The organism is Pseudomonas aegrilactucae (assembly GCF_019168305.1).
Taxonomy (GTDB): domain Bacteria; phylum Pseudomonadota; class Gammaproteobacteria; order Pseudomonadales; family Pseudomonadaceae; genus Aquipseudomonas; species Aquipseudomonas aegrilactucae.
Genome location: NZ_JAHTBI010000009.1, coordinates 1 through 57,671 on the forward strand (window position 1 = coordinate 1; position 57,671 = coordinate 57,671).

Genomic DNA, 57,671 nt, shown 5'->3' on the forward strand with positions numbered 1-57,671 from the left:
ATCAAGATCAAGATCAAGATCAACAGCAAGATCAAGATCAAGATCAACGGCAACGGCAACGGCAACGGCAACGGCAACGGCAACGGCAACGGCAACGGCAATCGTTAGGCCGCTAACATCAACCTTTTTTAACTAATTTCACACCACCCCACTCTTGCTCCACCCCCATACCGCGCTAACATCAGTCGTTGGGAAAGTTTGGCAACCACACTCAAGTCGCACGGCCAGTGAACCGATACAGTCACAGCCAGATCATGAATCTTGATAACGGCCAATAGTGGATTGCCACAGTTGATGGCAAAATGATGCCATGCGCATGGATTAAGGAACCCCCCATTGAAGCTGGAACTCAAAAACAGCTTGTCAGTCAAGTTGCTCAGGGTGGTCCTGCTCTCGGCGCTGGCTGTCGGCGTGGTACTCAGCTGTGCGCAAATCGTGTTCGACGCCTACAAGACCCGTCAGGCGGTGGCCAACGACGCCCAGCGAATCCTCGACATGTTCCGCGACCCCTCGACCCAGGCCGTGTACAGCCTGGACCGCGAAATGGGCATGCAGGTCATCGAAGGCCTGTTCCAGGACGAATCCGTGCGCATGGCCTCCATCGGCCACCCCAATGAAACCATGCTGGCCGAAAAGTCCCGCCCACTGCAAGAACTGCCGACCCGCTGGCTGACCGACCTGATCCTCGGCCAGGAGCGCACGTTCACCACCCAACTGGTGGGGCGCGGCCCGTACAGCGAATACTACGGCGACCTCAGCATCACCCTCGATACCGCCGCCTACGGCGAAGGCTTCATCGTCAACTCGGTGATCATCTTCATCTCCGGGGTGCTGCGTGCACTGGCCATGGGCCTGGTGCTGTACCTGGTCTACCACTGGCTGCTGACCAAGCCACTGTCGAAAATCATCGAGAACCTCACCCAGATCAATCCCGACCGCCCCAGCCAGCACCAGTTGCCGCTGCTCAAGGGCCACGAGAAGAACGAGCTGGGCCTGTGGGTCAATACCGCCAACCAGTTGCTGGCCTCCATCGAGCGCAACACGCACCTGCGCCACGAAGCCGAAAACAGCCTGCTGCGCATGGCCCAGTACGACTTCCTCACCGGCCTGCCCAACCGCCAGCAACTGCAACAGCAACTGGACAAGATCCTGGTCGACGCCGGGCGCCTGCAGCGCCGGGTAGCCGTGCTGTGCGTGGGCCTGGATGACTTCAAGAGCATCAACGAGCAGTTCAGCTACCAGGCCGGTGACCAGCTGTTGCTGGCGCTGGCCGACCGTCTGCGCGCCCACAGCGGTCGCCTGGGCGCCCTTGCCCGTTTGGGCGGCGACCAGTTCGCGCTGGTGCAGGCCGACATCGAGCAGCCTTACGAGGCCGCCGAGCTGGCCCAGAGCATCCTCGATGACCTGGAGGCACCGTTTGCCCTGGACCACCAGGAAATCCGCCTGCGCGCCACCATCGGCATCACCCTGTTCCCCGAGGACGGCGCCAGCACCGAAAAGCTGCTGCAAAAAGCCGAACAGACCATGACCCTGGCCAAGAGCCGCTCGCGCAACCGCTACCAGTTCTACATCGCCAGCGTCGACAGCGAGATGCGCCGGCGCCGCGAACTGGAAAAAGACCTGCGCGAAGCCCTGCCCCGCAACCAGCTGTACCTGGTGTACCAGCCACAGATCAGCTACCGCGATCACCGCGTGGTCGGCGTCGAGGCGCTGCTGCGCTGGCAGCACCCCGAGCTGGGCATGGTGCCACCCGACCAGTTCATCCCGCTGGCCGAACAGAACGGCAACATCATCGTGATCGGCGAATGGGTGCTCGACCAGGCCTGCCGGCAGCTGCGCGAATGGCATGACCAGGGTTTCAGCGACCTGCGCATGGCCGTCAACCTGTCCACCGTGCAACTGCACCACAGCGAACTGCCACGGGTGGTCAACAACCTGCTGCAGATCTATCGCCTGCCACCGCGCAGCCTGGAGCTTGAAGTCACCGAGACCGGCCTGATGGAAGACATCAGCACCGCCGCCCAGCACCTGCTGAGCCTGCGCCGTTCGGGCGCGCTGATCGCCATCGACGACTTCGGCACCGGCTATTCATCGCTCAGCTACCTGAAGTCGCTGCCGCTGGACAAGATCAAGATCGACAAGAGCTTCGTCCAGGACCTGCTCGACGATGACGACGACGCCACCATCGTTCGCGCAATCATCCAGCTGGGCAAGAGCCTGGGCATGCAGGTGATCGCCGAGGGCGTCGAAACCGCCGAGCAGGAGGCCTACATCATTGCCCAGGGCTGCCACGAAGGTCAGGGCTACCACTACAGCAAACCCCTGCCGGCACGCGAGCTGACCGCCTTCCTCAAGCACGCCCAACGCAACCAGGTGTCGATTCTGTGAGGGGCCACGCTGCCCCGGCGCAGCGTGAACACCCATTTGAATATTTAGGCGGCAACCTCTTTACAGAAAATGCATATCTTTCGCATTATGTTGCACCTTTGCGTGCGGCTGCACGCCTGTTCAACCTCTCGACGCAGGAATAGCCCATGATTCGTATGCCTCTGGCCACCGCCAGTCTGCTGGCCATTGCCATCTCCCTCGCCGGCTGCGGCGATGACAAGGACAAGGCCGCCGCGCCACAGGCTGGCGCACCTGCCGCCGCCACCACCGCTGCCCCGGCAGCCGGTGCAGTGGACGAGGCCGCCGGCAAGGCGGTGGTCAAGCACTACGCCGACATGGTCTTCGCCGTGTACAGCGACTCGCTGAGCACCGCCAAAACCCTGCAAGGCGCGATCGACGCCTTCCTGGCAACCCCCAACGACGACACCCTGAACGCCGCCAAGGCCGCCTGGGTAGCTGCCCGCGTACCGTACCTGCAAAGCGAAGTGTTCCGCTTCGGCAACACCATCATCGACGACTGGGAAGGTCAGGTGAACGCCTGGCCGCTGGATGAAGGCCTGATCGACTACGTCGACAAGAGCTACGAGCACGCCCTGGGCAACCCGGGCGCCACCGCCAACATCATCGCCAACACCCAGATCCAGGTGGGCGAGGACAAGGTCGACGTCAAGGACATCACTCCCGAGAAGCTGGCCAGCCTGAACGAGCTGGGCGGTTCGGAGGCCAACGTCGCCACCGGCTACCACGCCATCGAATTCCTGCTCTGGGGCCAGGACCTGAACGGCACCGGCCCAGGCGCAGGCAACCGTCCGGCTTCGGACTACCTGGAAGGCAAAGGCGCCACCGGCGAGCACAACGAGCGCCGTCGTGCCTACCTCAAGGCCGTGACCCAACTGCTGGTCACCGACCTGGAGGAAATGGTCGGCAACTGGAAGCCAGCGGTCGCTGACAACTATCGCGCCACCCTGGAAGCCGAGCCGGTATCCAACGGCCTGCGCAAGATGCTGTTCGGCATGGGCAGCCTGTCGCTGGGTGAACTGGCGGGCGAGCGCATGAAGGTTTCGCTGGAAGCCAACTCGCCGGAAGACGAGCAGGACTGCTTCAGCGACAACACCCACTACTCGCACTTCTACGATGCCAAGGGTATCCGCAACGTCTACCTGGGCGAGTACACCCGCACCGACGGCACCAAGCTGACCGGCCCGAGCCTGTCGTCGCTGGTGGCCAAGGTCGACGCAGCCACCGACAGCACGCTGAAGGCTGACCTGGAAGCCACCGAGGCGAAGATCCAGGTCATGGTCGACCACGCTGCCAAAGGCGAGCACTACGACCAGTTGATTGCGGCCGACAATGCGGCGGGCAACCAGATCGTGCGTGACGCCATCGCTTCGCTGGTCAAACAGACCGGTGCGATCGAGCAGGCCGCTGGCAAGCTGGGCATCACCGACCTGAACCCGGATACCGCTGACCACGAGTTCTGAGAGTAGCGCGCTGAACAAGAGGCGGCCTTCGGGTCGCCTTTTTTGTTCACGGGCCTCTTCGCTGGCAAGCCAGCGAAGAGGCCCGTGAACCTGACACAGATTTCATCCAGCAAACGCAAATCCCTCTTATTCATATCCCCCACGCCTGCTAAGCTTGCACGCCAGTTTTTCGCCAGCCATCCAGGACCCTCGATGCCCGCTCTGCTTCACCGTGCCTCCCCTCTGCTGCTGGCCCTGGCCCTGAGCGCCTGTGACGACGCCCCGCGTTTCACCCAGGCCGAACCTGGCGAGGCGCGTGCCGGTGACAGCGCGACGGTGAACAAGCGCGACCAGAATGCCTATTCCATGCCCTCGGCCAACCTGGCGCCCAGCCGGCGCCTGGATTTCAGCGTGGGCAACAGCTTCTTTCGCAGCCCCTGGGTGATCGCCCCGTCGACCACCACCGCGCGCGACGGTCTCGGCCCGTTGTTCAATACCAACGCCTGCCAGAACTGCCACATCAAGGACGGCCGCGGCCACCCGCCGGCACCCGACGCGAAAAACGCGGTGTCGATGCTGGTGCGCCTGTCGATCCCCGACCAGCCGCACTACGCCAAGGTCATCGAACAGATGGGCATCGTTCCCGAGCCGGTGTACGGTGGCCAACTGCAGGACATGGCCGTGCCTGGCGTGGCGCCCGAAGGCAAGGTACGCGTGGCCTACACCCCGGTGAACGTCACCTTCAAGGACGGCACCCAGGTCGAACTGCGCCAGCCGCACCTGAAGATTACCCAGCTTGGCTACGGCCCGATGCACCCCGACACGCGGTTCTCGGCCCGAGTCGCCCCGCCGATGATCGGCCTGGGCCTGCTCGAAGCCATTTCCGACGCAGACATCCTGGCCAATGCCGACCCCGATGACCGCAACGGTGACGGCATCCGCGGCCGCCCCAATCAGGTCTGGGACGATGCGCAAGGCAAGACCGTACTCGGGCGCTTCGGCTGGAAAGCCGGGCAACCCAACCTCAACCAGCAGAACGTGCACGCGTTCTCCGGCGACATGGGCCTGACCACCGCCCTGCGCCCGATGGACGACTGCACCCCGGCGCAGACCGACTGCCTGGCCCAGCCCACTGGCAATGGCACCGACGGCGAGCAGGAAGTCAGCGAGAACATCCTGCGCCTGGTGCTGTTCTACACACGCAACCTGGCCGTGCCGGTGCGCAAGGACGTCGATTCACCCCAGGTGCTGGCCGGCAAGAACCTGTTCTTCCAGGCCGGCTGCCAGGGCTGCCACACCCCGCAGTTCACCACCTCGGCCAGCGCCGCCGAGCCGGAGCTGGCCAACCAGCTGATTCGCCCCTACAGCGATCTGCTGCTGCACGACATGGGCCCGGGCCTGGCCGACCACCGCAGCGAATTCGCCGCCGGCGGCCAGGACTGGCGTACCGCGCCGCTGTGGGGCATCGGCCTGAACCAGACCGTCAGTGGCCACACCCAGTTTCTGCATGATGGGCGCGCCCGCAACCTGCTGGAAGCCGTGCTGTGGCACGGCGGCGAAGCGGAACCTGCGCGCCAGCACGTCTTGACCTTCAATGCCGAGCAGCGCGCTGCGCTGCTGGCGTTCCTGAACTCACTCTAGAGAAGGAGCCGGACATGTTCCGTCCCAAGCTGTTGTTCACCAGCCTCGCCGCCCTCGCCCTGGGCGCTTGCGCACCGCAAGACCCGCAGGCCGTGACCTCCGCCGCCATCGCCAAGCAGGTGATCCTGCCGACCTACAGCCGCTGGGTCGAAGCTGACCGTCAGTTGGCCGTCAGCGCCCTGGCCTTCTGCGAAGGCAAGGCAGACCTGGCCACCGCGCGCGCCGACTTCCTGCATGCACAGAAAGCCTGGGCCGAACTGCAACCGCTGCTGATCGGCCCGCTGGCCGAGGGCAACCGCGCCTGGCAGGTGCAGTTCTGGCCCGACAAGAAGAACCTGGTCGGCCGCCAGGTCGAGCAACTGGTCAACGGCGACAAGCCGGTCGACACCGACACCGTGGCCAAGTCCAGCGTGGTGGTGCGCGGCCTGTCGGCCTACGAGTACATCCTGTTCGACAGCAAGCCCGACGTCGCCACGGCCGAACAGAAAGCCCGTTACTGCCCGCTGCTGGTGGCCATCGGCGAACACCAGAAGAACCTTGCCGAAGAGATCCTCAAGGGCTGGAACAGCACCGACGGCATGCTCGCGCAGATGAGCAAGTTCCCCAACCAGCGTTACGCCGACTCGCACGAAGCGATCGCTGACCTGCTGCGCGCCCAGGTCACCGCCCTGGATACCCTGAAGAAAAAGCTCGGCACGCCGATGGGCCGCCTGAGCAAGGGCATCCCGCAGCCGCTGCAGGCAGAAGCCTGGCGCAGCCATTCCTCGCTCAAGAGCCTGCAAGCCAGCCTGACCGCTGCGCAAACCGTCTGGGTGGGCGTGGACAACCAGGGCCTGCGCGGCCTGCTGGGCAAGGACCAGAAGGCCCTGGCCGACAAGATCGACGCGGCTTATGCTGATTCGCTCAAGCACATGGCAGCGCTTGACCGGCCGCTGGGCGAACTGCTGGCCGACGATGCCGGTCGCCAGCAGCTCAATGCGTTCTACGACAGCCTGAACGTGGTTCATCGCCTGCATGAAGGTGAACTGGCCAAGGCCTTGAACATCCAACTGGGCTTCAATGCCAACGACGGTGACTGATCATGCTGCGACGCCAGGCCCTCAAACTCGGTAGCGTGCTGCTCAGCGCCCTGACGCTGGGCGGCTGGACCCTGTGGCGCATCAAGGGCCAGCAGCCGCTGCTGCTGTCGGCCCGCGACGATGCCGAAGGCGGGCATTACGCGGTCGGCTATCGCCTGGACGGCACCCAGGTGTTTGCCACCCGGGTAGGCCTGCGTTGCCACGACATCATCAATCACCCGACGCAGCCGATTGCGCTGTTCGTGGCGCGCCGCCCCGGCACCGAGAGCTACCTGATCGACCTGCGCGACGGGCGCCTGCTGCAGACCGTGGCCTCGCAGCCGAACCGGCACTTCTACGGCCATGCGGTGATCCACAAGGGTGGCGAATGGCTGTACGCCACCGAGAACGACACCACCGACCCGGGCCGTGGCCTGCTCGGGGTGTACCGTTTCGAGGCGCAGCGGCTGGTGTACAGCGGCGAGATCCCGACCCACGGCATCGGCCCGCACCAGGTGTCGTGGCTGCCGGATGGCGAGACCCTGGTGGTGGCCAACGGCGGCATCCGCACCGAGGCCGAGAGCCGCGTCGAGATGAACCTCGATGCGATGCAGCCCAGCCTGGTGCTGATGCAGCGTGACGGTACGCTGCTGAGCAAGGAGACACTGAGCCAGCAGATGAACAGCGTGCGCCACCTGGCGATCGCCGATGACGGCACCGTGCTGGCGTGCCAGCAGTTCATGGGCGGTGCGGATGAAACCGCCGAGCTGCTGGCGATCAAGCGGCCGGGGCAGCCGTTCACGGCGTTCCCGGTGCCTGAGCGCCAGTTGCAGGCCATGGCCCAGTACACCGCCAGCGTGGCGGTGCACAGCGAGTTGCGCCTGGTGGCGATGACTGCGCCGCGAGCCAACCGGCTGTTCATCTGGGACCTGGACAGCGCCGACGTGAAGCTGGACGCACCGATGCCCGATTGCGCCGGCGTGGGAGCGGTGGCGGATGGTTTTGTGGTGACGTCGGGCCAGGGGCGTTGCCGGCTGTATGACTGCCGCAAGGCCGAGCTGGTCGGGCAGCCGCTGCAGTTGCCGTCGGGGCTGTGGGACAACCATCTGCACCTGATCTGAGACCCGGTCGCCCTCTTCGCTGGCAAGCCAGCTCCCACAGGCTCTCCATTGCCTTGAAGGCAAAGGTGTACCTGTGGGAGCTGGCTTGCCAGCGAAGGGGCCGGTACGGGCAACGAAATATCGCAGACCAACTAGACTTCGGCAACTACGCATCCAGGGAAACCGGACTATGCTGCGCCGTCGCATGCTCATCATGTTAGGGGTCGTCTTGCTGCTCGTGCTGGGCCTGGGGGGCTACAAGGCGTTCTCGGTCTATCGGCAGATCCAGCAATTCTCCGCACCCAAGCCCCCGGTCAGCGTCGCCGCCGCCCAGGCCCGCGAACAGTCGTGGCAAAGCCGCCTGCCCGCGGTCGGCAGCCTCAAGGCCCTGCAAGGCGTCGACCTGAGCCTGGAAATCGCCGGCACGGTCAAAGCCCTGCACTTCGAATCCGGGCAGACGGTCAAGGCCGGGCAACTGCTGCTGCAACTGGACAGCGACGTCGAAACCGCCCTGCTCGGCACGGCCCAGGCCGACCTGGGGCTGGCGCAAGTCGACTACCAGCGCGGCAGCCAGCTGGTCGGCAGCCAGGCCATCTCCAAGGGCGAGTTCGACCGCCTGCGCGCACAACTGCTGCGCAACCAGGCGGTGGTCGCACAACTCAAGGCGTCATTGGCGAAAAAAGAGCATCAGCGCCCCGTTCAGCGGTACCATCGGCATCCGCCAGGTCGACCTGGGCAGCTACCTGGCCAGCGGCACGGTGATCGCCACCCTGCAGGATCTGAGCAGCCTGTATGTGGACTTTTTCGTGCCGGAACAGGCACTGCCCAAGCTGACCCTCGGCCAGCAGGCGCTGGTGTCGGTGGCCGCGCATCCCGGCCAGACCTTCACCGCCACCCTCAGCGCCATCAACCCCAAGGTCGATGATGCCACCCGCAATGTACTGGTACGCGCCACCCTGGCCAATCCCGAGGGCAAGCTGCTGCCGGGCATGTTCGCCAACCTGCAGGTGCTGCTGCCCGACCCGCGCAACGAGGTGGTGGTGCCGCAGAGCGCGGTGACCTACACCCTCTACGGCAACTCGGTGTACGTGGCCGCGCCAAGGAAGGCCGAAGACGCCCAGGCCGAAAACACCGCCGCGGGCCAGCCACAGCTGATCGCCGAGCGGCGCTTTGTCGAGACTGGCGAGCGCCGCGATGGCCTGGTGGTCATCAGCAAAGGGCTCACCCCCGGCGAAACCGTGGTCACCGCCGGCCAGCTCAAGCTGACCCAGGGCGCGGCCATTGCCCTGACCCCCGACAAGACCCTGAACGCCGAACCGAACAGCCCACCGCGCGCCGACTGATCAAGGAACCGTCATGGCTTTTACCGACCCGTTCATTCGTCGCCCGGTGCTGGCCAGCGTGGTCAGCCTGATGATCGTGCTGCTGGGCTTGCAGGCCTGGAGCAAGCTGCCCATCCGCCAATACCCGCAGATGGAAAACGCCCTGATCACGGTAACCACCGCCTACCCCGGGGCCAACGCCGAAACCATCCAGGGCTATATCACCCAGCCCCTGCAGCAGAGCCTGGCGAGCGCCGAAGGCATCGATTACATGACCTCGGTGAGCCGCCAGAACTTCTCGGTGATCTCGATCTACGCGCGCATCGGCTCGGACAGCGACCGCCTGTTCACCGAGCTGCTGGCCAAGGCCAGCGAGGTCAAGAACCAGCTGCCCCAGGACGCCGAAGACCCGGTACTGAGCAAGGAGGCCGCCGACGCCTCGGCGCTCATGTACATCAGCTTTTTCAGCAAGGAGCTGAGCAACCCGCAGATCACCGACTACCTGTCGCGGGTGATCCAGCCCAAGCTGGCCACCCTGCCCGGCATGGCCGAAGCCGAAATCCTCGGCAACCAGGTGTTCGCCATGCGCCTGTGGCTGGACCCGGTCAAGCTCGCCGGCTACGGCCTGAGCGCCAGCGATGTGACCAGCGCGGTGCGCCGCTACAACTTCCTGTCGGCCGCCGGCGAGGTCAAGGGCCAGTACGTGGTCACCAGCATCAATGCCACCACCGAGCTCAAGTCGGCCGAAGCCTTTGCCGCCATCGTGCTCAAGACCAGCGGCGACAGCCGGGTGCTGCTGGGGGATGTGGCGCGGGTCGAGATGGGCGCGGAAAACTACGACACGGTCAGCTCGTTCGACGGCACGCCGTCGGTGTACATCGGCATCAAGGCCACCCCGGCGGCCAACCCGCTGGAAGTGATCAAGGAGGTGCGCAAGCTGATGCCGGAGCTGGAGGCACAACTGCCACCCAACCTCAAGGCCTCCATCGCCTATGACGCCACGCTGTTCATCCAGGCCTCGATCGATGAAGTGGTCAAGACGCTGGTGGAGGCGGTGCTGATCGTCATCGTGGTGGTGTTCCTGTTCCTCGGCGCGCTGCGTTCGGTGCTGATCCCGGTGATCACCATTCCGCTGTCGATGATCGGCGTGCTGTTCTTCATGCAACTGATGGGCTACTCGCTGAACCTGCTGACGTTGCTGGCGATGGTACTGGCCATCGGCCTGGTGGTGGACGATGCGATCGTGGTGGTGGAGAACATCCACCGTCATATCGAGGAGGGCAAGTCGCCGTTCGACGCCGCGCTGGAAGGCGCCAGGGAGATCGCCATGCCGGTGGTGTCGATGACCATCACCCTGGCCGCGGTGTACGCCCCTATCGGCTTTCTGGAAGGACTCACGGGGGCCCTGTTCAAGGAGTTCGCCCTGACCCTGGCCGGGGCGGTGGTGATCTCCGGCATTGTGGCCCTGACCCTGTCACCGATGATGTGCGCCCTGCTGCTGCGCCATGAGCAGAACCCCAGCGGCCTGGCGCATCGCCTCGACCTGCTGTTCGAGCGGCTCAAGCGCCGGTACCAGAAGATCCTGCACGGCACCCTCAATACGCGGCCGGTGGTGGTGGTGTTTGCAGTGATCGTGCTGTGCCTGATCCCGGTGTTCCTGATGTTCAGCAAGAACGAGCTGGCGCCTGACGAGGACCAGGGCATCATCTTCATGATGGCGACCGCGCCGCAGCCGACCAACCTCGACTACCTGAACACCTACACCGACGAATTCCTGAAGATCTTCAAGGCCTTCCCCGAGTACTACTCCTCGTTCCAGATCAACGGTTTCAACGGCGTGCAATCGGGCATCGGCGGCTTCCTGCTCAAGCCCTGGAACGAGCGCAGCCGTACGCAGATGGAGCTGCTGCCCGAGGTTCAGGCCAAGCTCGAAGGCATCGCCGGGCTGCAGATATTCGGCTTCAACCTGCCCTCGCTGCCGGGCACCGGCGAGGGCCTGCCGTTCGCCTTCGTGATCAACACGCCCAATGACTACGAGTCGCTGCTGGAAGTGGCGCAACGGGTCAAGGACCGCGCCCAGGCCTCGGGCAAGTTCGCCTTTCTGGACATCGACCTGGCGTTCGACAAGCCAGAGGTGGTGGTGGATATCGACCGCGCCAAGGCGGCGCAGATGGGCGTGTCGATGGACGCCCTGGGCGGCACCCTGGCGACCCTGCTGGGCGAGGCGGAGATCAACCGCTTCACCATCGAGGGGCGCAGCTACAAGGTGATCGCCCAGGTCGAACAGGCCTACCGCGACAACCCCGGCTGGCTGAACAACTACTACGTGAAGAACGACCAGGGCCAGATGCTGGCCCTGTCGACCCTGATCAGCGTCAGCGACCGTGCCCGGCCGCGCCAGCTCAACCAGTTCCAGCAGTTGAACTCGGCGATCATCCAGGGCTTCCCGCTGGTGAGCATGGGCGAGGCGCTGGAGACCGTGCGCAGCATCGCCCGCGAAGAAGCGCCCGCAGGCTTTGCCTTCGACTACAGCGGGCAGGCCCGCCAGTTCGTGCAGGAAGGCAGCGCGCTGTGGGTCACCTTCGGGCTGGCGCTGGCAATCATCTTTTTGGTGCTGGCGGCGCAGTTCGAGAGTTTTCGCGACCCGCTGGTGATTCTGGTGACGGTGCCGTTGTCGATCTGCGGCGCGCTGATACCGCTGTTCCTGGGCTGGTCGAGCATGAACATCTATACCCAGGTGGGCCTGGTGACGTTGATCGGGCTGATCAGCAAGCACGGCATCCTGATCGTCGAATTCGCCAACCAACTGCGCCTGCACAAGGGCCTGAACGCACGGGAGGCGGTCGAGCAAGCGGCGGCGATTCGCCTGCGCCCGGTGTTGATGACCACGGCGGCGATGGTGTTCGGCATGGTGCCGCTGATTCTGGCGACAGGGGCTGGGGCGGTGAGCCGTTTCGATATCGGCATGGTGATCGCCACGGGGATGTCGGTAGGGACGCTGTTCACGTTGTTCGTGTTGCCGTGCGTGTATACGTTGCTGGCCAGCAAAGAAGTGCCCGGTACGGTTGAAGAACCTGCCTGAGCGCTTCGCTGGCAAGCCAGCTCCCACAAGGATTGCAGTAATCCTTGTGGGAGCTGGCTTGCCAGCGAAGGGGCCAGCACAGACAAACCTCAACCGTTGGAGCGCAGCCCCTGGCTCATGCCGAACAGGAACAACAACAGGTCATGATCGGGCTGCGCCGCCACCGCCGGCTTGGCCACACGCGGCAGCGGGCACTGCGCCCCATGCTCGATGGAACTGAGCACCTGCGGACGCGGCTCTTCCCATGCCGCGAAGGCAATCGACGCCACCGCCAGCGCGCACAGTAGAAACAAACCTCGTGCTATTTCTAGTTTCATTACGCTAAACCTTTGACAGCGCTGCCAAACGCCATCTGGTAAAAGTAGAGCAACTTCTTCCAGTCCGCGTCGTTCCACGACGAGTGGCGACGCAATTGCTTCAGGTCGTTGGCAGCCGCGCGCTGGCAACTGATACGTCGGCGGCACTTCTCCAGGTCCAGCAGCGCCACTTCGGCGCGTGCTGCCTCACCCTCGCCGATGACCCGGACGAAGATATGCTTGCTGTACAGGCACCCATGCTGCCAGTGGCCGCGGTGCATGCGCGCCAGGTTGCGCGCCAGGTCGTTGAGTATCAGGTCGTGCAGTGCCTCGCCATACTGCTCGCGCCCACCCCCGGCGTACCAGGCGTCGATTTCCTCGAACCCGTCCAATGCCTCGCTGACCAGCAACGCCCGCCACTGGTGCTCGGCATCGCGCTCCACGCCGCAGTACACGATATGTGGCACGCGCACACCCAATTGCTCGAAACTGTGCAGCGCATCGAACTCACGCAATACCGTAGGGCGGCCGAAGGGATGCAGAAGGCTGCGGTAGATATGCCCGATCTGACGCTTGGCATACAGCAGGTGACCGGTTTCGTCACACACACGCTGCACCCCACTTTCACCGCCGCGCCGCTGGTTGGGAGTTTCCACCCACTCGCCCTGACGCTGCCAGAAATAATCGAATTGTTCCGAGACCGCAGTACCGCTGGTGCCTTCGACAGCCATGCTGTTACCCCTTGCGCAATACGTAGACCCGCCACATGGCGTAGAACGGCAAGAAATCCATGCGTTCCTGAATACGGAAACCCGCAGTTTCAAATTCTTCCTCAACCGTAGCCTGCGGTAACACAAAGCGATTCTGGTAACTGCCGTCGGCTCGGCTGGCGTTACGCCGTGCTTCAAGCTTCTTGCGCCGCCACGCCTTGATGTTGCCGTCGACCCACAGCGAGACAATCACGCTGTCACGGCTAACCCGTTGAAACTCTGAAAGAATTGCCTTGCGGTGGGCCGCTTCACCAATATGGTGGAACAACCGCATGCAGAAGATGCTATCCACTGCGTTATCCGGAAGATCGATAGCGAACGCAGAGGTTTGCAAGGGCCGTACCCGCTTCACCACTTCGGCCGGCTGTGAACGACAGGCGGTTTCGAGCATGGCGGCGGAGTTGTCCGCACCGATGATCACACGGTTGGCCTTTTCGGCCAGCAGCGGCCAGAAACGCCCGGCACCACTGGGCAGGTCGAGCACCAGGCCAGGCTCGCCGGCCAGCGCCAGGGCACGCCGTGCCAGTTGCTCGTCGCGCTGATGTGACAGGCGACGGGCCAGGCCGTCCTGGTGCTTGTGGAAGTATTGCTGGGCGTGTTGCTGATCGTACTTGTCGGAAAACTCGAGCTTGATGGGACTGCGCATGGTGCATCTCCTGACTCCAATGCGCCCTACCTTAGGCGGGGCAACGTTGGCGCCAGGTCATGCGAAGGTGAAAAATATGTAAGCCTTCGACAACAACTACAGGGCGCTGCCAGGCGCCTGCGGGTCGACCTTGCCCAACGCCACATGAAAGCGGCAGCCGTGCGGCTCGGCAGCGCTCAAGCTGACGACCCAGCCCTGGTCCTCACAGATCCGCTGCACCAGCGACAGGCCCAGCCCCAGGCCGTCGCCGCGTTTTTCACCGCCACGCACGAACGGTTGGAACATGGCTTCACGGTGCTCCTCCGGGATCCCCACGCCGCTGTCCTCGACGGTAAACCCGTCAGGTTCCAGGGTCAGGCGGATATAGCCCTGCTCGGTGTAGTGCGCCGCATTGCGCAGCAGGTTGCCCATCACCGACTGCAGGAAGGTGGCGTTGTACAGTGTCGCCAGTGCACCGGTGTCGTGGTAGCTGAGCGTCAGGCCCTTCTGCTCGATGGTGTCGCGCCACACGCCGATCAGCTCGTTGCCCACCTCGCGCAGGCTCGCCCGCGAGGCCACGGCGCCTTCGTCGCGCTGGGCGCGGGCGAGCATGAGGAAGGTCTGAACCAGTTCGCGCATCTCTTCAGTGGCCCGCGAGATACGCTCCACCTGGGCACGTGCGCGGGTGTCGATCGCCGGGTTCTCCAGCAACAGTTCGCAGGAACTGGCCAGCACCATCAAGGGTGTACGCAGCTCATGGCTGACGTCGCTGGTGAACAGCCGTTCACGGGTCAGCGCATCACGCAGGCGTCCCAGGGTGGCGTCGAACGCCACGGCCAGCTGACCCACCTCGTCGGCGGCGTAGTCCGGCGCCAGCGGCGGTGCCAACCCCAGCAACTGATCGCGATGGCGCACCTGGCGCGCCAGGCGGATCACCGGCGCCATCACCCGGCGGGCCAGTACCCAGCCCAGGAACACCGCCAGCGCCAGGCTGAGCACGAAACCGACCACCACCACGGCGAACAGCAGGCGCTCACGCTCCTCGAAGTCGCTCTGGTCCTGCAGCAGCACATAGTGGCGACCATCGACCACTTCGACCATGGCGTGGTACGACAGGTGCTCGCGGAACACCTCGTGAAAACCGGGGCCAAGGTGTCGCAGGTCCTTGGGCAGGTCGAAATCGTCGCGCCCGCCGCTGTAGTAGAACAACTGATCCGGGCGCGGCCGATGGCTCCACTCAGAGACGGTGTCCATCAGCAGCATGCGTTTCAGGTCGCCACCCAGCACCGTGGAAATCAGCCGCTCTTCGACCAGGTGAACGGTGGCGACAATGCCGAAGGCGAATGCCCCGGCGACCAGCGCACTCATCAGCGCAAAGGCGATGATGATCCGCTGGGCAAGGCTCTGCTTAAACTCCATCTCGGCCCTCGGCCAGACGATAGCCCACGCCATGCACGGTGTGCAGCAGCGGCTTTTCGAACGGCTTGTCGATCACCTGGCGCAGTTGGTGCACATGGCTGCGCAGGCTGTCGCTGTCGGGGCAGTCATCGCCCCACAGGGCTTCTTCGAGGACTTCGCGGCGCAACACGTGCGGGCTCTTCTGCATCAGCACGGCAAGCAGCTTGAGGCCCACGGGGTTGAGCTTGAGGAACTTGCCCTGGCGGGTCACTTCCAGGGTGTCCAGGTCATAACTGAGGTCACCGACCTGCAGGCTGCGGCGCCCGCCGCCCTGGGCCCGACGCAGCACCGCTTCGATACGTGCGGCCAGCTCCGACAGGGCAAAGGGCTTGAGCAGGTAGTCATCGGCACCGGAGCGAAAGCCCTGCAGGCGATCGTCGAGCTGATCGCGCGCGGTCAACATGATGACCGGGGTATCGCGGCGCGCGTCTTCGCGCAGACGCTTGCACAGCGTGTAGCCGTCGATGCCGGGGAGCATGATGTCGAGCACGATCAGGTCATAGTGCTCGGTGGCGGCCAGGTGCAACCCCGACAGACCGTCCTGGGCGCAATCGACGGTGTAGCCCTTGAGCCCCAGATAGTCGGCCAGATTGGCCAGAATATCGCGGTTGTCTTCAACCAGTAGAATTCGCATCGGTACCTCTCCCCGTCCTCGTTTGCCTGCTTGGCAGGCGCAGCTTAAGGCCATCGGCCAGGCCCCGCCAGCGCACGATGGATTTAATCGCACCTGACATTTTTTTCACCCAGGCTTCACGCACAGCGTAGGCGCACACGCCGACAATCGGCAGTTTCCATTGCCCGCCCGGACCTGCCATGCCTGACTTGCCACCACCCCCGCCGGCGTCTCGCCCACTGAACCTGTGGATTGCCCTGGGCATTCCCGTGCTGACCGCGATCAGCCTGATCCTGCTGGAACTGACCGACCTGGACATGACCCTGGCCAGGCTCGCCTTCGACCCGATGGCCGGCCAGTTCATCGGACGCCACAGCTACTTTCTCGAAGACATCCTGCATGACCGGGCCAAGCAGATGGTCATCCTGTTCGCCGTGCTGGCCATTGCCGGCTTCGCTGCCAGTTTCGGCGTGCAGCGCTTGAAATCATGGCGCAGGGAACTGGGTTGCCTGGTGCTGGCGATGGGCCTGTCGACAGGTTTCGTGACGCCACTCAAGGCCGTGACGGCAGTGCAGTGCCCGTGGAGCCTGAGTGAGTTCGGCGGGCAGCAAACCTACAGCAAGCTGCTCAGCCCGCGCCCGGCCACCGACAAGCCCGGGCGCTGCTGGCCGGGTGGGCATGCCGCCACGGGGTTCACCCTGTTTGCACTGTTTTTTGCCCTGCGTGACCGCAAGCCACGCCTGGCGCGAGCGGCGCTGGTGTTTGCGTTCGGCCTGGGGCTGGTGTTTTCGCTGGGCAGGATGCTGCAGGGTGCACACTTCTTTTCGCACAACGTGTGGACGGCAGTGTTCTGCTGGTTGATCGGGCTGGGGTGTTACTGGCTGGTGCTGTATCGGCGGCCGGTGGTGGTGCAGGTGCCGATGCCAGCGTAGGTCGGGCCGCACAACAAAAAGCCCCGCACAAGGCGGGGCTCTTCTTCAAGCGGGTAAGGCTGGCTTACATCATGCCGCCCATGCCGCCCATACCACCCATGCCGCCCATGTCAGGCATGCCACCGGCAGCCTTGTCTTCAGGCGCATCGGCAACCATGGCTTCGGTAGTGATCATCAGACCACCGATCGAGGCCGCGGCCTGCAGTGCCGAACGGGTCACTTTGGCCGGGTCCAGGATGCCCATTTCGATCATGTCGCCGTACTCGCCGGTAGCAGCGTTGTAACCGAAGTTGCCCGAACCTTGCTTGACCTTGTCGACCACAACGCTTGGCTCGTCGCCGGCGTTGGCAACGATCTGACGCAGTGGGGATTCAACGGCGCGACGCAGCAGCTGGATACCCACGTTCTGGTCTTCGTTTTCGCCTTTGAGGTCGGCAATGGCCTGCAGCGAACGCACCAGCGCCACGCCACCGCCAGGTACCACGCCTTCTTCGACGGCTGCACGGGTAGCGTGCAGAGCGTCTTCAACGCGGGCTTTCTTCTCTTTCATTTCAACTTCGGTGCCAGCACCGACCTTGATCACGGCAACACCGCCAGCCAGCTTGGCCAGGCGCTCTTGCAGTTTTTCACGGTCGTAGTCCGAGGAGGTGTCTTCGATCTGGGCACGGATCTGCTTGACGCGTGCTTCGATGTCGGCTTCAACGCCAGCACCGTCGATGATGGTGGTGTTTTCCTTGGACAGGGTCACACGCTTGGCGTTACCCAGGTGATCCAGGGTAGCGGACTCCAGGCTCAGGCCGATTTCTTCGGAGATCACGGTACCGCCGGTCAGGACAGCGATGTCCTGCAGCATGGCCTTGCGGCGGTCGCCGAAGCCTGGTGCCTTGACCGCAGCAACCTTGACGATGCCGCGCATGTTGTTGACCACCAGGGTCGCCAGCGCTTCGCCTTCGACGTCTTCAGCCACGATCAGCAGCGGACGGCCGGCCTTGGCAACGGCTTCCAGTACTGGCAGCAGTTCGCGGATGTTGGAGATCTTCTTGTCGACCAGCAGCAGCAGCGGGCCGTCGAGCTCGGCAACCATGGTGTCCGGCTTGTTGACGAAGTACGGGGACAGGTAGCCACGGTCGAACTGCATGCCTTCTACAACCGACAGTTCGTTCTCCAGGCCCGAGCCTTCTTCAACGGTGATCACGCCTTCTTTACCGACTTTTTCCATGGCTTCGGCAATGATTTCGCCGATGGAGGTGTCGGAGTTGGCAGAGATGGTGCCGACCTGGGCGATGGCCTTGGAGTCGGTGCACGGCTTGGCCAGGTTCTTCAGCTCTTTGACAATGGCGATGGTGGCCTTGTCGATACCGCGCTTCAGGTCCATCGGGTTCATGCCGGCAGCTACGGCTTTGAGGCCTTCGCTGACGATGGCCTGAGCCAGAACGGTGGCGGTGGTGGTGCCGTCGCCTGCTTCGTCGTTAGCCTTGGAGGCTACGTCCTTGAGCAGTTGCGCGCCCATGTTCTCGAAGGCGTCCTTGAGTTCGATTTCCTTGGCAACCGACACACCGTCTTTGGTGATGGTCGGAGCGCCGAAGCTCTTGGCCAGGACCACGTTGCGGCCTTTCGGGCCCAGGGTCGCTTTTACCGCGTCAGCCAGAACGTTGACACCAACCAGCATTTTCTTACGGGCGGAATCGCCGAATTTTACGTCTTTAGCAGCCATGATCGTTTAATCCTTGAATACTTTGGAGTAACGGGAAACCAGCGGAATCAGCCTTCGATAACGGCGAGAATTTCGTTCTCAGCCATTACCAGCAGGTCTTCGCCGTCAACTTTCACAGTGTTGCTGCCCGAGTACGGGCCGAAAACCACTTTGTCACCCACGTTCACGGCCAACGCACGCACTTCACCGTTGTCCAGGACGCGGCCGGTACCGACGGCGATGACTTCACCGCTGTTGGCTTTTTCGGCAGCCGAACCTGGCAGCACGATACCGCCAGCGGTTTTCTTTTCTTCTTCGCTGCGACGGATAACGACGCGGTCATGCAGAGGACGAAGCTTCATTGTCGATCTCTCCTGATTGTGGTTTTCATCGGCCGGTATCGTTACCGGCGGGTTGATGCTTTCGGCGTAGCCGATCGTGGACCGCAGGACGGGCCACGCATGTATTGTCTGGGTCAAACGCCCAGAAACCTTGCGGTGACCCATACATGAGGTCGCCCAAGGCAATTACAAGGCTTGGCAATGAATTTTTTTGCCTCGCCCGGGCGCCAATGAAAAACGGCCCCGAGGGGCCGTTTCATGCTACGCGGGCGAGATCACTGATCGCGCTTCTCGTATTCGCCTTCGATCACATTGGGCTGGCGCGGCGTGCCGGGCGCTGACGTGAACGGGTCGTCGCCAAACGCGCGCTGACGCATGGCCTGGGCTTCGGCGCGCTGGCGCAGTTTGCCGGCCAGCAGGCGACGGCTGAACGGCATCAGCACGATCAGGCCGATCACGTCGCTGATGAAGCCGGGGATCAGCAGCAGGCCGCCACCCAGCGCCAGCATCAGGCCGTGGAACATGTCCTCGGCCGGCAGTTCGCCGCGTTGCAGGCTTTCACGCGCACGCAGCGCCGTGGCAAGGCCCGCCACACGCACCACCAGCACGCCAAGGGCGGAGCCGGCGATGATCAGCAGCAGCGCCGGGAAAAAGCCGATCGCGGTGCTGACTTTGAAAAAGACATACAACTCCAGCACCGGGAAAAGAAGAAACAGCAGTAAAAAAGCACGCATCAAGGGTTCCTCTACGCAAGATGTCCTTGCAGGTAAGACCCTAAATGGTTGCTCGTCGTTGCGTTTTCAACCCTCTGCCCCCTGCCGGGCCGGCCATTTTTCGGCGCGAGCCAGTAAAACCAGGGCTTCGCGCACTTGTATCGGTGTGTTGCAAGGCTGCGCAAACGCCAGCCAGTAGAGGCCCTGGCCGATGCGCAGGTGCAGGCCCTCGACATCGACCCCCACCAGCGTGGCCGCCGCGCTCGTGGGCAGGCCGCTCAGTTCGACATAGTGGGCAATGGCATTGGCATGGTCGGCATTCATGTGCTCGACCATGCTGGTCTCGGCCTTGCCGGCAAACGGGTTGGCCAGGGTCACGTCGTCAAGCCAGTGAATCGCGCCGAAGCCGCCGATATAGCGATGGCGTACCGGCTTGAGGACCCAGAAGTCGAAATCGTGGGCACTGTGGTACTGGCTCGATTCGGGAAAGTAGCGGTAGTAGCGTTCGGCAGCGGCGTCGATGGCGGCGCCCTCTTCCAGCTTATGGGCCTCGGCCAGCACGGTGAGACGGCCGACCGCCTGCACGTCCTGGGCGTCGCGCTCGCCCACCAGCAGGGAGCACTTGGGGTCTTTCTGCAGATTATGGGTGTGCTGGGCAATGCGGCTGATCAGGATCAACGGGTTGCCCTGGGCGTCCAGGCAATAGGGCACCACCGAACCGAAGGGAAAGCCGGGCATGGACTTGGAATGGGTCGAGAGTACGCCGCGGTACTCCTTGAGCAACAGCTCTCTTGCGTGCCTTGCAGCCTTCGCGCTCACGGGGGTGTGCTCCTGATAAAGAGGGAATGGCGACAAGGTAATCATCATCGGTGGCGATTGCCAAGTGGGCTGCTGTGCAGCCCTTCGCTGGCAAGCCAGCTCCCACAGGACCTGCATCGGTCTCAAGGCATGTGCGGTCCATGTGGGAGCTGGCTTGCCAGCGAAAGCGGTTTACCAGGCGACGCCGAAGCCCACGGTGTAGCGCGTCTTGTCCAGGTCACTGTCGCTGGTGCCACTGATGATGTCCTTCTCGGCCTTCATGTTCAGCGACGCCCACTCGGTCACCTTGTAGCGCAGGCCCACCTGGGCATCCAGGCTGTAGTCGGCCACGCCACCCAGCGGCTTGCCCACTTCACCGTTGGTAAACAGCTCGACACGCTTGCCAATCAGATAACGGTTGTAGTCCCACTTCACGCCCAGCGAATAGAAGTTGTCCTTGCCACCATCAGCGTACTCATAGTCGGTGCGGTTGAGCAGCGAGCCCAGCGAGAACGCCCCCAGCTCGTCATCCCAGAACTGATAGCCCGGGCCCGTACCGACGGTGCGCTGGCGCGCCAGGTCTTCGATATGGTCACGCTTGTAGTTGAGCCGCCCCTGCCAGAACCATTTTTCGGTAATGAAGCGGTCCAGCGCGTATTCGGCGCTCCAGTTGTTGGTGGTGGTGACGTCGTCCTTGGTCTCGCGGTTGTACTCGCCTTCGGCATTGTGCCGCCAGCGCCCGTGGCGCGCGGTGGTCTTGAAGCCGACATCGTAGTCGTCGCTGTCGGTCTCGGCACGCTTGTAGTCCAGCGCAAGGTCGACGTTGCCCTTCCAGATGAGGTCTTCGACCACAGGCTTGGGCTTCATGATCTGCTGGATACTGGCCAGCTCCACTGCCTTGGGCGCGTCGCCATTGGCCAGGATCACCTGGCCCTCGTCACCGGCCTGTAACGACTTGGCCTTCTCGCCGGTGTAGGCGTCCTGCTTGACCAGCAGCTCCTGGTCGCTCTCCAGGGTCTTGACCTTTTTCCAGTCCAGCGCAATCGAACCGCCATACTCGGTTTCCAGCAGCAACTTGCCGCCATCGAACACCTTGATCTTGCCGCTGAGCCGGTCACCGTTCTTCATCCACACGGTGTCGGCAAACGCCGGGGCACACACACCAGTCATCAACAGGCACAGCAGGGTTCTAGAATACATAGGCAGCACAGAAACTCGGGTTCGCGGAAAAAGTCGGGCATTATCCAGATACCCGCCAGCAGAACAAGGACTGACACCCCCCATGCCGATGAGTTCACTTCGTATTTGTGCGGTGAATCGTGCCGCACGTGCCTGCACGCCGCGGTGAGCAACGCCATGAGCGACGCACAGCAACGCGCAGAAGACCGACGAACGGCCCTCTATCTGGTGCTCGGGCAGGTCCCGCCGGGCAAGGTGGTCAGCTATGGTGAGTTGGCCGCCCAGGCTGGACTGGGCCGTGCCGCGCGCTGGGTCGGACGCACGCTGAGCCAGTTGCCAGGCGACACCCGCCTGCCCTGGCACCGTGTGCTGGGCGCTGGCGGGCGCCTGAGCCTGGCCCTCGGCACACCCTCCGGGGACGAGCAGCGGGCACGCCTGCGGGCCGAAGGCGTGACCGTCCGGAACAATCGTGTGGATATGTTGCGCCATGGCTGGCGCCCAATGGAGCACAGCGGTTAGAGTGCGCGCTTTGTTTTCGTAAACTTGAGGCAGATGTTGGCCCATGCCCCGTAAAACCTGGCGCGCTGCGCTTGCTGCCTATGCCAGCCCGTCGACCCTGGTGCTGTTGCTGCTCGGCTTTGCCGCCGGCCTGCCCTACATGTTGGTGTTCTCGACCCTGTCGGTCTGGCTGCGTGAGGCCGGGGTCGCCCGCGAAACCATCGGTTATGCCAGCCTGATCGGCCTGGCCTATGCCTTCAAATGGGTGTGGTCGCCGCTGCTCGACCAGTGGCGCCTGCCATTGCTGGGCAAGCTGGGCCGACGCCGTTCCTGGCTGGTACTGTCGCAGATCCTGGTGGTGATCGGGCTGGTCGGCATGGGTTTTTGCGACCCGCAAAAGCACCTGTCGTGGCTGATCGCACTGGCGGTACTGGTGGCCTTCGCCTCGGCCACCCAGGACATCGCCGTCGACGCCTACCGCCTGGAAATCGCCGACGATCAGCGTCAGGCTGCCTTGGCCGCCAGCTACATGGCCGGCTACCGGGTCGCGGCCCTGCTGGCAACCGCCGGTGCACTGTTTTTCGCCGAAGGCTTCGGCTCCACCGGTTTCAGCTACAAGCACAGTGCCTGGACCGGCACCTACGTGCTGTTCGGCGTGCTGATGCTGCCGGCAGTGATCACTACCCTGCTGATGCGTGAACCGCCAGTGCCATTGCGCACCCAGCTGTCGGCCGCGCGCTACGGCTTCGGCCACCAGTTGGCCTCGGTGTTCGTGCTGATCATCCTGCTGGTGTCGGTACCGGCCATGTTCACCCAGCTGTACAACACCGACTTCGCCAGTGTGCTGTTCGAGGGCGCCAGCCTGCTCGACCTGCTGCTGGAAGACCGCGCCTTCCTGCGCGCCATCCTCTATATTCTTCTCACGGGCCTGTGCCTGTCGTCCATGGGCCGACGCGGCCTGGCGCCGGTGCTGACCCCGGTAAACGACTTCATCCTGCGCTACCGCTGGCAGGCCCTGCTGCTGCTCGGGCTGATCGCCACCTACCGCATGTCGGACACGGTGATGGGCGTGATGGCCAACGTGTTCTACATCGATCAGGGCTTCACCAAGGACCAGATCGCCAGCGTGAGCAAGATCTTCGGCCTGATCATGACCCTGGTGGGCGCCGGCATGGGCGGCCTGCTGATCGTGCGCTTCGGTATCCTGCCGATCCTGTTCATCGGCGGGGTGGCCTCGGCGGCCACCAATATCCTGTTCCTGATGCTGGCCGACATGGGCGCCAACCTGCAGATGCTGGTGGTGACCATTTCACTCGACAACTTCAGCTCGGGCCTGGCGACATCGGCCTTCGTGGCCTACCTGTCGAGCCTGACCAACCTCAAGTTCTCGGCCACCCAATACGCGCTGCTCAGCTCGATCATGCTGCTGCTGCCGCGCCTGATCGGTGGCTACTCGGGGGTGATGGTGGAAAAGTACGGCTACCACGACTTCTTCCTGATCACGGCCCTGCTCGGCGTACCGACGCTGATCCTGATCGCCTTGCACTGGCATCAGGAACTGCGCCGCACCCGGCAGGCGCAGACCGACAGCGAAGCCGCCGAGCGCCCCTGACGGCTAGGCCAGCGACGCCGCCTTGGCGTCACTGGCCAGCAGCGAGCGCAGCGGCCACAGCGCCAGCAGGCCGGCGGCGCCCGATGCCAGGGCAAAGCTCAACAGGCTTGCCCCCGCCCCCAGCATCGCCAGCAATACCCCGCCCAGGCCCAGCAAGGCGATGGTGATCATGCCCAGCATGGCCGACACCAGGCCCTTGCTCTGCTCGCTGGAGAACAGCGTGATGCGGTACAGCACCGCGTTGGCAATGCCCAGCCCCATCGCATACACCGACAGGCCCGCCACCAGGCTGACTACGCTGGGCACGAGCCAGGTGCACAGCAGCGCAGCGCCCAGCCCGATCACGAACGGCCACAGCGCCAGACGGATCAGCGCAGGCAGGGTATACCGGTCGGCGATGCGGTTGATGATCAGATTGCCCAGGATCAGGCCGCCGAACACCGGCATCTGCCACAGCGCGTAGTCGAAGGTGCTCAGCCCTTGATCGTGAATCAGCAGCACCGGCGACAGGCCGATCCAGCCAATCAGCGGCAGCCCCACCAGGCCCAGCGCGGCGCTGCCGGCGACAAACCGGCGGTTGCGCAACAACTGGGCGTACCCGGCCAGCAGCGGCAACAAGTGGATGGGCTCGAACGCCAGCCGTGTGCCGTCGCGCCGTTCCACCCCGAGGGTTTCAGGCATGAAGCGGTACAGCGCACACCAGGCCAGCACCGCGAAGCCTGCGAACAGCACGAACAGCCAGCGCCACGACACCCATTCCAGCAGCACGGTACCGACCAGCGGCCCCAGCAGCGGCGACAGCAGGGCAATGTTCGCCAGCAAGGCCATCATGCGTACCGCATCGGCTTCGCTGAAGGCCTCGTTGAGGGCCGGGTAGCTGACCGTGACCACGAACCCCAGACCGATGCCTTGCAGCAGCCGCAGCAGGTTGAACAGCTCGATGCCCTTGACCCAGAAGGTGGCCAGGCACGCCAGGCCGAACAGCGCGCAGCCCCACAACAGCAACGGGCGACGCCCGTAACGGTCGGACAGCGGGCCGATCAGCCATTGCAGCAGCACCCCGCCGAGCAGGTAGAGGTTGAGCGCGTGGGGGATGAATTCAGGGCTGGCCTTGAGATCGCTGACCACCGTGGGCATGGCCGGCATGACCACGTCGCTGGCAAGGTACGTCAGCAACTCGAACAGGGCCAGGGTCATGGCGAAGCAAAGGGCCCGGAACGGGGTGATCTTGAGAAGCGGGGTGAGCATGGCAAGGCCTGGCAGGGGGAATCAGGCCAGCCTGTATGCCAGAAAAGGCAGGGGGCGGGTAGCACCAAGACGTGAACAAGTGTAATGACTTCGCCAGCCAGGCGTGCTCCCGCAGGAGCCAGCCTGGCTGGCGAAGGCGCCGGCACGTTGGCCGCGTTACTGTACCGCCGCTTCCTGCACCACGCGGATCACCCGCTGCGGAAAGGGAATGTCGATACCCTCGGCCTTGAGACGGTCACGTGCATGCTCGTTGAGCATGAACATCACATCCCAGTAGTCCGCCGTGTTCACCCAGATACGCAGCGACACGGTGATCGAGCTGTCACCCAGGGTGGAAATCACCGCCTGTGGCGCTGGCGTCTGATGTACACGCGGGTCATTGGCCAGTTCCAGCAACACCTTGCGCGCCGCCTGCAGGTCAGCCTCGTAGTCCACGCCCACATCGAACACCACCTTGCGCGTCGGCTGACGGTTGGTGTTGGTGATGATGCCGTTGGACAGGCTGCCGTTGGGCAGGATCACGGTCTTGTTGTCACCGGTGCGCAGCACGGTGTGGAAGATCTGGATACTGTCGACCGTACCGCTGACGCCCTGCGCCTCGATCCAGTCGCCCAGGCGAAACGGACGGAACAGCAGGATCAGCACGCCACCGGCGAAGTTCGCCAGGCTGCCCTGCAGGGCCAGGCCGATGGCCAGGCCAGCGGCACCGATGGCGGCCACGAACGAAGTGGTCTCGATACCGATCATCGAGGCCACGCTGACCACCAGCAGGATCTTCAGAATGATGTTCGCCAGGCTGCTGATGAAGCCTTGCAACGCCAGGTCGGCATTGCGCAGGGCCAGCAGTTTGCCCAGGCGGTAGGTGACCTTGTTGATCACCCACCAGCCGATGGCCAGGGTCAGCAGCGCCAGCAACAGGCGGCTGCCGTACTCCATGATCATCGGGATCCAGGTCTGCGAAGCCCTGACCAACTGATCCACTTCAGCGTTCAAATCCATACGTTGTCTCCTGATGCCGAGCGGCAATGAGCGGGTAACCGTGTCGCCGCAATCGTTTCAGCGGCCGCAAGGACCTCGGACGCCAGAATGGCACCAAGGTTCCTGACGAACCGCTATCAGTCACGGAAGTTGTTGAACTGCAACGGCATGCCGAACTCTTTGGCACGCAGCGCGGCGATCGCCTCTTGCAGGTCGTCGCGCTTCTTGCCGGTGACACGCACCTGCTCGCCCTGGATGGCGGCCTGGACCTTGAGCTTGGCGTCCTTGATATGGGCGACAATCTTCTTGGCCAGCTCCTTGTCGATACCTTCCTTCAAGGTGGCTTCCTGCTTCATCACCTTGCCCGAAGCGAAGGCATCCTTGACCTCCAGGCACTGCACGTCGATCTTGCGCTTGACCAGCGCGAGCTTGAGGATCTCGATCATTGCCTCGAGCTGGAATTCTGCCTCGGCGGTGAGGTTGACGGTCAGTTCCTTTTCCTTGAACTCGAAGCTGCCCTTGCCCTTGAGGTCGTAGCGGCGGTCGAGCTCCTTGACCGCGTTTTCCACGGCGTTGGTGACTTCGTGCTTGTCCAGTTCCGATACCACGTCGAACGACGGCATATCCTTTCTCCAAAAAATAAACGCACGCTCGCTGCCCTGATTTTGCACAGCATGATGGAGCGCGCCGGGTTTGACGGTTAAAATGCGGGCTCATTATAACGGTTGCGAAACGCGGATGAGCAGCACCTGGCATATTCTCGGCGCCGGAAGCCTGGGCAGCCTCTGGGCCTGCAGGCTGGCGCAGGCAGGCAAGGCGGTGCGCCTGATCCTGCGCGACCCGCAACGCCTGCAGGCCTACGAGGCGGCGGGCGGGCTGACACGGGTGCAACAGGGCCAGGCGCAACAGCATGCGATCCCCGCCGAAACCGCCGAGGCCAGCACGCCCATCCATCGTCTGCTGGTGGCCTGCAAGGCGTATGACGCCCCCATGGCGGTCGCCAGGCTGGCCCCTCGGCTGGCCCACAACGCCGAACTGATCCTGTTGCAGAACGGCCTGGGCAGCCAGGACGAGGTGGCCAACCAGGTGCCGCACGCACGCTGTATCTTCGCCTCCAGCACCGAAGGCGCGTTTCGCGACGCCGACTGGCAGGTGAATTTTGCCGGGCACGGCTTCAACTGGCTGGGCGACCCGGCCAACCCGCTGCCGCCTGCGTGGCTCGACGACCTTGTCGACGCCGGTATCCCCCATCAGTGGACCCCCGACATCCTGACCCGGCTGTGGCGCAAGCTGGCCCTCAACTGTGCGATCAACCCCCTGACGGTGCTGCACGATTGCCGCAACGGCGGCCTGGCCGAGCATCACTGCGAAGTCGCCACCCTCTGTGCCGAGCTTGCCGAGCTGCTGCAGTGCTGCGGGCAACCGCAAGCTGCCGAGGGCCTGCAGGATGAAGTGGAACGGGTGATCCAGGCCACCGCTGCCAACTACTCTTCCATGTACCAGGATGTGCTGAACGGCCGACGCACCGAAATCCACTACCTGCTTGGCCACGCCTGCCGCATCGCCACCCGCCACGGTCGCCCGCAGGCGCACCTTGAACGGCTGTACCGGCGCCTGGTCGAACACCTGAACGCACGCGGCTTGCCCAGCGACTGAGGGCACCGCTACCCTGCCCCTTCATCCACAGGATCAAGCCGTCACCATGCCCTTGCGCGAACGCCTGGAAAACCTGCCGGTCGGCCAGAAACTGCTGGCGGCCTTGCTGGTGCTGCTGATCACCATCCTGCTGGTGGCCAACCTGACCTTCATCAGCGCCGCTTACTGGATCTCCCAGGAGGCCATGGCGCCCCAGGCCCTGCAGACCATCGGCCGGCTGGTGTCAAACCCGGAACTGGCGCAGCGCGCCGCCGACTCCCCGCAAGCCGCCAACACCCTGCTCAAGGAGCTGGACAGCTACACCCCGCTGCGCGCTGCGGCGCTGTACGGCAGCGACGGCAAGCTGCTGGCGCAACTGCAGCACGGTGAGGTGCTGGCCTTGCCCAAGCGCTACCGCAATATCGAGTCCTGGCGCCTGACCGAATTTCGCAGTACCCAGCTGATTACCCTGCCACGCCCCGGCAGCCCGCCCGGGCACCTGCTGCTGGTGGCCAGCAGCGAGCTGCCGATGGCGTTCTACACCGGTACGCTGACCGCAAGCCTGGGCATCCTGGTATTCAGCGTGCTGCTGTGGATGCTGATCGCGCGCCAGATCAAGCGCCTGATCACCCAGCCCATCTACCAGCTCGAACAGCTCTCGCGCCAGGTCACCCGTGAAGAGAACTACGCCCTGCGCGCCCAGCCCGGCAACCATGACGAGATCGGCAGCCTGGCCGAGGCTTTCAATACCATGCTGTCGCGCATCGAGGCCCGCGAACAGCAGCTCAAGCGCGCACGTGACGAGTTCCAGACCGCCTATGACCAGGCCCAGGGCCTGGCCCAGGAGACTCGCCATACCAACCGCAAGCTGGAGCTGGAAGTCCAGGTGCGCAGCAAGATCGAGCGCAAGCTCACCGGTTTCCAGAACTACCTCAACAGCATCATCGACTCGATGCCCTCGGCGCTGATTGCCCTCGACGAGCAGCTTTACGTGACCCAGTGGAACCAGGAGGCCAGCGCCCTCTCCGGCACCCCGCTGGATGAGGCGCTGAACCAGCCGATCTTTCTCGCGTTCGAGCCGCTCAAGCCGTTTCTGCCGCAACTCAAGGAGAGCGTGGAGAAGCACCGCGTGGCCAAGATCGAGCGGGTCACCTGGACCAAGGGCGACGATGCACGCCACTATGCCCTGACCTTCTATCCGCTGATGGGCGGCGGCGGGCGCGGCGTGGTGATCCGTATCGACGACATCACCCAGCGCCTGTCGCTCGAAGAGATGATGGTGCAGTCGGAGAAAATGCTCTCGGTGGGCGGCCTGGCCGCGGGCATGGCCCACGAGATCAACAACCCGCTGGGCGCGATCCTGCACAACGTGCAGAACATCCGCCGGCGGCTGTCGCCCGACCTGCCCAAGAACCTTGAACAGGCCAGTGAGACCGGCATCGACCTGGGCACGGTCAACCAGTACCTGGAGAACCGCCAGGTGCCGCAACTGCTCGATGGCATCCAGCAGGCCGGCGCACGGGCGGCCAAGATCGTGACCCACATGCTCAGCTTCAGCCGACGCAGCAACCGCCAGATGGCGCCTTGCGACCTGCCGGCACTGATCGACCAGGCCGTGGAGATCGCCGGCAACGACTTCGACCTCACCATCGGTTTCGACTTCAAGGGCCAGGCCATCGTGCGCCAGTTCGACCCGGCGCTGGGCCCGGTACCGGGCACGGCCAACGAGCTGGAGCAGGTCCTGCTCAACCTGCTGAAGAACGCCGCCCAGGCGATTCACCAGCGCACCGACGACAGCGAACCGGGGCGCATCATCCTGCGTACCCGGCTCAACCCGCCCTGGGCCGAGATCCAGGTGGAAGACAACGGCGTGGGCATGCCGGAAGCTGTGCGCAAGCGCACCTTCGAGCCCTTCTTCACCACCAAGGAAATCGGCCAGGGCACAGGCTTGGGCCTGTCGGTGTCGTACTTCATCATCACCAACAACCACAAGGGCCAGATGGAAGTGCAGTCGGCCCCCGGCCAGGGCACCTGCTTCACCTTGCGCCTGCCCTTGAACAGTGCCACGGTCGCGTCTATCCCCTCTATTACCACGGAGTCATGAGCATGGGTTTTCGCTTGTCGAAAATTTACACCCGCACCGGCGACACAGGCGAAACCGGCCTGGGCGACGGGCGCCGGGTACCCAAGGACCACCCACGCATCGATGCCATTGGCGAAGTGGACACCCTCAACAGCCAGTTGGGCATGTTGCTGGCAGGGCTGGCGGAACAAGGGCTGGATGAAATCATCGAGGTACTGGCGCCGTGTCAGCATCGCCTGTTCGACCTGGGCGGCGAGTTGGCGATGCCCAGTTACCAGGCGTTGAACGGGGCCGAAGTGGCGCGACTGGAGGCGGCCATCGATCACTGGAACGAGGAATTGGGGCCGTTGGAGAACTTCATCTTGCCAGGAGGCTGCGCGCTGATCGCCCAGGCCCATGTGTGTCGCAGCGTGGCGCGCAGTGCGGAGCGGCGCTGCCAGCAGCTCAATGCACTGGAACCGTTGGAGGGGGTTGGGTTGGCGTATATCAACCGGTTGTCGGATCTGCTGTTCGTGGCCGCACGGGTGATTGCGCGGCGCCAGGGGGTGGCCGAGGTGTTGTGGCAGGCTGCGGCCAAACCCTGAGGACGCCTTCGCTGGCCAGCCAGCTCCCACAGGTACAGTGCCACCCTTGAATACGGCGCGGTCCTTGTGGGAGCTGGCTTGCCAGCGAAGGGCTGCAAAGCAGCCCCGTTTCAGGCCTCAGGCCAGAACGCCCGAATCCCCGCCACGCCCTGCGCACCGCACTGCCAGGCACGCGCACGATCAGCCGGCCCCACACCGCCCAGTACGTACACCGGCCGGTTGAACCCTTCGATCAGCTCGCTGACCTGCTCCCAGCCCAACGGTACCGCCTCGGGATGGGTCTGGGTCGCCTGCACCGGCGACAGGGTGACGAAATCCACCCCCATCTGCTCGGCCAGCGCCAGTTCTTCAGCGTTGTGGCACGACGCCGCCAGCCAGCGCTCCTTGGGAAACGGCCGGCCCTTGGGCGCGTACTTGCGCAACTGCTCGGCCGTCAGGTGCCAGCCGGCAGACGGGAAATCCCCCAGCCATTCCAGCGGCCCCTTGAGCATCAACTGCGCCTTGCCCGCACACAGCCCCACCGCATCCACTGCCACATCACGGTACTTGGGGTCGTAGCCGTTCGGCGCACGCAACTGCACCAGCCTGATCCCGCCCGCAATGGCCTTCTGAATGCCGCGCAACAGTTGCGGTGCCTCCAGCTCGCCAGGGGTGATCAGGTAGTCGCCCGGCAGGCGCGCTGCCGCCACGATCGGCTGGTTGGCCTCGGGGAAGTCGTACTGCGACAGCTCCCGCGCCGACACCCACGCCAACGGCTGGCCTTCGGCGCCATGGGGCTCGCCGGTAAACCCGTCGACCTCCCACACATCCAGCAGCACCTGCTTGTCGGCATAGTCATGGCAGACCTTGATCAGCGGTCGCGCCCGGGTCACCACGATGCCCAGCTCTTCGTGAAGCTCACGGGCCAGGGCGGTCTCGACGGCTTCACCCGCCTCGACCTTGCCCCCTGGGAACTCCCACAGCCCCCCCCTGGTGCTGGCTGTCGGCGCGTCGGGCAATCAGGATGCGCCCGTCGCTGCCACGGATGACCGCAGCGGCTACGTGAACCCTTTTCACTGCGCACGCTCCGCCAGCCCGGCCTGTTGCCAGACCTGGAAGGCCGGCCATTGGTAGATGGCTTCGACATAGGCCGCCGCTGGCGCTGGCAGCTCGACGCGGTAGGTGCGCAGACGCACCGCCACCGGGGCGAAGAACGCATCGGCCAGGCTCAGCTCGCCGAACAGGTACGGGCCGCTGGCCTTGGCCGCCAGGCGGCATTCGGACCACAACGCTATGATGCGCTCGATATCCACCTGCACGTCCAGCGGCACAGACTCCAGCGCCTGGTCACGGCTGAAGTCCATCGGCATGTTGTTGCGCAAGGCGAAGAAGCCGCTGTGCATCTGCGCACACGCCGAGCGTGCCTGGGCGCGTGCAGCGGGGTCGGCGGGCCACAGGTTGGCGTCGGGGTGACGCTCGGCCAGGTACTCGGCAATCGCCAGCGAGTCGGCGATGGTGCCATGCTCGGACTTGAGCAGCGGGACCTTGCCGGTCGGGGAATGCTCGAGGATGCGCTGACGGGTATCGGGCTGATTGAGTGTGATCAGCAGTTCGTCATACGGGGCCTTGGCCAGATCAAGGGCCAGGGCGGCGCGCAGCGACCAGGAGGAATACAGCTTGTCGCCGATGATCAGTTGGTAGCTCATTGGGGGGCTCCATCAAGATGTGCGGGGGCTGGTAGGACCGCTTTGGCGGCCCTTTCGCTGGCAAGCCAGCTCCCACAGGGTTCTATGGCACACACAAAACCCTGTGGGAGCTGGCTTGCCAGCGAACGGCCGCAAAGCGGCCGCAGCTGTATCAGGTACGGTATTCGGCGTTGATCTTCACATACTCGTGCGACAGGTCGGTGGTCCAGATCGTCTCGGTGCAGTCACCACGGCCCAGGTCGATGCGGATGGTGATTTCTTCCTGGGCCATTACCGCCGAGCCCTGGGCTTCGGTGTAGCTGGCACTGCGGCCGCCTTGGCTTGCGATGCACACCTGGTCCAGGTACACGTCGATCAGGCTCACGTCCAGGTTCGGCACGCCGGCACGGCCCACGGCCGCCAGGATGCGCCCCCCAGTTCGGGTCGGAAGCGAACAGCGCAGTCTTGATCAGCGGCGAGTGCGCCACGGCATAACCGACGTCCAGGCATTCCTGATGATTGCCACCGCCGTTGACCTGCACGGTCACGAACTTGGTCGCGCCTTCGCCGTCGCGCACGATGGCCTGGGCCACGTCCATGCACACCTCGAACACCGCCGTCTTCAGCGCCTCGAACAGCGCACCGCGGGCCTCGGTGACTTCAGGCAGGTTGGCCTTGCCGGTGGCAATCAGCATGCAGCAGTCGTTGGTCGAGGTATCGCCGTCGATGGTGATGCGGTTGAACGACTTGTTCGCGCCATCGAGCAGCAGGTCCTTGAGCACAGCCGGCGACACCTTGGCGTCAGTGGCGATGTAGCCGAGCATGGTCGCCATGTTCGGCCGGATCATCCCGGCGCCCTTGCTGATGCCGGTGACGGTGACGGTCACGCCCTCGTGCTGGAACTGACGGCTGGCCCCCTTGGGCAGGGTGTCGGTGGTCATGATGCCGGTGGCGGCCTCGGCCCAGTGGTGTTCCGACAGGTCGTCGAGTGCGGCCTGCAGCGCGCCTTCGATCTTCTCGACTGGCAACGGCTCACCGATCACGCCGGTGGAGAACGGCAGCACGGCGTCGGCATCCACGCCGGTCAGCTCCGCCAGCCTGGCGCAGGTGCGCTCGGCAGCGGCCAGGCCCGGGGCGCCCGTACCGGCGTTGGCATTGCCGGTGTTGGTCAGCAGGTAACGCACAGGGCCCTGCACGCGCTGCTTGGCCAGGATCACCGGTGCTGCGCAGAACGCATTCAAGGTGAACACGCCCGCGACGCTGGAGCCTTCGGCGCAGCGCATCACTACCACGTCCTTGCGCCCGGGGCGCTTGATGCCCGCAGAGGCAATGCCGAGTTCAAAACCGGGAACCGGGTGCAACGTTGGCAAAGGACCAAGACCAACAGCCATGAAAGCGCTCCTAGAAAAAATGCACCGGTTCAAGATAACCGGCGCTTGAGATGGAACAACGCCGCGGCGGGGTACCCGTCGCGGCGCGGTGTTCAGATATCAGCAGGGTGCAACGACGGTTCGATCAGTCGATCTTGCCGTGGCACTGCTTGAACTTCTTGCCCGAACCGCACCAGCAAGGCTCGTTGCGGCCCAGCTTCTGCTCGTTGCGTACCGGTGCTGCCGCCACGGCCACATCGGCGCCCTCTTCAAGCAGCTCGCCCGCTTCCAGGCCTGGGGCCTCGGCGTGCTGGAACTGCATGCGCTGGGCCAGTTCCTCGGCGTCGCGACGCAGGCGCGCCTCTTCTTCGATCGGGTCTTCGCGGCGAACCTGAACATGCGAGAGCACACGGATGGTGTCGCGCTTGATCGAGTCGAGCAGTTCCTGGAACAGGGCAAACGACTCGCGCTTGTATTCCTGTTTCGGGTTCTTCTGGGCGTAGCCCCGCAGGTGGATACCGTGACGCAGGTGGTCCATGGTCGACAGGTGGTCTTTCCACAGGTCGTCGATCACGCGCAGCAGGATCTGCTTCTCGAAGGTGCGCAGGGCATCGGCGCTGGCCTGCTCTTCCTTCTCGTTGTAGGCCGCCATCAGCTCGGCCATGAGCTTCTCGCGCAGGGTTTCTTCGTACAGGTGATCGTCTTCGTCCAGCCACTGCTGGATCGGCAGCTTCACGCCGAAATCGCTGGCCAGGGCCGCTTCCAGGCCCGCCACGTCCCACTGCTCGGGCAGCGACTGCGGTGGAATGTGCTGGGCAACGGTAACGTCGAGCACTTCCTGGCGGAACTCGGCAATGGTGTCGCCGATGTTGGTCGCCGCCAGCAGGCTGTTGCGCATGTGGTAGATGACTTTACGTTGCTCGTTGGCCACGTCGTCGAATTCGAGCAGCTGTTTGCGGATGTCGAAGTTGCGGCCTTCGACCTTGCGCTGTGCCTTCTCGATGGCATTGGTGACCATGCGGTGCTCGATGGCCTCGCCGGACTGCATGCCCAGGGCCTTCATGAAGTTCTTCACGCGGTCGGAGGCGAAGATGCGCATCAGGCTGTCTTCGAGCGACAGGTAGAAACGGCTCGAACCCGGGTCGCCCTGACGGCCGGAACGGCCACGCAGCTGGTTGTCGATACGACGCGACTCGTGACGCTCGGAGGCGATCACGTGCAGGCCACCGGACTCGATCACCTGCTGGTGACGCTTCTGCCAGTCGGCCTTGACCTGGGCAACCTGCTCAGGCGTCGGGTTGTCCATGGCAGCCACTTCGACTTCCCAGTTGCCGCCCAGCAGGATGTCGGTACCACGACCGGCCATGTTGGTGGCGATGGTCAGTGCACCCGGGCGACCGGCCTGGGCGATGATCTCGGCTTCCTTCTCGTGGTACTTGGCGTTCAGAACCTTGTGATCGATGCCTTCCTTGATCAGCAGGTTGGACATGTGCTCGGAGGTTTCGATGGTCGCGGTACCCACCAGCACCGGCCGGCCCGAGGCCATGCTTTCCTTGATGTCGGCGATGATCGCGGTGTATTTCTCTTCGGCGGTCAGGTAGACCAGGTCGTTGAAGTCCTTGCGCGCCAGCGGCTTGTTCGGCGGGATCACCATCACGTTGAGCTGGTAGATCTGGGCGAATTCGAACGCTTCGGTGTCCGCCGTACCGGTCATGCCGGACAGCTTGTTGTACAGGCGGAAGTAGTTCTGGAACGTGGTCGAGGCCAGGGTCTGGCTCTCGGCCTGGATGTTCAGGTTCTCTTTCGCTTCGATGGCCTGGTGCAGGCCTTCGGACAGGCGACGGCCCGGCATGGTACGGCCGGTGTGCTCGTCGATCAGCAGGATCTGACCGTCCTGGACGATGTACTCGACGTTGCGATGGAACAGCTTGTGTGCGCGCAGGCCGGCATACACGTGGGTCAGCAGGCCCAGGTTATGCGCCGAGTAGAGGCTCTCGCCCTCGGCCAGCAGGCCGACCTGGGTGAGCATCTCTTCGATGAACTGGTGACCGCCTTCGTTGAGTTCGACCTGGCGGGTCTTCTCGTCGATGCTGTAGTGACCTTCCTGGGTGACCTGGCCCTCGACCTCTTCGATGTGCTGCTTCAGGCGCGGGATCAGCTTGTTGATCTCGATGTACAGCTTGGAGCTGTCTTCGGCCTGACCGGAGATGATCAGCGGGGTACGGGCTTCGTCGATCAGGATGGAGTCGACTTCGTCGATCACGGCGAAATTCAGCTCGCGCTGGAATTTCTCTTCCATGCTGAACGCCATGTTGTCGCGCAGGTAGTCGAAACCGAATTCGTTGTTGGTGCCGTAGGTGATGTCGGCGGCGTACGCGATGCGCTTCTCTTCCGGCGGCTGGAACGGGGTGACGACACCCACGGTGAGGCCGAGGAACTCATACAGCGGGCGCATCCAGTTGGCGTCGCGGCGGGCCAGGTAGTCGTTGACCGTGACCACGTGCACGCCCTTGCCGGACAACGCATTGAGGTACACGCCCAGGGTGGCGACCAGGGTCTTGCCTTCACCGGTACGCATTTCTGCGATCATGCCTTCGTGCAAGGTCATGCCACCGATCAACTGTACATCGAAGTGACGCATGCCCATGACCCGCTTGCCGGCTTCACGCGCAACGGCGAAGGCTTCGGGCAGCAACTGGTCGAGGGTCTCGCCTTTGGCCAGGCGCTCTTTGAACGCTGCGGTCTTGCCCCGCAACTGCTCGTCCGAGAGGGCGACCATCTGCTCTTCGAAGGCATTGACGATCTGTACCGTCTTGAGCATGCGTTTGACTTCACGCTCGTTCTTGCTTCCAAAAAGTTTTTTTAACAAAGGCGCAAACATATCGGCAGGATCTTCCACACGTAGGGATGGAGGGCGGCCCCGTGAGTCGCCCGTGCAGCCCTTATGGCCGCATGCGAACGAGCATTCTACCCGGAAACGATGGTGAGGAAAGTGGCGGATTTCCACGATGCTGGCACAGCGCTTTGACGGGGCTTTTTTACAATAAGGGCATTTTCGCCAACTTCAACCCGTCGAATCATGAAGAATCACCTTTGGGGCGATCTGTTAAGATGGCCACCTTGCCTCTTTCGGTACCGCCCAATGGCTTTTCGCCCCCTGCCCGCCCGTGCGCCTGCCGTGCTTCTGCGTGAAGCCAGGCCGCTCAAGGCCCTGTTCAGTCAGGCCCAGCGCCTGGCGCAGTTGCAGCGCCTGGTGGAGAGCCAGTTGCAACCCGCTGCCCGCGAGCACTGCCATGTGGCCTCGTGGCGCGAAGGCACCTTGCTGCTGATCGTGACCGACGGGCACTGGGCCACGCGCCTGCGCTACCAGCAGAAGCGCCTGCAGCGCCAGCTGGAGGCAATGGAGGCGTTCAGCAGCCTGACCCGCATTCTGTTCAAGGTGCAGCCGGTAGCCGGCGTGGCGCCCGCTGCGGGGCACCCGATGGACATTTCGACGCTCTCTGCCGAGAACATCCAGGCCACGGCCGAGGGGATCACCGACCCCAAGCTCAAGGCGGCACTGGAGCGCCTGGCCAGCCACGGCAAGGCTCGAGAACTGCCGAGCGGATAAGGCCGCCTTCGCTGGCAAGCCAGCTCCCACAAGGTTTTGTGAGCACTGAAAATCCTGTGGGCGCTGGCTTGCCAGCGAAGAGGCCAGTAAAGGCTGCGCAATAAAAAAGGGCCACCCGAAGGCAGCCCCAAAAATAACTAAAGAAGAGAGAGTTCGTACTTACACTGCCGCAACCGGACGCATGTAAGAGATCGGTGCCGTACTGGCATCTTCGAAAGTCACCACTTCCCAGGCATCGGTTTCCTCGATCAGCTTGCGCAGCAGCTGGTTGTTCAGCGCGTGCCCGGACTTGTAGCCCTTGAACTCGCCGATCAGGCTGTTGCCCAGCAGGTAGAGATCGCCAATCGCGTCGAGGATCTTGTGCTTGACGAATTCGTCTTCGTAACGAAGGCCGTCTTCGTTGAGCACGCCGTCCTTGTCCACAACGATCGCGTTTTCAACGCTGCCGCCGAGGGCGAGGTTGTGCTTGCGCAGGTACTCGATGTCACTCATGAACCCGAACGTACGGGCGCGGCTGACTTCCTTCACGAACGAGGTGCTGGAAAAGTCCACGCTGGCACTTTGAGTCCGGTTGTGGAACACCGGGTGGTCGAAATCGATCTCGAAACTCACCTTGAACCCTTCGAAAGGCAGGAAAGTGGCGCGCTTGTCGCCGTCTTCCACTGTCACTTCACGCAGGATGCGGATGAACTTCTTGGCTGCGTCCTGTTCTTCCAGGCCGGCAGATTGAATCAGGAATACAAAGGGCCCGGCGCTGCCGTCCATAATTGGCACTTCGGACGCGGAGAGCTCGACGTAGGCGTTATCGATGCCCAGGCCAGCCATGGCCGAGAGCAGATGCTCTACCGTGTCTACCTTGGTATCGCCATTGACCAGTGTCGTGGACATGGTCGTCTCGCCGACGTTTTCCGCGCGGCAGGGATCTGCACCACAGGGTCGAGGTCGGCGCGGCAAAATACGATGCCGGTATCCACAGGGGCGGGCTTGAGGGTCAGGTAAACCTTTTCCCCGGAGTGCAGACCGACACCTGTGGCACGGATGATATTTTTCAGGGTGCGTTGTTTAATCATGGCATTGGCCGCTTCAGCGCAAATTGCGAACTGGTATCAACAAAGGCTGAGGATAATAGCAGACCCGGCCTTTGCTGAACACCAATCACCTTCATAGCCCTGATAAATTCCATTAATCGGCCTGGCGACGCAGGAAAGCCGGGATGTCCAGATAATCCAGGTCGTCCTGTGGATTGAGCTTCTGTGCCGCGGCGGCCCCGGCATGAGCCTGGTTGCGCATGACGGTCGGACGCTCCAGATCGCGGTAGTTGACCGACGCCTGTTCCGGACGTACCGGTGCAGGGGCTGCGGTCTGTACGGCGGACTGCAGGGTGTTGTCGATGACCTTGACCGGTTTTTCGATCTTGGCACCCAGGCCGGTAGCCACCACGGTCACGTGCAGCTCGTCGCGCATGTCCGGATCGATGACGGTACCGACCTTGACCATGGCGTGATCAGACGCGAACGCCTCGATGATGCTACCCACATCGGAGTACTCACCCAGCGACAGGTCAGGACCTGCGGTGATGTTCACCAGGATACCGCGGGCACCCTGCAGGTTGACGTCTTCGAGCAGCGGGTTGCGGATCGCCGCCTCGGTCGCTTCACGCGCACGGTTCGGACCGCTGGCGCAGCCGGTACCCATCATGGCCATGCCCATCTCGCTCATCACGGTACGCACGTCGGCGAAGTCGACGTTGATCATGCCCGGACGCTTGATGATGTCGGAGATACCGCGAACGGCACCGGCCAGCACGTCGTCAGCCTTGGCGAAGGCCGACAGCAGGCTGGCATCCTTGCCCAGGATGGTCAGCAGCTTCTCGTTCGGGATGGTGATCAGCGAGTCGACGCTGTCGGCCAGAGCACGGATGCCCTCGTCGGCAATCTGCATGCGCTTGCGACCTTCGAACGGGAACGGACGGGTCACCACCGCAACGGTGAGGATGCCCATTTCCTTGGCCACTTCGGCGATGATCGGCGCAGCACCGGTACCGGTACCGCCGCCCATGCCAGTGGTGATGAACACCATGTTGGTGCCTTGCAGCACTTCGGCGATGCGCTCACGGTCTTCCAGCGCGGCCTGACGACCGACCTCCGGATTGGCACCGGCACCCAGGCCCTTGGTCACGCCGGTGCCCAGTTGCAGGATGGTGCGCGCGCCGATGTTTTTCAGCGCTTGAGCATCGGTGTTGGCGCAGATGAATTCGACGCCTTCGATGTTGCTCTTGACCATGTGATTGACGGCGTTGCCACCGCCGCCACCGACGCCGATCACCTTGATGACCGGACTTTGCGGGACGTTGTCTACGAGCTCGAACATTTTCCCTCTCCTTTCAGTTCTCTAGTTTTTTTGCGCCTACTACTACTGCTTTGAAACTTAAAAGTTGCCCTGGACCCAGCGCTTGAGTCGCTCAAGCACGGGGGGCCTTCGGTTCATCGCCATAGCTGTTGCTGCTGATACCGGTCAGGGTCACGCCTTCGGACTGCTTCTGCAGGCCATAGGTCAGAAGGCCCACGCCGGTGGAATAGATGGGGTTGCGCACCACGTCGCTCAGACCCCGCACGGTGTACGGCACGCCCAGGCGTACCGGCATGTGGAAGATCTCTTCGGCCAGCTCTACCGCGCCTTCCATCTTGGAAGTACCGCCGGTGAGCACGATGCCGGCCGGCACCAGGTCTTCGTAGCCGCTGCGGCGCAGTTCAGCCTGGATCAGGGTGAACAGCTCGTCGTAGCGTGGCTCGACCACTTCGGCCAGGGCCTGGCGCGACAGCTCGCGCGGCGGACGATCGCCCACGCTCGGCACCTTGATGGTTTCGCCGGCACCGGCCAGCTTGGCCAGGGCGCAGGCGTAGCGGATCTTGATCTCTTCGGCGTACTGGGTGGGCGTGCGCAGGGCCATGGCGATGTCGTTGGTGACCTGATCGCCGGCAATCGGGATCACCGCGGTGTGGCGGATCGCGCCTTCGGTGAAGATCGCGATGTCGGTGGTGCCGCCGCCGATGTCCACCAGGCACACGCCCAGCTCTTTCTCGTCATCGGTCAGCACCGAGTAGGCCGATGCCAGCTGCTCGAGGATGATGTCGTCGATCTCGAGGCCGCAACGGCGCACGCATTTCTCGATGTTCTGCGCCGCGTTCACCGCACAGGTGACCACGTGCACCTTGGCTTCCAGGCGTACGCCCGACATGCCCAGTGGCTCGCGTACGCCTTCCTGGTTGTCGATCACGTAGTCCTGCGGCAGGGTGTGCAGCACACGCTGGTCGGCCGGGATGGCCACGGCCTGGGCCGCGTCCAGTACGCGCTCAAGGTCCGCCGCGCTGACTTCGCGGTCGCGGATGGCGACGATACCGTGGGAGTTCAGGCTGCGGATGTGATTGCCCGCCACGCCGACGAACGCCGAGTGAATCCGGCAGCCAGCCATCAGCTGGGCCTCTTCGACAGCGCGCTGGATCGACTGCACGGTGGACTCGATATTGACCACCACGCCCTTTTTCAGCCCGCGCGAGGGATGGGTGCCGATACCGACGATTTCCAGGGTGCCGTCGGCGGCGACTTCGCCCACCAGTGCAACCACCTTGGACGTACCGATATCCAGCCCGACGATCATTTTGCCGCTATGCGCATTTGCCATGGGTCCTGCCTCTCTCTAATTCTTCGCAACAGCGGGTTGGGCTGTCGTCGGTGCATTCGGTTCCCGCCAGCCAACGGCCAGGCCATTGGCGTAACGCAGGTCGATGCGGGCGATGTTCGTGATCTGTTCTTTGAGCGTCTTGTCGTAAATGGCAATGAAGCGGCGCATCTTTTCCACCAGGTGGTCACGCCCCAGCAGCAACTCGATCCCCGGGCCGGCACTGCCGGCACCGGTGGTCAGAAACCAGCTGCCGCGCTCGCGCAGTTCCAGCCGGGCAATCGAGAAGCCCATGGGCCGCAACATCTGGCTCAATACCTGATATTGCTGCATCACTTGCTGCTGCGCCCGCTGCGGCCCAAACAGCTGCGGCAGGTGCTCGTAGTTGGCCAGCTCACGTGGGGTGAACGCCTGGCCCTGGTTGTTGAGCAGCGCCTCATCGCCCCAGCGGGCCACCGGCAACTGCTCTTCGAGGCGGATCACCACTTCGTCCGGCCACACCCGGCGCACTTCGGCGTGGGCGATCCAGGGCATCAGCTCAAGCTCGGCGCGCATGCTCGCCAGGTCCACGGTAAAGAAACTGGCCGCCACGTACGGCGCGATACGCTGCTGCACCGCCTGCTGGCTGATGTAGCTCAGGTCGCCCTGCACGGCGATCTTGGTGATCGGGCGATCGGCGTACGGCATCAGGCGCTGCGCCCCCTCATAGGCGCCGAAACCGGCCACCACCAGCAGTACCGGCCACAGCAGGCGCTTGAACACACTGAAGTTGGCCTTGGGCAGGCGCGCCGACAGTGGCTCCTTGGCCACCATCCGGCTGGCACCACGCGGCACCGGCTTGCGACCGGTGGCGGGTTGCTGATGACGTACCATCGCGCCTTGCATGGGCTTAACCTCGCGCCTCGACGCTGGCCGCCAGGATCGCCAGCACCAACTGCTGGAAGTCCAGGCCGGCCGCGCGTGCCGCCATCGGGACCAGGCTGTGATCGGTCATGCCTGGTGCTGTGTTGACTTCCAGGGGCCAGAAGTTGCCCTGCTCGTCCTGCATCACGTCCAGACGGCCCCAGCCGGCAATGCCGATGGCGTCGCACGCACGGGCGGTCAGGTCGATCAGTTCCTGTTCCTTGGCAGCGTCCAGGCCGCACGGAATGCGGTACTGGGTATCGTTGGCGACGTATTTGGCGTCGTAGTCGTAGAACGTGTGCGGGGTGCCCAGCGCGATCGGTGGCAAAACCTGGCCGCGCAGCACGGCAATGGTGAACTCCGGACCGTGAATCCATTGTTCAACCAACACTTGCGAGTCGTAGGTGGCGGCGTCCTTCCAGGCAACGATCAATTCTTCAACGCTGCTCACTTTCGCCATACCGATACTGGAGCCTTCATGGGCCGGTTTGACGATCAAAGGGAAGCCCAGTTCCGCGCCCGCAGAAATACAGTCTTGCTCGCTGGCCAGCACGGCGTGGTGCGGGGTTGGAATGCCCAGGCTTTTCCACACCTGCTTGGTGCGCAGCTTGTCCATGGCCAGGGCCGAAGCGAGGATACCGCTGCCGGTGTAGGGGATGCCCAGGCACTCGAGCAGGCCCTGCATGCTGCCGTCTTCGCCGCCACGACCGTGCAGGATGATGAAGGCACGGTCGAGCTTCTCGCTCTGCAGACGCGCCAGCAGGTCATCGCCCACATCGATGGCGACCACCTCGACACCGGCACGGGTCAGCGCGTCGATCACTGCGGCGCCGGACTTGAGCGAGACTTCGCGCTCGGCGCTCTTGCCGCCGTACAGCACGCCTACGCGACCGAAGGCTTGCGGGTCGAGGGTCGAGTGCAGCTTGGAGTATTCAACAGTCATTTGGCTTTCCCTGCGGCGGCAACTGCCCCCGCGAACAACGGGCTTTTCAACAATTGCGGGGCCAGGCCACCGATGTCACCGGCACCCTGGCACAGCAGGATGTCGCCGGCGCGCAACAGCGGCTTGACCAGCGGCGCGAGTTCCACGCCACGCTCGATGTAGATCGGGTCGAGCTGACCGCGCTGACGGATGCTGTGGCACAGCTGGCGGCTGTCGGCACCGGGGATCGGCTCTTCGCCGGCCGGGTAGACCTCCATCAGCAGCAGCACGTTGGCGTCGGCCAGCACCTGCACGAAATCGTCGTACAGGTCGCGGGTGCGGCTGTAGCGGTGCGGCTGGTACACCATCACCAGGCGGCGCTCCGGCCAGCCACCGCGCACGGCCTTGATCACCGCCGCCACTTCGGTCGGGTGGTGGCCATAGTCATCGACCAGCATCACGCTGCCGCCTTCGACCGGCAGTTCGCCGTACACCTGGAAGCGTCGGCCGACGCCCTGGAAGCCCGACAGCCCCTGCACGATGGCCTCGTCGCTGATGCCTTCGTCGGTGGCGATGGCGATGGTCGCCAGCGCGTTGAGCACATTGTGGTTGCCCGGCATGTTCACCGACACGTCCAGCGGCTCGCGGTCACGGCGCAGCACGGTGAAGTGGGTCTGCATGCCCGATTGGCGCACATTGATCGCACGCACGTCGGCTTCTTCGACAAAGCCGTAGGTCACCGCCGGACGCTTGACCAGCGGCAGGATCTCGCGCACCACCGGGTCGTCCAGGCACACCACCGCCAGGCCGTAGAACGGCAGGTTGTGGAGAAACTCGACGAAGGTCTTCTTCAGCTTGTTGAAGTCGCCTTCATACGTCGCCATGTGATCGGCGTCGATGTTGGTGACCACCGCAACCAGCGGCTGCAGGTGCAGGAAGCTGGCATCGCTTTCGTCGGCTTCGGCGATCAGGTAGCGGCTGGTGCCCAGTTGAGCATTGGTGCCCGCAGCATTCAGCCGGCCACCGATGACGAACGTCGGGTCCAGGCCGCCGGCGGCGAACACCGAGGCCAGCAGGCTGGTGGTGGTGGTCTTGCCGTGCGTACCAGCCACCGCGATACCGTGGCGATAACGCATCAGCTCGGCCAGCATCTCGGCGCGCGGCACCACCGGGATACGGCGCTCCAGCGCCGTGGCGACTTCCGGGTTGGCGGTATTGATGGCGCTGGACACCACCAGTACATCGGCGCTGGCGGCGTTCTCGGCGCGGTGGCCGATGAAGATCTCGGCACCGAACGACTCCAGACGCTCGGTCACTGCCGAAGTCTTGAGGTCCGAGCCCGACACCTGGTAACCCAGGTTCAGCAGCACCTCGGCGATACCGCACATGCCAACGCCGCCGATACCGACGAAGTGGATGCGGCGGATACGGCGCATTTCCGGTTGTGGCATGGCTTTCTGGTTCTCAACCATGAGCCACCTCCAGGCAGATATCGACCACGTTGCCGGTGGCAGCGGGCTTGGCCAGGCGCCGTGCGGTAGCGGCCATGGTGTCGAGTTTTTGCGGTTGCATCAGCACCTCGTTCAGGCGTTCAGCGAGCTGCGCTGCGCCAGTTGTCGCTTGCGGCATCAGGAAGGCGGCGCCTTCACGTGCCAGATAATGGGCGTTGTGGGTCTGGTGATCGTCGATGGCGTGGGGCAAGGGCACCAGCATCGAGGGCAGACCGGCCGCAGCCAGTTCGCTGACGGTCAGCGCCCCGGCCCGGCAGATCACCAGGTCGGCCCAGCCATAGGCATGGGCCATGTCTTGGATGAACGGCTCTACCTGAGCCTCGATCCCGGCCTCGCGATAACGCTGGGCAGTGATCTGGTCGTGCTGCTTGCCGGCCTGATGGAACACCTCAGGGCGCAGCGCCTCGGGCACCAGGGCCAGGGCCTGCGGCAACAGCTTGTTCAAAGGCTCCGCGCCCAGGCTGCCGCCCAGCACCAGCAAGCGCGCACGGCGACCGGCCAGTGGCGCGCGCGCAGGCTCCAGGAACAGTTCGTCACGCACCGGGTTGCCGGTGGTGCGCAGTTTGTCACTGGCCGCGAAGGTGGCGGGGAAAGCTTCGCAGACTCGCCCTGCCAGTGGCACCAGCAGCCGATTGGCGGTACCCGCCCGGGCGTTCTGCTCGTGAATCACCACCGGCACGCCGGCCAGCTTGGCCGCCACGCCGCCAGGCCCTGTCACGTAGCCGCCAAAACCGACCACACACACCGGCTTGAGCCGGGCAATGATGCGACGCGCCTGCAACACGGCCTTGAACAGGGTGAACGGGGCCTTGAGCAGCGACAGCTTGCCCTTGCCCCGCAGGCCGGTGACCTGGATCAGGTGCAACGGCAGACCGGCCTGTGGCACCAGCTCGTTTTCGATACCGCGGGGGGTGCCCAGCCAGTGCACGGTGTAGCCGCGCGCCTGGAATTCACGGGCGCAGGCCAGGGCCGGGAACACGTGGCCCCCGGTGCCGCCTGCCATGATCAGTACGTTTTTGCCATCAACGGCCATGTCTCGGCTCCTCGGCAAAATCGCTTTCATCGAACTCATGCTCTTCGCTGCCCAGGTGCGTGCGGCTTTCCCACTCGATACGCAGCAGCAAGCCCATGCACACACAGCAGATCACCAGCGAGCTGCCGCCGTAGCTGAGGAACGGCAGGGTCAGGCCCTTGGTCGGCAGCAGGCCGACGTTCACCCCGATGTTGATCAGGAACTGGCCGATCCACAGGAACGCCAGGCCGTAGGCCATGTAGGCGGCGAAGTATTGCTTGGCTTTCTCGGCCCACAGGCCGATGTACATGGCGCGCACGCTGACGAACACGAACAGCGCCACGGTCAGCAGCGAACCGAGCACGCCCAGTTCTTCGGCCAATACCGAGAACACGAAATCGGTGTGCGCCTCGGGCAGGTAGAACTGCTTCTGCACGCTGTTGCCCAGCCCGACACCCAGCCACTCGCCTCGACCGAAGGCGATCAGTGCCTGGGTCAGCTGGTAACCGGAACCGAACTGATCCGACCAGGGGTCGGTGAAGGTGATCAGGCGCGCCATCCGGTAGGGCTGCGCCTGTACCAGGATGAACACCGCGGCCACCGCCAGCACCACCATCAGGCTGAAGCGGAACAGCCCCACCCCGCCCAGGAACAGCATCGCGGCAGCGGCGCCCATCATCACCACGGTGGCGCCGAAATCCGGCTCCATCAGCAGCAGGCCGGCCATCGGCAACAGCACGATGAACGGCTTGAAGAAGCCCATCCAGCTTTCGCGCACCTCAGTCTGGCGACGCACCAGGTAACCGGCCAGGTAGATCACCACGAACACCTTGGCGATTTCCGAAGGCTGCACGTTGAAGAAGCTGAAACCGATCCAGCGCATCGAACCGTTCACCTCGCGCCCGATGCCGGGCACCAGCACCAGCACCAGCAGGCCGAAGGCCCCCACCAGCATCATGAAGCCCATGCGCTGCCAGGTGGCGATCGGCACCATCATGGTGACGATGCAGGCAAACAGGCCGATGGCCACGTAGATCAGGTGACGAATCATGTGATACAGCGGGTTGCCCGACTGCACCGCGGCCACTTCCGAGGAGGCCGAGGTGATCATCACCAGGCCAAGGCCCAGCAGTGCGAGGCAACCGGCGAGCATGGCGAAATCGAGGTCGATGCCGCGGCCGGTGATCAGCGGGGACGGGTATGGCTTGACGATACCGAAGATCATGCCAGCCCCCCCACGGCCTGGGCGAACAGGCGCCCACGCTCTTCGAAGTTCTTGAACATGTCCAGGCTCGCGCAGGCCGGCGACAGCAGCACGGCATCGCCCGGCTGGGCCAGCGCGGCGCATTGCTGCACGGCTTCATCGAGGCTGGCCACGCGAATCAGCGGCACGCCGTCGCCCAGCGCTTGGGCCAGGCGTTCGGCATCGCGCCCCAACAGCACCACGGCGCGGCAATGCGCAGTCACCGGCGCGCGCAGCGCGGAAAAATCGGCCCCCTTGCCGTCGCCACCGGCAACCAGCACCAGCTTGCCGTCGATGTCCGCACCCAGCCCCTCGATGGCAGCCAGTGCGGCGCCGACGTTGGTGGCCTTGGAATCGTCGTACCAGCTCACCCCGTCACGCTCGCGCAGCCATTGGCAGCGGTGCGCCAGGCCGGCGAAGGTACGCAGGCTGGCCAGCATGGCGTCGAACGGCAGGCCGACGGCGTGGCCCAGGGCCAGGGCCGCCAAGGCGTTGGATTGGTTATGGGCCCCACGAATCTTCAGTTCGCGCACTGGCATCAGCGCCTGGAACTCGAACGCCAGGTACTTCTCGCCGTTCTCTTCGCGCAGGCCGAAGCCCTTGAAGTCCGGCGTGTTCAGGCCGAAGGTCCAGTACGGCACGTTGTCCATCAGCAGCGGACGGCTCAGCGCATCCTGACGGTTGACCACCACCTGGCGCGCCCCGCGGAAGATCCGGTGCTTGGCCAGGTGATAGGCCGGCAGGCCGCTGTAGCGGTCCATGTGGTCTTCGCTGACGTTGAGCACGGTGGCCACTTCGGCATTGAGCTGGTCGGTGGTTTCCAGCTGGAAGCTCGACAGTTCCATCACGTACAGTTCGATGGCGTCGTCCAGCAGGTCCAGTGCCGGCGTGCCGAGGTTGCCGCCCACGGCCACGCGCTTGCCCGCCGCCGCCGCCATCTCGCCCACCAGCGTGGTGACGGTGCTCTTGGCGTTGGAGCCGCTGATGGCAACGATGGGCGCCTTGGCGTTGCGCGCAAACAGTTCGATATCACCCGACAGCTTCACTCCGCGCGCGGCAGCCTGCTGCAGTGCCGGGGTGGCCAGGGCCAGGCCCGGGCTCACGTACAGCTCGTCGGCACGGCACAGGAACTCCACATCCAGCTCGCCGCAACGCACTTCCACCTGCGGGTAGTCGCGACGCAAGGTCGCCAGCTCCGGCGGGTTCTCGCGGGTGTCGGCCACTGCAAACGCAATGCCCCGGTTCGCCAGGAAGCGAACCAGGGACATGCCGCTCTTGCCGAGGCCGACAACGATGCGGAAGTGGTCAGACGCGATCAGGGACACTCGTTCTACCTCAGTTTCAGGGTGGCAAGGCCGAACAGCACGAGAATCACGGTGATGATCCAGAAGCGGACGATCACCCGAGGCTCGGGCCAACCCTTGAGTTCAAAGTGGTGGTGGATCGGTGCCATGCGAAATACACGCTTGCCGGTCAACTTGAAGGAGGCCACCTGGATCACTACCGACAGGGTCTCCATCACGAACACACCGCCCATGATGAACAGCACGATTTCCTGGCGCACGATCACCGCGATGGTGCCCAGTGCCGCGCCCAGCGCCAGCGCGCCGACGTCGCCCATGAACACCTGCGCCGGGTAGGTGTTGAACCACAGGAAGCCCAGGCCCGCGCCGATCAGCGCGCCGCAGAACACGATCAGCTCGCCGGCACCGGGCACGTAGGGGATCAGCAGGTATTCGGCAAACTTCACGTTACCCGACAGGTAGCAGAAGATGCCCAGCGCGCCACCGACCATCACGGTTGGCATGATCGCCAGGCCATCGAGGCCGTCGGTCAGGTTGACCGCGTTGCTCGAGCCGACGATGACGAAATAGGTCAGCACCACGAAGCCAACGCCCAGCGGGATGGTGACATCCTTGAGCATCGGCACGATCAGGGTGGTTTCCACGCTGGTCGGTGCAGTCATGTACAGGAAGATTGCCGCGCCCAGGCCGAACACCGATTGCCAGAAGTACTTCCAGCGGCTTGGCAGCCCGCGCGAGTTCTTTTCGATCACCTTGCGGTAGTCGTCCACCCAACCCACTGCGCCGAACAGCAGGGTGACGATCAGCACCACCCACACATAGCGGTTGCTCAGGTCGGCCCACAGCAGCGTGCTCACGCCAATGGCCGAGAGGATCAGCGCACCGCCCATGGTCGGGGTGCCGGACTTGGACAGGTGCGATTGCGGGCCGTCATTGCGCACGGCTTGACCGATCTGGCGAATCTGCAGGGTACGGATCATCCAGGGGCCCAGCCACAGGGCCAGCGACAACGCGGTCAGCACACCCAGAATCCCGCGCAGGGTCAGGTACTGAAAGACCGCGAAGCCTTTGTAGAACTGTTGCAGATACTCAGCCAGCAGCAGCAGCATTAATGTTTCTCCCCGCTGGAACCGCACAAGGCCGCCACGACGTTTTCCATCGCAGCGCTGCGCGAACCCTTGATCAAAATAGTGGTGTTGGTGGCCTGCTCAACGCGAACGGCGTCGATCAGGTCAGCTTGAGTAGCGAAATGATGGGCATCTTTGCCAAACGCCTTGACGGCATGGGCCATCATGGGGCCCACGGCGTAGAGTGCCGCTACCTTGCCTCTGGCGTACTCGCCTACCTGGCGGTGTCCTTCTTCGGCCCACTGGCCCAACTCGCCGATATCCCCGAGCACCAGGACGGTGCGGCCGGAAAAGCCGGCGAGTATATCAACGGCAGCGCACATGGAGGTGGGGTTTGCGTTGTAACTGTCATCGATCACGCGCGCACCGCCGGGCGCGATCTGCACCACCGTGCGGCCCTTGACCGGTTGCACGGCGTTCAGGCCGGCGACAATACCGTCCAGCGTCAGACCAAAGGCCTGCGCCGCAGCCGCTGCCGCCAGGGCATTGCTGACGTTGTGAGTGCCCAGCAGGTTGAGCTGGACGCGGGCGTTGCCCAACGGGCAGCGCAGCTCGAAGCCTGGGCAGCCGCGTTCATCGTGGCTGATATCGGCGGCATGGAAGTCGGCGCGGCTGTCGGCCAGGGCAAAGGTGACCACGCGATGGGCACCGGCGCGCTGCTTCCAGGTGCCGAACGCCTTGTCATCAAGGTTCAATACGGCCACGCCATCCTGAACCAGACCCTCGAGGATCTCGCCCTTGGCTTCGACGATTTTCTCCGGCCCGCCGAACTCGCCCACATGCGCGGTGCCGGCGTTGTTGATCAGTACCACCTGGGGCTTGGTCAGGCCCACGGTGTACGCGATTTCACCCAGGCGCGACGCCCCCAGCTCGACGACCGCGGCAGTATGTTCCGGGCCGATCTCGAGCAGGGTCAGCGGTGCACCGAGGTCGTTGTTCAGGTTGCCGCGGGTGGCCAGTACCGGGCCGCGGGTGCGCAGGATGCTGGCGAGCATCTCCTTGACCGTGGTCTTGCCGCTGGAGCCGGTGATGGCAGCGACCGGCCGGGTGAACCCGGCACGGTTGAGCGCGCCCAGCTGGCCCAGGGCCAAGCGGCAGTCGGCCACGACCAGTTGCGCCAGCGTGGTGTTGGGCACTTCGCGCTCGACCAGCGCGGCGACGGCACCTTTGGCGGCGACCTCGTTCAGGTAATCATGGCCATCGAAGCGCGGCCCGGCCAGCGCGACGAACAGTTGACCGGCGACAATCGCGCGGCTGTCGATGCTGACACCGGTGAAGGTCGCGTCGGCGCCGTGCACGCGCCCTTGCAGCGGCGCTGCCAGCTGGCTCAGCGAAAGCGGCTCAAGCATGTTCGGCCTCCCAGGCGGCCAGGGCTTTCTCGGCCTCGACCAGGTCGGAGAAGTCATGGCGCTGGCCATTGATCTCCTGGTAATCCTCGTGACCCTTGCCTGCCAGCACGATGACATCGTCGGCCTTGGCGCTGGCGATCAGGTGGGCAATGGCCTGGCCACGACCGGCGATGAACTCGACGCTTTGATTGCGCACGAAGCCCGGGCGAATGTCGGCGAAGATCTGCTGCGGGTCTTCGCTGCGCGGGTTGTCGTCGGTGACCAGCACGCGGTCGGCCAGGCGCTCGGCCACTTCAGCCATCAGCGGGCGCTTGCCGCGATCACGGTCACCGCCACAGCCGAACAGGCACTGCAGTTGGCCGCGGGCGTGCGGGCGCAGGGCTTCGAGTACTTTTTCCAGGGCGTCTGGGGTGTGGGCATAATCCACCACCACCAGCGGCTTGCGGCCGCCGCCCAGGCGTTGCATGCGGCCTACCGGGCCTTCGAGCTGCGCGGTGACTTTCAGAATATCGTCCAGCGGGTAATCCATCGCCATCAGCGTGCCGACCGCAGCCAGCAGATTGCTCAGGTTGAAGCGGCCGAGCAGGCGGCTGCGCAGCATGTGCTCGCCCTGTGCGGTGACCAGCACGGCCCGCACGCCATCGTCGTCGAAGCGCGCGTCGCGGCAATACAGCGAGGCGTCAGGGTTGCTCAGGCTGTAGCTGGTCAGGCGCGACTCGCCGCCTTCAGCCGCCAGCTCACGACCGAACGCGTCGTCGAGGTTGACCACACGGCAGCGCAGGTTCGGCCAGCTGAACAGGCGCGCCTTGGCGGCCTGATAGGCCTGCATGCTGCCGTGGTAGTCCAGGTGGTCGCGCGACAGGTTGGTCATCACCACGATGTCGAACGCCAGCGCCGCCACGCGGCCCTGCTCCAGCGCATGGGACGACACTTCCATGGCCACGGCCTTGGCCCCGGCCTTTTTCAGGTCGTTGAGGGTCGCCTGCACCGCGATCGGGTCGGGAGTGGTCAGGCGGCCGCTCTGCAGCGAACCATAGAACCCGGTACCCAGCGTGCCGATCAGGCCGCAGTGCTGGCCCAGCAGGTCCAGCGCCTGCGCCACCAACTGGGTCACGCTGGTCTTGCCGTTGGTGCCGGTCACGCCGATCAGTTCGAGCTGGCGGCTCGGCTCGCCATAGAAGCGCCCGGCGATATCGGACAGCTGGGCGATCAGGCCCTTGACCGGGATCAGCGGCACGTCGGTGATCGGCAGCACGGTGGCACCGTTCACTTCATAGGCCACCGCCGCCGCGCCGCGCTTGAGCGCGTCGGCAATGTGCTCACGACCGTCCACGCGCGCACCCGGCACCGCCAGGAACAGGTCTCCGGCACGCACGCTGCGGCTGTCCAGGGTCAGCTCGCGGATCAACGGGTCGTTGCTGCCGCTCAGGGCAAACAGCTTACTCAATGGCATCGTCATCAACCGCGCCCTCCCTTGGCGGGGGCAGCATCGGCCTGCTGCGCTGGAGTGGGTGCCGGCAGGTTGTCTGGCGGCACATTCATGAGACGCAGGGTGCCGGACATGACCTTGCTGAAGACCGGCGCGGACACCAGGCCACCGAAGTAGCCGCCCTTGCTCGGCTCGTCGATCACCACGACGATGGCGTAACGCGGGTCGCTCATCGGCCCGAAGCCGGTGAACAGCGAACGGTAGGCGTTTTCGGTGTAGCCCTTGGAGCCCACGGTCGCCTTGCGCGCGGTACCACTCTTGCCGCCGACGTGGTACGACGGCACCTGGGCACGGAACACGCCACGCGGGGCTTCGATCACCTGCTGCAGCATGGCCTGGATGGTTTCGGCGGTTTCCTTGGGCACCACTTGCGTCGATTCGGGTTCCTTGTCGACCTTCAGAATGCTCAGTGGCACCATCTTGCCGTCGTTGGCCAGGGCCGCGTAGGCATGCACCAGCTGCAACGCGGTCACCGACAGGCCGTAACCGTACGACAGGGTCGCGGTCTCGGCCTTGCGCCACTCGCGGTGGTTGGGCAGGTTGCCCACGCGCTCGCCCGGGAAGCCCAGGCCGGTGTACTGGCCCAGGCCCAGCTGCGACATCACGCGGTAGATCGACTCGCCACCGATATCGAAGGCGATCTTGCTCATGCCCACGTTACTGGAGTTGATCAGGATGCCGGTCAGGTCGAGGATCGGGCCCTCGCTCTTGGACACGTCGCGAATGGTGTAGCGCCCCAACTGCAAGGTACCCGGGTACACCTCGACCTTGTCGGTGGGCTTCCAGCGCCCGCTTTGCAGCGCAGCACTCATGGAGAACGGCTTGACCGTCGAGCCAGGCTCGAACACGTCGATGATCGCGCGGTTACGCATGGCAGCCGGGAACATGCTGCGACGGTTGTTGGGGTTGTAGGTCGGCTGGTTGACCATGGCCAGCACTTCGCCGGTCTTGACGTCCATGATCACCAGGCTGCCCGCCTTGGCTTCCTGCTCGGCAATCGCATTGCGCAGCTCGCGGGTGGCCAGGTATTGCAGACGCAGGTCGATGGACAACGCCAAGGTCTTTCCGGCCTTGGCGTTTTTGGTCACCTGGATGTCCTTGATCAGACGGCCTCGCCTGTCCTTGATCACCTGACGCTTGCCGGGCACCCCGGCCAGCCACTCGTCATAGGCCAGCTCCACGCCCTCGCGGCCATGGTCGTCCAGGTCGGTGAAGCCGACCATGTGCGCGGCCACGTCGCCGGCCGGGTAGAAGCGGCGGAACTCTTCGATGCCGTACACACCCGGCACCTTGAGGTCGAGCACGACCTGACCCTGCTCCGGGGTCAGGCCCCGCACCAGGTAGATGAATTCCTTGTTGGCCTGCTGCTCGAGACGCTCACTCAACTGCTGCGGGTTCTGCTTGAGCGCAGCGGCCAGGGCCGGCCAGCGGTCCTTGGCGGCCTGCATTTCCTTGGGGTTGGCCCACAGGGTGGTGACCGGCGTACTCACCGCCAGCGGCTCGCCATTGCGGTCAGTGATCAGGCCACGGTGCGCAGGAATCGGAATGTGGCGCAGGCTGCGGGCATCGCCCTGGCCCTTGAGGAAGTCGCGATCAACCACTTGCAGGTCGACGATGCGCCAGGCGATGGCGCCCACCATGATCGCCAGCAGGCCGATCACCACGCGGAACCGCCACGGGTAGAGCGCGCCCTCGAGTTTCATCATGGCGCCACCATCCGCACTTCGTCAGCGGCAGGAATGCGCATGTGCAACTGCTCGCTGGCCAGGTTCTCGATACGGCTGTGGGCGGTCCAGGTGCTCTGTTCCAGAATCAACCGGCCCCACTCGGCTTGCGCCTTGTCGCGCTCGCTGAGCTCGCCGTACAGGGTATTGAGCAACTGACGGTTCCAGTGCGCGCTGTACGACACGGCGATGGCCGAAACCAGCACGCCGACAAACAGCAGAAGCATCAGGAAGCTTCCGCCTGGCAAAGGCTTGGCGAAAAGCCTGCTCACCGCAGCTTCTCCGCCACACGCATGACCGCGCTACGCGAGCGCGGGTTGGCCTTGAGCTCGGCGTCGGAGGCAAACTGCGCCTTGCCGTGCACCTTGATCCTGGGGTCGAAGGGCGTGTGCTGCACCGGCAGGTTGCGCGGCAGGTTGTCGGCCTCGCCCTTGGCCAGCTTGCGCATGAACAGCTTGACGATGCGGTCTTCGAGCGAATGGAAGCTGATCACCACCAGCCGGCCGCCGACCTCGAGGGTATCGAGCGCCGCCTGGAGCCCGGCCTCAAGATCGCCCAGTTCGTTGTTGACGTGAATGCGCAGGCCCTGGAAGGCACGGGTGGCCGGGTTCTTGCCCTTTTCCCAGGCGGGGTTGGCGACCTTGAGCACTTCGGCAAGGTCGGCGGTACGCGTGAACGGCTGCTGCTCACGGCGCGCCACCACGGCGTTGGCCATGCGCCTGGCAAAACGCTCTTCACCGTATTCCTTGAACACGCGGGCGATTTCCTCGGCCGGTGCGCTGGCAATGAACTCGGCCGCGCTGACGCCGCGGCTCGGGTCCATGCGCATGTCCAGCGGGCCGTCGTTCATGAAACTGAAGCCACGCTCGGGGTCATCGAGCTGCGGCGACGACACGCCCAGGTCGAGCAGAATGCCATTGACCTTGCCGGCCAGGCCGCGCTCGGCGACTTCCTCGCCCAGCTCGGCAAAACTGCGCTGCACAATGACAAAGCGGCCGTCTTCGGCCGCCAGCGCTTGCCCGGTGGCAATCGCTTGAGGGTCCTTGTCGAACCCCAGCAGCCGGCCCTGCGGCCCGAGGTGCTGGAGAATCAACCGGCTGTGCCCGCCGCGACCGAAGGTGCCATCCAGATAGCAGCCATCGGCGCGTACGGCGAGAGCCTCGACGGCTTCGTCCAGCAGTACGGTGATGTGTTTAAAGCCGCTATCTATAGTCACAGGATCAAATCACGCAGTTCATCAGGCATCGCGCCCGGTTGTTGAATGGCCGCCAGGTCCGCTGCAGATACAGCGTTCCAGGCGTCCTCGTCCCACAGTTGGAATTTGTTCAGTTGCCCCACCAGCATCGCCCGCTTGTCGAGCCTGGCGTAGTCGCGCAAGCGCGGCGGCACCAGAAAACGCCCACTGCCGTCGAGCTCCAGATCCACCGCATTGCCGATCAGCAGGCGCTGCAGGCGACGGTTCTCTTCGCGTAACGACGGCAAGGCGCGCAGCTTGGCTTCGATCAGTTCCCATTCATCCAGCGGGTACACACACAAGCAGGGGTCAACCGCGTCGATCGTCACGATCAACTGCCCGGAACTGCGCGAATCGAGCTCGTCACGGTACCGGCTCGGCATGGCGAGACGACCCTTTGCGTCGAGGTTGATTGCGTTGGCTCCGCGAAACACGGCTGCACTTCCCTAAATGTTAGCTTTTTTGTGTCTGAAAACCCACTTCATGCCACTTTCCGCCACTTGCGCACACTATAGGAATCCGCCTACCACACCGTCAAGGCGCGCTTATAAGGAAAACCCTTACAGATCGGAGATTTAGCGCAACAAGACGACAAGAAGGGATAAATCGGAGGGGGTTTTGACGGGGAAACGCAAAAGCACTCAAACGGATAGCGTGCAAAGTTAAAGTGATTTATCAAGAGTAAGATTTTTTTGGTATTACCAAGACAGGTCTGCTATCGAATCAAGCAGGGAGGGAAAAGAGGTGGAGAGTCGATCTGTAAGCCGGGTTTTGTCGAGGACAGTCATTCCTCTACGACGGCCATCACTGGACGCCTCTAGCAACCTACCCGGCTCCAACGCGGGCCGCGCCATATGGAACCCTATTTGGTCTTGCTCCGAGTGGGGTTTACCTAGCCACGAACTGTTGCCAGTCGTGCGGTGCGCTCTTACCGCACCTTTTCACCCTTACCGGCACCGAAGCGCTTAGGCGGTTATTTTCTGTGGCACTTTCCGTAGGCTCGCGCCCCCCAGGCGTTACCTGGCACTCTGCCCTATGGAGCCCGGACTTTCCTCCCCCCTCTTTTGCGGAACAAAAGAAGGCAGCGACTGTCCAATCGACTCTCCGCCGCAAAGGTTAACGGCAGAGCGCCTGGAGAACAAGCGATAAAACAAACAATGCCATTATGACATCAGTGGCCTTTCTGTTTCTCCAGCGCGATTTGATACAAGACATTCTTGCGCACCCCGGTGATTTCCGCCGCCAGGGCTGCCGCCCGCTTGAGCGGCATTTCTGCCAGCAGCAGGTCCAGCACGCGCATCACTTCACTGCTGACCGCCTCGTCACTCTCCGGCGCCGCCCAGCCAGCCACCAGCACCACGCACTCGCCACGCTGCTGATTGCTGTCGGCCTCGACAAAAGCTCGCAACTGCGCCAATGGCAAGCCCTTGAGCGTCTCGAAGGTCTTGGTCAGTTCACGCGCCAGCAGCGCTGGCCGCTCGCCACCGAACACGCTTTCCATGTCTTGCAGGCACTCCAGAATGCGGTGCGGTGCTTCATAGAAGATCAGCGTGCGCGGCTCTTCCTTGACCTGACTCAGGCGTGCACGACGCCCCACTGCCTTGGCCGGAAGAAACCCCTCGAAGATGAAGCGGTCCGAAGGCAGGCCCGCCGCCGACAGCGCCGCGATCAACGCACAGGCCCCCGGCACCGGCACCACCTCGATACCTGCCGCGCGTGCCTGGCGTACCAGGTGGTAGCCCGGGTCGGAGATCAGCGGTGTGCCAGCATCGGAAATCAGCGCCACCGCATCACCGGCCAGCAGGCGGGTAATGAAGCGGCTGCCCTCCTCGCGCTCGTTGTGTTCGTGGCAGGCGGCCAATGGGGTGTTGATGCCGAAATGCTGCAGCAGACGGATGGAATGGCGGGTGTCTTCGGCTGCGATCAGCGCCGCTTCGCGCAGCACTTTCAGGGCCCGTGCACTCATGTCGTCCAGGTTGCCGATGGGTGTGGCCACCACATAAAGCTTGCCGGCAGTGGAATTGGAAGCACCTGAAGCATCGGTCACAGCACACACCTGTCGTAGAGATCAAAGCGCCATTGTAGCCCGTAAGACCGCAATAATGCGTTACCTGCGGCGGCGACACATGCGCCCGGCACGACCTATATTGAAGGATTCACGCCAGCAAGATCGCGCCCCGGCCAGCGCTTGGGTACAATTGCAGGTTAATTTGATCGAGTAACAGGATTTTTACATGATCGCTTGCCTGCGGCTGCTCTCAGCCCTCTGCCTCGCTGCCCTGCTGGCAGCCTGCGCCAGTTCGCCCTCGTCCAGCCTGGGCGAGCTGCCGCGCACACCCGACGCCAGCATCGAGCAACTGCTCGACCAGGCCGCCACCAGCAAGACGCCGGAAAAGGCTGCACTGCTGCGCCTGAGCGCTGCCGACCTGGCCTACCGCCAGAAAGACAACGCGCGCGCCTCGCGCATTCTCGAACAGGTGTCGATCGACACCCTCAAGCCGGCCCAACAGGTCTTCGCCAGCACCCTGAGCGCAGAACTGGCCATGAGCCGCAAGCAGCCCAAGGCTGCCGTGGCAGCCCTGAGCCACCCGAGCCTGGCACGCCTGGACGAACTGCCGGCCGATCAGCAGGTACGCACCCGCAACGTACATGCCGCCGCACTGGAAGCCGACGGCCAGCCCCTCGCCGCCGCCCAGCAACGCGTGGCCATGGCGCCACTGCTCAGCGGTACAAGCGCCAGCGCCAACAACGACGCCATCTGGACCCTGGTCGCCTCGCTGCCGACCGAGCAGTTGCAAGGCACCGGCACCGACACCCTGGCCGGCTGGACCAGCCTGGCCCTGGCCGTGAAAAGCGCCGGTACCCTGGAGCAGCAACAGGCCGCCATCGAAATCTGGCGCAGCCAGCACGCCGATCACCCTGCAGCCCAGCAACTGCCGCAGGCCCTGGTCAAACTCAAGGAGCTGGCCAGCCAGCCCCTGACCAGGATCGCCCTGCTGCTGCCCCAGGAAGGCAGCCTGGCAGGCGTCGCCCGTGCACTGCGCGACGGCTTCATGGCCGCACACTTCCAGGCCCAGCAGGCCGGCCAGAAACCACCGGCGATCGAAGTGTTCGACAGCTCCCGCCTGACCTCACTGGATGACTTCTACCGCAAGGCCCAGGCTTCCGGCGTGCAGCTGGTTGTCGGCCCGCTGGAGAAAAACCTGGTCAAACAGCTGAGCGCCTACCCGCAACTGCCGATCACCACCCTGGCCCTGAACTACAGCGATGCCGGCCAGACCGGCCCGGCGCAACTGTTCCAGTTCGGCCTGGCGGCAGAAGACGAAGCCCGCGAAGTCTCGCGCCGCGCCCACGCCGACGGCATGCGCCGCGCCGTGGCCATGGTGCCAAGTGGCGAATGGGGCGACCGTGTACTCAAGGCCT

Annotated in this window: 44 protein-coding genes, 1 other RNA gene and 5 pseudogenes (1 of these 50 running past the window's edge); 15 read left to right on the forward strand and 35 right to left on the reverse strand. The window is 64.0% G+C overall.

Translation table 11 applies throughout. The annotated features are described in order from the left end of the window. Positions 1-336 precede the first annotated feature (336 nt). From KUO17_RS02915 to KUO17_RS02945, 7 genes and pseudogenes are all read left to right on the forward strand, one after another. Positions 337-2,388, forward strand: a complete 2,052-nt coding sequence (locus tag KUO17_RS02915) for a putative bifunctional diguanylate cyclase/phosphodiesterase (RefSeq protein WP_217973536.1) — start codon at positions 337-339, stop codon at positions 2,386-2,388. Positions 2,389-2,534: 146 nt separating this feature from the next. Further along, entirely contained in the window at positions 2,535-3,869 is a 1,335-nt protein-coding gene (locus KUO17_RS02920) for an imelysin family protein (RefSeq protein ID WP_217973537.1), read from the forward strand. 192 nt (positions 3,870-4,061) lie between these two features. Beyond that, positions 4,062-5,489, forward strand: a complete 1,428-nt coding sequence (locus tag KUO17_RS02925; RefSeq protein WP_217973538.1) for a di-heme oxidoreductase family protein — start codon at positions 4,062-4,064, stop codon at positions 5,487-5,489. 14 nt (positions 5,490-5,503) lie between these two features. Further along, positions 5,504-6,568, forward strand: a complete 1,065-nt coding sequence (locus KUO17_RS02930) for an imelysin family protein (RefSeq protein ID WP_217973539.1) — start codon at positions 5,504-5,506, stop codon at positions 6,566-6,568. A gap of 2 nt (positions 6,569-6,570) precedes the next feature. Further along, complete coding sequence (locus KUO17_RS02935; protein ID WP_217973540.1) at positions 6,571-7,668, forward strand: DUF1513 domain-containing protein; 1,098 nt, start codon at positions 6,571-6,573, stop codon at positions 7,666-7,668. A 169-nt stretch (positions 7,669-7,837) separates the two neighbouring features. After that, positions 7,838-8,990 (forward strand): annotated as a pseudogene (locus KUO17_RS02940) (efflux RND transporter periplasmic adaptor subunit). A 13-nt stretch (positions 8,991-9,003) separates the two neighbouring features. Next, on the forward strand, positions 9,004-12,051 hold the full coding sequence (locus tag KUO17_RS02945) for a multidrug efflux RND transporter permease subunit (protein ID WP_217973541.1): 3,048 nt from the start codon (positions 9,004-9,006) through the stop codon (positions 12,049-12,051). Between the two features lie 89 nt (positions 12,052-12,140). On the opposite strand, the gene KUO17_RS02950 is transcribed toward KUO17_RS02945, so the two are convergent. From KUO17_RS02950 to colR, 5 genes are all read right to left on the reverse strand, one after another. Then, the gene (locus KUO17_RS02950; protein ID WP_217973542.1) at positions 12,141-12,368 is read right to left on the reverse strand and encodes a hypothetical protein; all 228 of its coding nucleotides are present in this window, start codon (positions 12,366-12,368) and stop codon (positions 12,141-12,143) included. Then, positions 12,368-13,078, reverse strand: a complete 711-nt coding sequence (locus tag KUO17_RS02955; RefSeq protein ID WP_217973543.1) for a lipopolysaccharide kinase InaA family protein — start codon at positions 13,076-13,078, stop codon at positions 12,368-12,370. The genes KUO17_RS02950 and KUO17_RS02955 overlap by 1 nt, the downstream gene beginning before the upstream one ends. A gap of 4 nt (positions 13,079-13,082) precedes the next feature. After that, on the reverse strand, positions 13,083-13,763 hold the full coding sequence (locus KUO17_RS02960) for a class I SAM-dependent methyltransferase (protein WP_217973544.1): 681 nt from the start codon (positions 13,761-13,763) through the stop codon (positions 13,083-13,085). A gap of 96 nt (positions 13,764-13,859) precedes the next feature. Further along, positions 13,860-15,161, reverse strand: a complete 1,302-nt coding sequence (locus KUO17_RS02965) for a sensor histidine kinase (protein WP_217973545.1) — start codon at positions 15,159-15,161, stop codon at positions 13,860-13,862. Next, positions 15,151-15,834 carry a two-component system response regulator ColR gene (colR, locus tag KUO17_RS02970; RefSeq protein WP_217973546.1) on the reverse strand — a complete coding sequence of 228 codons (684 nt, stop codon included), beginning with the start codon at positions 15,832-15,834 and terminating at the stop codon, positions 15,151-15,153. The genes KUO17_RS02965 and colR overlap by 11 nt, the downstream gene beginning before the upstream one ends. 179 nt (positions 15,835-16,013) lie before the next feature. Here colR and KUO17_RS02975 point away from each other — a divergent pair, with 179 nt between their 5' ends. After that, positions 16,014-16,745, forward strand: a complete 732-nt coding sequence (locus KUO17_RS02975) for a phosphatase PAP2 family protein (RefSeq protein WP_217973547.1) — start codon at positions 16,014-16,016, stop codon at positions 16,743-16,745. Between the two features lie 64 nt (positions 16,746-16,809). On the opposite strand, the gene groL is transcribed toward KUO17_RS02975, so the two are convergent. The 5 genes from groL to KUO17_RS03000 form a co-directional block, all read right to left on the reverse strand. Further along, on the reverse strand, positions 16,810-18,459 hold the full coding sequence (gene groL / locus KUO17_RS02980) for a chaperonin GroEL (protein ID WP_217973548.1): 1,650 nt from the start codon (positions 18,457-18,459) through the stop codon (positions 16,810-16,812). Between the two features lie 47 nt (positions 18,460-18,506). Next, a complete protein-coding gene (locus KUO17_RS02985) occupies positions 18,507-18,800 on the reverse strand; it encodes a co-chaperone GroES (RefSeq protein ID WP_217973549.1) in 294 nt (97 codons plus the stop codon). 254 nt (positions 18,801-19,054) lie between these two features. Further along, positions 19,055-19,513, reverse strand: coding sequence for an FxsA family protein (locus tag KUO17_RS02990; protein WP_217973550.1), 459 nt, complete (start codon positions 19,511-19,513; stop codon positions 19,055-19,057). A 66-nt stretch (positions 19,514-19,579) separates the two neighbouring features. Beyond that, positions 19,580-20,311 (reverse strand): HugZ family pyridoxamine 5'-phosphate oxidase, encoded by a 732-nt coding sequence (locus KUO17_RS02995; protein ID WP_217973551.1) that lies wholly within the window; start codon positions 20,309-20,311, stop codon positions 19,580-19,582. 171 nt (positions 20,312-20,482) lie between these two features. Beyond that, positions 20,483-21,490 carry a DUF481 domain-containing protein gene (locus KUO17_RS03000; RefSeq protein ID WP_217973552.1) on the reverse strand — a complete coding sequence of 336 codons (1,008 nt, stop codon included), beginning with the start codon at positions 21,488-21,490 and terminating at the stop codon, positions 20,483-20,485. 156 nt (positions 21,491-21,646) lie between these two features. Between KUO17_RS03000 and KUO17_RS03005 the strand changes: the two genes are divergently transcribed. Next, a complete protein-coding gene (locus KUO17_RS03005) occupies positions 21,647-21,988 on the forward strand; it encodes an MGMT family protein (RefSeq protein ID WP_217973553.1) in 342 nt (113 codons plus the stop codon). A gap of 43 nt (positions 21,989-22,031) precedes the next feature. After that, a complete protein-coding gene (locus tag KUO17_RS03010; RefSeq protein ID WP_217973554.1) occupies positions 22,032-23,579 on the forward strand; it encodes an AmpG family muropeptide MFS transporter in 1,548 nt (515 codons plus the stop codon). A gap of 3 nt (positions 23,580-23,582) precedes the next feature. Here KUO17_RS03010 and KUO17_RS03015 read toward each other — a convergent pair whose 3' ends face one another. The 3 genes from KUO17_RS03015 to KUO17_RS03025 all read right to left on the reverse strand — a co-directional run bounded on the left by KUO17_RS03015 (position 23,583) and on the right by KUO17_RS03025 (position 26,428). Beyond that, positions 23,583-24,827, reverse strand: coding sequence for an MFS transporter (locus KUO17_RS03015; protein WP_217973555.1), 1,245 nt, complete (start codon positions 24,825-24,827; stop codon positions 23,583-23,585). A gap of 156 nt (positions 24,828-24,983) precedes the next feature. After that, entirely contained in the window at positions 24,984-25,826 is an 843-nt protein-coding gene (locus tag KUO17_RS03020) for a mechanosensitive ion channel family protein (protein ID WP_217973556.1), read from the reverse strand. A 116-nt stretch (positions 25,827-25,942) separates the two neighbouring features. Next, positions 25,943-26,428 carry a YajQ family cyclic di-GMP-binding protein gene (locus tag KUO17_RS03025; protein ID WP_217973557.1) on the reverse strand — a complete coding sequence of 162 codons (486 nt, stop codon included), beginning with the start codon at positions 26,426-26,428 and terminating at the stop codon, positions 25,943-25,945. A 115-nt stretch (positions 26,429-26,543) separates the two neighbouring features. Here KUO17_RS03025 and KUO17_RS03030 point away from each other — a divergent pair, with 115 nt between their 5' ends. From KUO17_RS03030 to KUO17_RS03040, 3 genes are read left to right on the forward strand one after another with little or no spacing between them, the layout of a single operon-like run. Further along, positions 26,544-27,461, forward strand: coding sequence for a putative 2-dehydropantoate 2-reductase (locus tag KUO17_RS03030; RefSeq protein ID WP_217973558.1), 918 nt, complete (start codon positions 26,544-26,546; stop codon positions 27,459-27,461). Positions 27,462-27,507: 46 nt separating this feature from the next. Then, positions 27,508-29,544 (forward strand): sensor histidine kinase, encoded by a 2,037-nt coding sequence (locus KUO17_RS03035; protein WP_217973559.1) that lies wholly within the window; start codon positions 27,508-27,510, stop codon positions 29,542-29,544. Positions 29,545-29,546: 2 nt separating this feature from the next. Beyond that, positions 29,547-30,107, forward strand: a complete 561-nt coding sequence (locus KUO17_RS03040) for a cob(I)yrinic acid a,c-diamide adenosyltransferase (RefSeq protein WP_217973560.1) — start codon at positions 29,547-29,549, stop codon at positions 30,105-30,107. A gap of 110 nt (positions 30,108-30,217) precedes the next feature. On the opposite strand, the pseudogene KUO17_RS03045 reads toward KUO17_RS03040, so the two are convergent. From KUO17_RS03045 to secA, 4 genes and pseudogenes are all read right to left on the reverse strand, one after another. Beyond that, positions 30,218-31,163, reverse strand: a pseudogene (locus tag KUO17_RS03045) (Nudix family hydrolase). Then, positions 31,160-31,792 (reverse strand): glutathione S-transferase, encoded by a 633-nt coding sequence (locus KUO17_RS03050; RefSeq protein WP_217973561.1) that lies wholly within the window; start codon positions 31,790-31,792, stop codon positions 31,160-31,162. The pseudogene KUO17_RS03045 and the gene KUO17_RS03050 overlap by 4 nt, the downstream one beginning before the upstream one ends. A 151-nt stretch (positions 31,793-31,943) precedes the next feature. Next, positions 31,944-33,162, reverse strand: a pseudogene (gene argJ / locus KUO17_RS03055) (bifunctional glutamate N-acetyltransferase/amino-acid acetyltransferase ArgJ). Positions 33,163-33,286: 124 nt separating this feature from the next. Beyond that, positions 33,287-36,022, reverse strand: coding sequence for a preprotein translocase subunit SecA (gene secA / locus KUO17_RS03060; protein WP_217973562.1), 2,736 nt, complete (start codon positions 36,020-36,022; stop codon positions 33,287-33,289). 261 nt (positions 36,023-36,283) lie between these two features. Between secA and KUO17_RS03065 the strand changes: the two genes are divergently transcribed. Next, positions 36,284-36,751 carry a DUF721 domain-containing protein gene (locus tag KUO17_RS03065; RefSeq protein ID WP_217973563.1) on the forward strand — a complete coding sequence of 156 codons (468 nt, stop codon included), beginning with the start codon at positions 36,284-36,286 and terminating at the stop codon, positions 36,749-36,751. Between the two features lie 159 nt (positions 36,752-36,910). On the opposite strand, the pseudogene lpxC reads toward KUO17_RS03065, so the two are convergent. The 18 genes and pseudogenes from lpxC to rsmI form a co-directional block, all read right to left on the reverse strand. Continuing rightward, positions 36,911-37,821 (reverse strand): annotated as a pseudogene (lpxC, locus tag KUO17_RS03070) (UDP-3-O-acyl-N-acetylglucosamine deacetylase). 112 nt (positions 37,822-37,933) lie between these two features. Then, positions 37,934-39,121 (reverse strand): cell division protein FtsZ, encoded by a 1,188-nt coding sequence (ftsZ, locus tag KUO17_RS03075; protein ID WP_217973564.1) that lies wholly within the window; start codon positions 39,119-39,121, stop codon positions 37,934-37,936. 57 nt (positions 39,122-39,178) lie between these two features. After that, positions 39,179-40,433 (reverse strand): annotated as a pseudogene (gene ftsA, locus KUO17_RS03080) (cell division protein FtsA). A 15-nt stretch (positions 40,434-40,448) separates the two neighbouring features. Further along, entirely contained in the window at positions 40,449-41,315 is an 867-nt protein-coding gene (locus tag KUO17_RS03085; RefSeq protein WP_163943474.1) for a cell division protein FtsQ/DivIB, read from the reverse strand. Between the two features lie 4 nt (positions 41,316-41,319). Further along, positions 41,320-42,276 (reverse strand): D-alanine--D-alanine ligase, encoded by a 957-nt coding sequence (locus KUO17_RS03090; RefSeq protein WP_217973565.1) that lies wholly within the window; start codon positions 42,274-42,276, stop codon positions 41,320-41,322. Beyond that, positions 42,273-43,727, reverse strand: coding sequence for a UDP-N-acetylmuramate--L-alanine ligase (gene murC / locus KUO17_RS03095; protein WP_217973566.1), 1,455 nt, complete (start codon positions 43,725-43,727; stop codon positions 42,273-42,275). The genes KUO17_RS03090 and murC overlap by 4 nt, the downstream gene beginning before the upstream one ends. After that, entirely contained in the window at positions 43,720-44,799 is a 1,080-nt protein-coding gene (murG, locus tag KUO17_RS03100; RefSeq protein ID WP_217973567.1) for an undecaprenyldiphospho-muramoylpentapeptide beta-N-acetylglucosaminyltransferase, read from the reverse strand. The genes murC and murG overlap by 8 nt, the downstream gene beginning before the upstream one ends. Further along, complete coding sequence (gene ftsW / locus KUO17_RS03105; RefSeq protein ID WP_255263378.1) at positions 44,789-46,003, reverse strand: putative lipid II flippase FtsW; 1,215 nt, start codon at positions 46,001-46,003, stop codon at positions 44,789-44,791. The genes murG and ftsW overlap by 11 nt, the downstream gene beginning before the upstream one ends. After that, positions 46,000-47,346, reverse strand: coding sequence for a UDP-N-acetylmuramoyl-L-alanine--D-glutamate ligase (murD, locus tag KUO17_RS03110; RefSeq protein ID WP_217973568.1), 1,347 nt, complete (start codon positions 47,344-47,346; stop codon positions 46,000-46,002). Before murD ends, ftsW begins: the two co-directional genes overlap by 4 nt. Positions 47,347-47,351: 5 nt before the next feature. Then, positions 47,352-48,434, reverse strand: a complete 1,083-nt coding sequence (gene mraY / locus KUO17_RS03115; protein ID WP_217973569.1) for a phospho-N-acetylmuramoyl-pentapeptide-transferase — start codon at positions 48,432-48,434, stop codon at positions 47,352-47,354. Continuing rightward, positions 48,434-49,801 carry a UDP-N-acetylmuramoyl-tripeptide--D-alanyl-D-alanine ligase gene (locus KUO17_RS03120; protein ID WP_217973570.1) on the reverse strand — a complete coding sequence of 456 codons (1,368 nt, stop codon included), beginning with the start codon at positions 49,799-49,801 and terminating at the stop codon, positions 48,434-48,436. Before KUO17_RS03120 ends, mraY begins: the two co-directional genes overlap by 1 nt. Beyond that, the gene (locus KUO17_RS03125) at positions 49,794-51,260 is read right to left on the reverse strand and encodes a UDP-N-acetylmuramoyl-L-alanyl-D-glutamate--2,6-diaminopimelate ligase (protein WP_217973571.1); all 1,467 of its coding nucleotides are present in this window, start codon (positions 51,258-51,260) and stop codon (positions 49,794-49,796) included. The genes KUO17_RS03120 and KUO17_RS03125 overlap by 8 nt, the downstream gene beginning before the upstream one ends. After that, positions 51,260-52,993 (reverse strand): peptidoglycan D,D-transpeptidase FtsI family protein, encoded by a 1,734-nt coding sequence (locus tag KUO17_RS03130; RefSeq protein WP_217973591.1) that lies wholly within the window; start codon positions 52,991-52,993, stop codon positions 51,260-51,262. Before KUO17_RS03130 ends, KUO17_RS03125 begins: the two co-directional genes overlap by 1 nt. After that, a complete protein-coding gene (gene ftsL / locus KUO17_RS03135; protein ID WP_217973572.1) occupies positions 52,993-53,286 on the reverse strand; it encodes a cell division protein FtsL in 294 nt (97 codons plus the stop codon). Before ftsL ends, KUO17_RS03130 begins: the two co-directional genes overlap by 1 nt. Continuing rightward, positions 53,283-54,230: a 16S rRNA (cytosine(1402)-N(4))-methyltransferase RsmH gene (gene rsmH, locus KUO17_RS03140; protein WP_425274821.1), complete on the reverse strand. Its 948-nt coding sequence runs from the start codon at positions 54,228-54,230 to the stop codon at positions 53,283-53,285. The genes ftsL and rsmH overlap by 4 nt, the downstream gene beginning before the upstream one ends. Next, positions 54,227-54,682, reverse strand: a complete 456-nt coding sequence (gene mraZ / locus KUO17_RS03145) for a division/cell wall cluster transcriptional repressor MraZ (RefSeq protein WP_217973573.1) — start codon at positions 54,680-54,682, stop codon at positions 54,227-54,229. Before mraZ ends, rsmH begins: the two co-directional genes overlap by 4 nt. A gap of 310 nt (positions 54,683-54,992) precedes the next feature. After that, positions 54,993-55,352, reverse strand: an RNA gene (rnpB, locus tag KUO17_RS03150) — RNase P RNA component class A. Positions 55,353-55,419: 67 nt separating this feature from the next. Then, positions 55,420-56,295, reverse strand: coding sequence for a 16S rRNA (cytidine(1402)-2'-O)-methyltransferase (gene rsmI / locus KUO17_RS03155; protein WP_341869579.1), 876 nt, complete (start codon positions 56,293-56,295; stop codon positions 55,420-55,422). A gap of 187 nt (positions 56,296-56,482) precedes the next feature. On the opposite strand from rsmI, the gene KUO17_RS03160 reads away from it, so the two are divergent. Continuing rightward, positions 56,483-57,671, forward strand: the 5' portion of a protein-coding gene (locus KUO17_RS03160) for a penicillin-binding protein activator (protein WP_217973575.1). The gene runs 626 nt beyond the window's last position; 1,189 of the gene's 1,815 nt are visible here — the first part of the coding sequence; the start codon lies at positions 56,483-56,485; its stop codon lies beyond the right edge, outside the window.

Bases quoted from the DNA above. Each gene is read 5' to 3' on its own strand.
- KUO17_RS02920 (WP_217973537.1), top strand. From the start codon at position 2,535: ATGATTCGTATGCCTCTGGCCACCGCCAGTCTGCTGGCCATTGCCATC.
- KUO17_RS02925 (WP_217973538.1), top strand. From the start codon at position 4,062: ATGCCCGCTCTGCTTCACCGTGCCTCCCCTCTGCTGCTGGCCCTGGCC.
- KUO17_RS02930 (WP_217973539.1), top strand. From the start codon at position 5,504: ATGTTCCGTCCCAAGCTGTTGTTCACCAGCCTCGCCGCCCTCGCCCTG.
- KUO17_RS02935 (WP_217973540.1), top strand. From the start codon at position 6,571: ATGCTGCGACGCCAGGCCCTCAAACTCGGTAGCGTGCTGCTCAGCGCC.
- KUO17_RS02945 (WP_217973541.1), top strand. From the start codon at position 9,004: ATGGCTTTTACCGACCCGTTCATTCGTCGCCCGGTGCTGGCCAGCGTG.
- KUO17_RS02950 (WP_217973542.1), bottom strand. From the start codon at position 12,368: ATGAAACTAGAAATAGCACGAGGTTTGTTTCTACTGTGCGCGCTGGCG.
- KUO17_RS02955 (WP_217973543.1), bottom strand. From the start codon at position 13,078: ATGGCTGTCGAAGGCACCAGCGGTACTGCGGTCTCGGAACAATTCGAT.
- KUO17_RS02960 (WP_217973544.1), bottom strand. From the start codon at position 13,763: ATGCGCAGTCCCATCAAGCTCGAGTTTTCCGACAAGTACGATCAGCAA.
- KUO17_RS02965 (WP_217973545.1), bottom strand. From the start codon at position 15,161: ATGGAGTTTAAGCAGAGCCTTGCCCAGCGGATCATCATCGCCTTTGCG.
- colR (WP_217973546.1), bottom strand. From the start codon at position 15,834: ATGCGAATTCTACTGGTTGAAGACAACCGCGATATTCTGGCCAATCTG.
- KUO17_RS02975 (WP_217973547.1), top strand. From the start codon at position 16,014: ATGCCTGACTTGCCACCACCCCCGCCGGCGTCTCGCCCACTGAACCTG.
- groL (WP_217973548.1), bottom strand. From the start codon at position 18,459: ATGGCTGCTAAAGACGTAAAATTCGGCGATTCCGCCCGTAAGAAAATG.
- KUO17_RS02985 (WP_217973549.1), bottom strand. From the start codon at position 18,800: ATGAAGCTTCGTCCTCTGCATGACCGCGTCGTTATCCGTCGCAGCGAA.
- KUO17_RS02990 (WP_217973550.1), bottom strand. From the start codon at position 19,513: ATGCGTGCTTTTTTACTGCTGTTTCTTCTTTTCCCGGTGCTGGAGTTG.
- KUO17_RS03000 (WP_217973552.1), bottom strand. From the start codon at position 21,490: ATGTATTCTAGAACCCTGCTGTGCCTGTTGATGACTGGTGTGTGTGCC.
- KUO17_RS03005 (WP_217973553.1), top strand. From the start codon at position 21,647: ATGAGCGACGCACAGCAACGCGCAGAAGACCGACGAACGGCCCTCTAT.
- KUO17_RS03010 (WP_217973554.1), top strand. From the start codon at position 22,032: ATGCCCCGTAAAACCTGGCGCGCTGCGCTTGCTGCCTATGCCAGCCCG.
- KUO17_RS03015 (WP_217973555.1), bottom strand. From the start codon at position 24,827: ATGCTCACCCCGCTTCTCAAGATCACCCCGTTCCGGGCCCTTTGCTTC.
- KUO17_RS03020 (WP_217973556.1), bottom strand. From the start codon at position 25,826: ATGGATTTGAACGCTGAAGTGGATCAGTTGGTCAGGGCTTCGCAGACC.
- KUO17_RS03025 (WP_217973557.1), bottom strand. From the start codon at position 26,428: ATGCCGTCGTTCGACGTGGTATCGGAACTGGACAAGCACGAAGTCACC.
- KUO17_RS03030 (WP_217973558.1), top strand. From the start codon at position 26,544: ATGAGCAGCACCTGGCATATTCTCGGCGCCGGAAGCCTGGGCAGCCTC.
- KUO17_RS03035 (WP_217973559.1), top strand. From the start codon at position 27,508: ATGCCCTTGCGCGAACGCCTGGAAAACCTGCCGGTCGGCCAGAAACTG.
- KUO17_RS03040 (WP_217973560.1), top strand. From the start codon at position 29,547: ATGGGTTTTCGCTTGTCGAAAATTTACACCCGCACCGGCGACACAGGC.
- KUO17_RS03050 (WP_217973561.1), bottom strand. From the start codon at position 31,792: ATGAGCTACCAACTGATCATCGGCGACAAGCTGTATTCCTCCTGGTCG.
- secA (WP_217973562.1), bottom strand. From the start codon at position 36,022: ATGTTTGCGCCTTTGTTAAAAAAACTTTTTGGAAGCAAGAACGAGCGT.
- KUO17_RS03065 (WP_217973563.1), top strand. From the start codon at position 36,284: ATGGCTTTTCGCCCCCTGCCCGCCCGTGCGCCTGCCGTGCTTCTGCGT.
- ftsZ (WP_217973564.1), bottom strand. From the start codon at position 39,121: ATGTTCGAGCTCGTAGACAACGTCCCGCAAAGTCCGGTCATCAAGGTG.
- KUO17_RS03085 (WP_163943474.1), bottom strand. From the start codon at position 41,315: ATGCAAGGCGCGATGGTACGTCATCAGCAACCCGCCACCGGTCGCAAG.
- KUO17_RS03090 (WP_217973565.1), bottom strand. From the start codon at position 42,276: ATGACTGTTGAATACTCCAAGCTGCACTCGACCCTCGACCCGCAAGCC.
- murC (WP_217973566.1), bottom strand. From the start codon at position 43,727: ATGGTTGAGAACCAGAAAGCCATGCCACAACCGGAAATGCGCCGTATC.
- murG (WP_217973567.1), bottom strand. From the start codon at position 44,799: ATGGCCGTTGATGGCAAAAACGTACTGATCATGGCAGGCGGCACCGGG.
- ftsW (WP_255263378.1), bottom strand. From the start codon at position 46,003: ATGATCTTCGGTATCGTCAAGCCATACCCGTCCCCGCTGATCACCGGC.
- mraY (WP_217973569.1), bottom strand. From the start codon at position 48,434: ATGCTGCTGCTGCTGGCTGAGTATCTGCAACAGTTCTACAAAGGCTTC.
- KUO17_RS03120 (WP_217973570.1), bottom strand. From the start codon at position 49,801: ATGCTTGAGCCGCTTTCGCTGAGCCAGCTGGCAGCGCCGCTGCAAGGG.
- KUO17_RS03125 (WP_217973571.1), bottom strand. From the start codon at position 51,260: ATGACGATGCCATTGAGTAAGCTGTTTGCCCTGAGCGGCAGCAACGAC.
- KUO17_RS03130 (WP_217973591.1), bottom strand. From the start codon at position 52,993: ATGAAACTCGAGGGCGCGCTCTACCCGTGGCGGTTCCGCGTGGTGATC.